Source organism: Luteococcus sp. Sow4_B9, from assembly GCF_052116585.1.
Lineage (GTDB): Bacteria > Actinomycetota > Actinomycetes > Propionibacteriales > Propionibacteriaceae > Luteococcus.
Map to the genome: position 1 here is coordinate 57672 of NZ_JBQKKT010000004.1, position 57059 is coordinate 114730.

A 57059-nucleotide genomic window follows, 5' to 3' on the forward strand; every position below is an offset into this window, starting at 1 on the left:
GCCAGGGTCTGCATCCTGCTCCTGCTGCTGCCGGTGGCTGCGATCGGCGTGGTCGGCCGGTCCCGCCTGCACCTGGTGAGCGAGCGCACCATCGACCCCCCTCGGGTGACCCTGGGCGAACGGATGGATGCACAGCTGAACCTGCGCAAGGCCGGCGCCCTGCCCGTCGGACTGCTCCGCTTCGAGGACACGGTGCCCCGTGAACTCGGTCGACGCCCCCGCTTCACCATCCACACCTTCGCCGGTGACTGGAAGCGTCAGCTCACCTACCCCCTGATGGGTCTGGCCCGTGGTCGCTACCGGGTGGGCCCCCTGTTGGTGCGAGCCGTGGACCCCTTCGGCCTGGCCGAGATCGACCGGCAGTTCCGCGCCACCAACGAAGTGCTGGTCACCCCCGAGGTGGTACCGCTGGGGCAGCTGGGCTCCGCAGCCGGCAACAATGCGTCGGGCGAGTCCACCCCGCAGAAGATTGGCCTGGTGGGCCAGGACGACGTCCTGGTCCGCGAGTACCGCGACGGCGACGACGTGCGCCGCATCCACTGGCGCTCCACCGCACGCAAGGGTGAGATCATGGTGCGCCGCGAGGAGCAGGCCTGGGACCCGAGCGTCACGATGCTGCTGGACTCCCGTGCCTCCTCGCACGCCGGTTCCGGCCGCACTGCCAGCTTCGAATGGGCTGTCTCGGCCACGACGAGCATCGCGCACCACCTGCTGAGCAATGGTTTCCGGATGACCATCGTCGATGCCGAGGGCCGAGTGCCGACGGCAAGCGCCGAGGATCCGTATGCGGCCCGCGAGGCTGTCCTGCTCGCCATGACCGATGAGGATGTGTGCGACGTGACGGGCCTGGAGACGGCACTCGAGACGAACCTGCAGCGCCAGGGGGAGATGCTCATCGCGGTCCTCGGACGGCTCAGCCCCGAGGACGTGACCGCGCTGGCCACCGCGCGCAGCGGCCGGACCGTGGGCATGGCCATCGTCCTGGACGTCGACTCCTTCACCATCCGCGGCCTGCGCGCCGATCCGGAGGTCATGGCCCAGCACGAGGAGTGCGTGAAGCAGTTGGCCGACGCCCAGTGGCGCGTCGTGCAGGTCAAGCGAGGCAGCTCCGTTGCCGAGGCCTGGGCAGAACTCGAACGCCGAGGAGGTGGCGCCTGATGCGCACAACCGACCGTCTCACCGTCGCCGTCGCCGCGGCGATGGCCCTCGCCTCCGCGAGTTTCCTCCCCCTGACCCAGGATCGTGGCTACCTGGTCTACGCCGTCGGCCTGGTGGTGCTGCTGGAGGCGATCTCCCTGCTGGTCCGACGCACCAAGCTGCCTCCGGTGGCCGTGCACGGCTTCCAGCTGGTGGTTCTGCTGGCCCTGGCCATCCTGCTCGGCCTGATGGCCCAGCCAGAGGCGACGCGTGGCATCGGCCAGTTGCCCGCCCTCTGGAAGGACTCGGTGCTGCAGATTCGCGTCCAGGCCGCCCCGATGACCGCCACCCCCGGTCTACGCTGGTTGATGGTGGTGCTGATCGGTCTGGTCACCGTGCTCGCAGACCTGCTCGTGCTGACCCTCAAGGCAACATCGTGGATGCTCGCGCCGCTGCTCACCCTGTACCTGATCCCGGCACTCGCGCTGGCCGATGACGTCGACTGGCGGGTCTTCGGCCTGCTCGGTCTCGGCTACCTCTTGGTGCTGGTGGCGGACGGGGTCAACGAGAACGCAGTCTGGACCCGCAATCTGGCCACCGACACGGCCGTCAAGGGCCACACCACCTCCGGAGCCATCCGGTTGGGGGCCCTGGTGGGCATTCCTGCCCTGGCGCTCTCACTGGCCCTTGGCGCGATCGTGCCACGATTCGGCAATCTGGACATCCAGTCGGCCCGCCCTCGCGGCAGCGGCCCCATCCAGATGGCGGATCCCAGCATCGACCTGTCCAAGAACCTGAACCTGCCGCAGGACCGCGTGGTCATCACCTACAAGGCCGACCAGCCGCTCTACCTGCGAACCGCTTCGCTCACCGTGGTGGATGCGGAGGGGTGGCACATGGCTCCCGTGCAGCTTGACGACGGGGCTCTTCCCGCACCTCCCGGCTTGACCGAGCCCGGCAAGCAGATCTCCACCGAGATCGAGGTGCAGGACCTGAGCGGCGAGTACCTGCCGGCTCCCTATGCCCCACAGAGCTACACCGCGGAGGGGCGCTGGCGTCACGACCCGCTGTCGCTGACGATCCTGTCCACTGAGGACCAGGACCGCACCGAATCCATCCGGAACAAGAGCTACCGGGTCATTTCGACGCTCAATGATCCGCAGGCCAACAACTTCACCCTGGCCCAGCCCGGTACCCCGCCGGACGCCAAGGTGACCTCGGCCGTGCCGGCCAATGTGCCCAAGACGATTCTGGACATCACCCATCAGGTGACCAAGGACGCCTCCACCCCGGTGCTCAAGGCAGCCGCCATCCAGGCCTTCCTGGCCAGCCCGCGGAACTTCGGCTACTCGACCACGGCCCCACCCGGTGACGGTTTCGACGTGCTCACGAATTTCCTCACCCGGGACAAGACCGGCTACTGCGTCCACTTCGCCTCCACGATGGCGCTGATGGCCCGCATCGAAGGAATTCCCTCGCGGGTCTCCGTCGGATTCCTGCCGGGCGAGAAGGTGGGCGACCACTATGAGGTCAAGGCCAGCAACATGCACGCCTGGCCCGAGCTGTACTTCGCCAACCACGGCTGGGTCCGGTTCGAGCCGACGAGCCGCGTGGCCTCCGCCCCGGAATGGTCCTTGGTGAACAAGGACGTCAAGCCCCTGCCGTCGGCAACGGCCTCCGGCGGCGCCAGCTCGCGGATCATGTCCCCCAGTCCTTCGGCCAGCAAGGCCTCCAACACCCCGACGCCGAGTGCAGCGCCCACCCCCGTCGATGGGGCTGGTCTGCCCTGGGGTCGGATCCTGCGCTGGGTGGCCGGTGTGCTGGGCATCCTGCTGCTGTTGTCCGTACCCGCCCTGGTGCGTGTGGTGACCCGTCGTCGGCGCATGGCATCCTCGGGCGATGGACACCAGCGGGTGGCCGATGCCTGGGCCGAGGTGCGTGACACCATCCATGACCTGGGTCGGGACTGGCCCAGCGGAACCCCCCGCGAGAAGGCTGCGGGAGTCACCCCTCTGCTCACCGACGAGGGCAGCACTGCCATGGAACGTCTGTCGATGGACGTGGAGCGTTCCCGCTATGCCCGCGATCTGGGTGAGCTGGGCGATCTCGCTGGCGACACGAGTGCGATCCGCCAGGACCTGCTGGAGCAGGCCAGCCGGACCGATCGCGTCCTGGCGCTGGTACTGCCCAGGTCGCTGTGGAAGCGGATGCAGGGTTCGCCGCGCAAGGCGGCCCCCTCCGGCGACGAGGCGCCAGCGGCAACCTTCGACGAGTCCGGCGGCTGATCCTTTCGATCCGACGGCTGGCAGCGGCCAAGCTGATGGTGACAACGAAGACGGAGGGCGCATCCTGTGGGATGCGCCCTCCGTCATGCTGTGCGGTGGTTCATGGTGTTGAGGTGATGGTTTCGGGAGGTCACGCGATCATGACCATGGCCCTGTGGGAGCTCAGCGGCCGCCTTCCTTGCGCCACTGCTCTGCCGCCCGGTCGAGCTGGTCCAGGTCCAGGCCGGCAGCACGTCGCTGGGCTCTCTGAGCCGGATGCTGCGGGGACAGCTGCCCCTCGGGACGGGTGTGATCGGCAATCATCACGGCGGAGATCAGCATCACCACGAAACCCAGCAGGCTGACCACCGGGTGCACCTGCACACCACCGACCAGGCCGACCAACCCCACGACAAAACCGAGGACGAGTCCCCCCGCTCGACGGGGGCGCGCGGGAGTCTGCGGTGTCTCACCGCGCAGCGTGCTGGCCAGTGCCGGGTCATCGGCTGTGAGCGACGCCTCCAACTGGTCGAGCAAGCGCTGTTCCTGCTCCGAGAGAGCCATGGCCCGCCTCCTTGTGGTTCGTGCCTCCCAGTGTATGTGTGCCCGGCTCCTCGCGGAAGAGACGCCCCGATGACTCAGCGACGAGTCAGCGAGGCCCTCTGCACGGCAGCCGGCCCGTACCTGTGCACCACCTCGTCAGCCACGATTTCAACATCGCGCATTCCCCGGTCCGGGGCATCCAGAGGGGGCTGCTGGAAGGCCTGCTCGGCATCCACCAGCCCCTCCACCCGCACCCCCACTCGGCGAATCCGTGCCCGTTGCAGATTGAGGCGACAGAAGGTGCGCCAGATCCCGTCGAAGATCTCGTCAGTGACATCGGTGGGCCCGGCCAGACTGCTCGACCGACTGATGGTGCTGAAATCGGCGAATCTGACCTCGACGGTGACCGTTCGTCCCAGCACGCCCGCCCGTCTCATCCGGGAGGCGACTCGGGCAGACAGCCGCAGGAGTTCCACGCGGACCAGTTCCGGATCGTCGGTGTCCCGGGAGAAGGTCTCCTGGGCACCCACCGACCGTTCCGTCTGCTCGGGAACCACGCGCCGCTCGTCCCGGCCCCACGCGAGGTCGTGCAGCAACTGCCCTTGGTGGGGCCCGAACGCACGCTGCAAGGTGCCCCGTGGCGTGTGTGCCAGATCCGCAACCCGGGTCAGACCCAACTGGTGCAGCCGCCCGGCCGTGGCTGGCCCCACGCCCCACATGGCCTCCACCGGCAGCGGATGAAGGAAGTCGACCACCTCATGGGGGCGCACCAGCACCAGGCCGTCTGGCTTGGCCTGCTTGCTGGCGAGCTTGGCCACGAACTTGCTGGGTCCGATCCCCACCGAACAGGCAACGCGTTGCTCGTCGGCCACCTGGGCGCGCAGTCGCTCGCCGATCAGCACCGGGTCTCCCAGCCGCCGCAGGGCCCCGGTCACGTCGAGGAAGGCCTCGTCGATGCTGGCGGCCTCCACCCGCTCGGTGATGGTGGCGAAGATCTCGAAGACCCCCTTCGAGACCATCTGGTAGGTGTCGAAGTCCGGCGGCACCGCGACGGCCTGGGGGCAGAGCCGACGGGCCTTCGTCGAACTCATCCCACCCTCGATGCCGTACTTGCGCGCCTCGTAGTTGGCGCTCAGGACCACCCCGCGGTGGGCACCACCAACGTACATGGGACGGGTGCGCAGCTCCGGCCGTCGAGCCATCTCGACGCTGGCATAGAAGGCATCCATGTCCACGTGCAGAATCACGGGCGCGCTCATCGGCCCGAACTCCCCGGCGAGGAGTGCCACAGCTTGCGGGGAGCCTGGGTGGTTGGGGTGCCCGCAGGTTTGACGTCGGCATAGGGTGACTGGGCAAAGCCGCTGGCATGGACCAGCACGCGACGCCGCCCCATCCCACCGGCCCGGGTCTGGCCGTCGGGGTGTTCCGGCGTGGCACGCCAGTCGGTGAACAGTTCCACGTCGTGCACCTTCTCCCCCACGATCCCGGCCCCCTCCGGAACCTGTTCGATGATCGCCAACACCGCAGCCAATGCCGCAGGCCGGCCAGAGCCCTGGTCCAGCTCCGAACGCCAGACCTGCCAGAGTTCGGCCAGGTCCCAGGCGCCCGTGGCGCGCAGGGAGACCCCGCGTGGCCCGGTGCGTCGCAATTCCCCTCGCACCACCAGCAGCCAGGAGGAGAAGACGGTGTTGGCATAGGGGCCCTGGGCATCTTCGAAGAAGGTGCAGTCCACCGGACCGGTCCCGTCATCCAGGGTCAGGAAGACCACTCGTCGTCCGCTGCGCACGGGAGGCGTCTGGGTGGCAACCTTCACCCCGGACACCAGCAGGTCCGACTTCTGGCGGTGCCGCAGCAGATCCGCGGAGGACACCGTGCGCAATTCGTCGAGCAGTTCACGGTAGGTCTCCACCACGTGTTCGCTGACGTCCAACCCCAGGATCTCCAGCTCGGAACGCAGCCTCTCGTCGCGATCCATCTCCGGGAGCCCGGTGGCAGCCACATCCGCGGGCGGCGCCCAGCCGAGCGGCTCGCATGGGTCCAGGGCGGGGTCGAGCACCGGCTCACCCTGTGGCTCGCTGAAGTCGAACGCGAGCTGGACTGCTGCCAGGTCCCCCACCCGCTCACCCCGGACGGTCGAACCCTTCCCCTGCCCGCGAGCAAGGTCTCGCGGATCGCCCTGGGCTGAGGATGACAGGACCGCGCTGCGACGCAGGCCCCGCGCCCGGTTTGCCGTACGAGCATCCACCCGGGCCTGTCGCTTGAGGTCCGAGAGGGCCAGCACCAGGTCACGTCTGGTCAGACACCCCGTGCGCAGCACCGACGACGGGCGGCCCACACCGTACAACTCGTCGAAGGCACCGCACAGCACGAGCTTCTCCACCACCGGCGCGGGAACCTGTGCACGGGCCCAGAAGTCGCTGAGGCTGGTGAAGGGTTGGCCCCCGACGATCCGCGCGATGTCCACCTCGCTGATTCCGGAGACATCGGCCAGGCTGAGCCGGATCCCCCAGCCCGAGCCGTCGGGCAGGCCTTCTGCAGAACGGGGAGCCGATCCGAAGGCATCGTCGACCGGAACCTGCTCCACCCGGTGTTCCCCGGTACTGCGGTTGACGTCCACGCCGAGGACCTCGATCCCGCATCGCCGCGCCTCCTCCAGGATCAGCCGCTTGGGGTACATCCCGGGATCATGGGTCAGGACCCCCGCCAGGAAGTGGGCCGGGTGGTGCCACTTGAGCCAGGCCGACTGGTAGGTCGGGAGCGCGAAGGCAGCGGCATGGGCCTTGCAGAAGCCAAAACTGGCAAAGGACTCCAAGACCTGCCAGACCTTCTCCACCACCGGGGCGGGGTATCCCCGTTCCCTGGCCAGCGGGAAGAACCACTCCTTCACGTCGAGCTGGCCTGCCGGATCACCCAGCGCTCGCCGGGCCTCGTCCCCCTGGGCCAGGGTGCACCCCGTCATGATGGAGATGATCTTGATGATCTGCTCATGGAAGACCACCACCCCACCGGTCTCCGAGAGGACGGGTTCCAGATCTGGGTGCAGGTAGTGGGGCTTGTCCCATCCCTGTCTGGCATTGAGGAAGGGAACCACCATGTCCGACTTCACGGGGCCGGGGCGAAAGAGGGAGATGTCGATGATGATGTCGTTGAAGGTACTGGGGCCGAACTTGCCCACCAGCTCCCGCTGCCCCGGCGACTCGATCTGGAAGCAGCCCAGCGTCTGGGCATGTCCGATCATGTCGTAGACCTCCGGATCGTCGAAGGGGGCCAGCTGGTCGATGTCGGGGGCGGAACCCTCGGTTCGTTCCAGCTCGGTCAGGGCATGGGCCATCGAGGACTGCATCCGGATACCGAGGACGTCCAGTTTCAACAACCCCAGATCCTCCACGTCGTCCTTGTCGAACTGACTCATCGGGAAGCCACCGAAGCTCGCTTCCAGCGGGGTGCGGTCCCTCAGCGTGGCGTCGCTGAGGATCACCCCGCACGGATGCAGCGCGACGTGCCGGGGCAGGCCATCCAGCTGCTCGACGAGTTCGAAGAGCACCTCGAGCCGTCGTTCCGCCAGACCCGCTGCACGCAGCTCCGGAAGGTCGCGCAAGGCCTTGCGGGCATCCCGGGCCCGGATGTGGGGAAAGGCCTTGGCGATGGCATCGGCCTCGCCCGGTGGAAGACTGAGGGCGGCCGCCACGTCGCGCACGGCATGCCTCACCCGATAGGTCTCCAGCATGGCGACGCAGGCCACCCGCTCCCCACCGAAGACCTCCATCACCTTCTGGTAGATCTCCACCCGCCGAGCAGACTCGACATCGAGGTCGATGTCCGGCAGCGCCTGCCTCAGGGGCGACAGGAATCGCTCCATGACCAGACCATGGGCCATCGGGTCCACGCCGGAGATGCCCAGCAGATAGTTGACCAGACTTCCCGCACCGGATCCCCGGGCGGCACAGCGGATCCCCATCCCCCGAATCAGCTCCACCACGTCCGCGACGGTGAGGAAGTAGGAGGCATAGCCGAGTTGTTCAACCACCCCGAGCTCCTCGTCCAGTCGTTTCCGGATCCCCATCCCGGCATCTCCGTAGCGCGCCGCGATGCCGGACTCGCACCTGTGCCGCAGCACTGCCATCGCCTCGCCCATGGTGGCCTGCCCCAGCCCCAGCACGTCGAACTCCGGGAGATGGATCTCCCCCAGACCGATGTCTGCGCGAGGGGCGAGGCGGCAACGCAGGGCCAGGTTCCGGGTGTCGGCCAGCAGCCGTTCGGCTCCCCCGTGTCCTCGTCCGGACAGCAGGGAGATCTGTTCCGCAAGCTGAAGCATCTGCTTGCCCGACTTCAGGTGGGCCTCGGCATTGCGACGGTCCACATTGCGCACGTCCAGCGGTACACGCCGCCGGGCGGCGTCGAGCACGTCGACCACTGCGGCCTGGTGGCGGTGGGCCATCCGGACCTGGTTGGTCAGGACCGCTGTGATGCCCTGGGCGTCGGCGAGCTCCAGCATGGCACCGGCCTGATGTGCACTGGCCACCCCCTGACCGGCCACCTGGTGATTGGTGACACCCACCGCCAGGTTCTGTCTGCCCACCAGATCCATCCAGCGACACAACTCGTCCCGGGCCAGGTCCCGCCGGCCCGTGGCCACATGGTGCCCGAACGGTGAATCCGCCCCCAGCGTCACCACCAGTTCCCCGGCACCGGCATGACTGGCGATCAGCTCCGGGGAGCAGACGGGTTTGCCCCGCTCTCCCGCCAGATGGGTCTGGGAGGTGAGCCGACAGAGCTCTGCCCATCCCTGTCGCGAGGTGGCGGTCACCACCACGCGCGGAAGCCGGGGATCGCGGATCTCGCCGCCCCGCGCAGCCGTTCGACGAGGAGGCCGGGGACCGTCCGACGAGGTCCCACCCGACCCGTGGGGAATGGCCAGGTCCACCCCGACCACCGGGGCGATCCCAGTGCGCAGACATGCCTTCGCGAAGCGGATCGCGCCATAGAGACCATCGCGGTCCGTCAGGGCCAGCGTGTCCATTCCATGGGCAGCCGCGGTGGCCACCAGCTCGCCCGGATGGCTGGCGCCGTACTGCAGGGAATAGCCGGAGGCCACCCGCAGGTGCACGAAGGGGTCTCCCATCAGTCCAGCACCGCCCTCAGCCGCCAGCTGCCATCCCCCCAGCTGTGGTCCAGTTCGTAGATTCCGCGGCTGGCCTCACGACCATTGGCAGCTTCAACCCGCCACACCTCTCGCTCCCCCAGGAGATCGCCGACGGGCTCTGCCACCCCACCGGACGACGCCGACCACGCCCCCGCATCACCCAGCTCCACATCACCCAGCTCCACATCACCCAGCTCCACATCACCCAGCTCCACATCACCTCGGGCCGCCCGAGCTCCCGGCGACTCCCACCACGGGCTGGACTCGATCCACCGCGAGTGCACGTCCAGCACTCGCCAGACCTTGTTCCGCCACAGGAAGAGACTGGGCCCCTCCACCTCGTCGACGCGGCCCGTCCGCACCTCGATCGCCTCGTCACACCTGCGCACAGCCGCCTCCGTCCACCCGTGAACCAGCGCTTCCGCAGCCCGGTTCCTCCACGAGAAGGTGCCTCACACGAAACACCATTCGAACCTGTGTTCGATCACTGTGAACTATAGATCGGGGTTCCGACAAAACGTCAACTGGCCACCATCACGGACCGCCGACATCTCATTGCCCCAATGGGCCATGATGGAGACATGCCGACACCGGACCACCGCAGCTCGCTGGATGCCAGGACCGCCTTCACCATCGTGCTCTCCGACGCGATCGCACAGCGCAACCTGACCCTGGAGCGCATCAGCCAGCATCTGAAGGCCGCGGGCACTCCGGTATCCATCGCCACCCTCAGCTACTGGCAGACCGGCCGGTCCCTGCCCACCCGGGCCAGATCGATCCGTGTACTGCAGGAGCTGGAGACGATCCTGCGAGTTCCTCGCGGTCACCTCACCGGCGCACTTCCCACCGATGCCATCAGCCGCTGGGACCCGATCACAGCCCTCCCCCACAACGAACAGGCCGCCAGTCTCCTCAAGGCGCTGGACTTTCCCACCGAGCCATCCTTCACCAACCAGCTCATCCATGACAGCGTGGCGTTCTCCGCGAGGGACCACCGTCAGGAGGAGACGACACGTCATCTCCTGCGGGCCGACCGCGCCGGACTTCGTCGCCTCCCCCTCCTGCTGGCCCAGGACGTGGACTCACAGGAGACGCCGCTGGTGGAGGGGATGATGGGGTGCGAACTCGGAGAGGTGGTCCAGCTGGACCAGATCGGCCTCATGCTGGCCGAGGTCCTCTTCCCCCATCCCCTCGAACGTGGTGAACTGGCCATGCTCGAATACCGGGTCAGCTGGAACATCGAGGACGAGACACGGTTCGGCTCTTCCCGAGCCCTGGCCACCACGATCCCCTTCCTGGTGCTCGACGTCACCTTCACCGACGAGACCCCCAGCCGCGTCTGGTACGCCAGCTCCCAGGGCCCTGACCAGGGCAATGGCCCCGACGAGTCACCCTCCGGCGAGGAGGTCACCGCGTTGGAGCCGGGTCCCTTTGCCCAGATGGCCCTGTCCAACGGCAATCCAGGCCTGCACCGGTTGAGATGGGAGTTCTGATGCAACCGACCCCGGAATGGGAGGCGAGCTTCGCCACGACGCTGGCCCGTGCCGTCTCCCGTCGTGGCCTGACGCTCGACCGACTCAGCGTCCGGCTGCGCTCCATGGGGACCCCGGTCTCCATCGCCACCCTGAGCTACTGGCAGACGGGCCGCTCCGCCCCCACCCGGACTCGATCCCTGCGAGCCATCGAGAACCTGGAGACCATCCTCGAAGTGCCGCGGGGACACCTCGTCGGGGCTCTGCCCAGTGACGCCTCCGCCACCTGGGACCCCACCGCCGCAGTGCACGCCCGGCCCACCCTGATGGGCACCCTGAGGTCCATGGGCCTCGACCTCGAGCGGCATTCCGAAGCGCAGATGGTCAAGGACAGCACCGTGGTGCACGCGGATCGACTCACCCGGCGTCAACGGGTCCACCAGCTCACCTGCTCCCAGGAGGACGGTTGGCAGCGAGTCCCCATGGTCTTCGGCGCCAGCGACGACACCATGGTCCCCACCATCGAGGCCGGCCGAGGGTGCACCATCGGCCAAGTGGTGGAGCTCCCGGATGAACGCGAACTCGTGGTGGAGCTGATCCTCGACCGCCCCCTCTCCCGAGGGGAACTGGCCATGTTCGACTACACGCTGCACTGGGCCAGCAGCGAGGAGTGGCAGAGCTTCGAGCGCTCGATCGCAGCGCGCCTGCCCTACCTGGTGCTCGAGGTGGCCTTCGAGGGAACTCCGCCCCGCCATGCGAGCTATGTCCACGCTCCTCGCCACGACAGTTCCCCCGACCACCAGGACTGGCTCGCGCTGAGCACTGGCCGCCACATCCAGCACGCCATGCACCAGGCCGCCAAGGGAATCCACGGACTCACCTGGAACTGGTGAGACCGTGATGGAACGAACCAGCGCTGTGCGACGATGACCTCGATGAGTGAGAGACCCCCGGCAAGCGGCCCCCTTTCAGCCGATCCTGCCTCCGCTCCCAATGTCTTCGCGCAACGGCTCACTGCCGCGATTGCCCGCCGCGGTCTCTCCCTGCACCGCATCCAGACCCGCCTGACGGCTGCGGACCTGAAGGTCTCCACGGCCACCCTCAGCTACTGGGCCAGCGGACGTTCCCGCCCGACGCGGGGCCGATCGCTCGACGTCGTCCGTGCTCTCGAGCAGATCCTCGACGTGGAAGCCGGCCACCTGGTGCGCGCCATGACCACGGAGGTCTCCTGGGAACAGCTCAGCGACCTCCTGCCCCAGGCGAACCTGCCAGCCCACCTGGAGCGGCTGACCCTGCAACAGTCGATGAACTGGCACCGCCTGCACATGCACGACACCCTGCACGTCCAGGAGGAGACCGGGACGAACCGCTGCCACAATCGGCAGGTCTCCCGTGCGGAAGTGGACGGACTGGACAGCTGGGTTGTCCTGGTCCAGCACCCAGCCCATGAAACTCCCAGCCTCACGCCCCTGGTGGGGCTGACCATCCGCAGCTGCCACCCCCTGCCCGAACAACAGCTCAGCGTGATCGAACTGGCGCTGCCGCGCCCCCTGCGTCGGGGCGAGACGATCTACACCGAGCACCAGACCGAACTGGGCAGCAGCATGGTCGGAGAATTGGGGCGCGCCCTCTCCCGTGCCTGCGACCTGTTGGTGCTGGAGGCACGCTTCCACGGGGAACGACCCACCAACTTCACGCGCAGTCACCTCGACCCCCGAACCGACAGATGGCAGCGCATCGAGCGGTCCCTGATGAGCACGGAGCAAGGTGTGCAGTGCGTCGTCCCGAATGCCGCGCCCGGCACGCACCTGCTCTCTTGGTACTGGTGACTTGGTACTGGTGACCTAGTCTTTTCCCCATGGAACTGCTGCCCATGACCTTCGCCTCGGGCTGGGCATCCGGCCTCAATGCTTGGGCGACCGTGCTGGTACTGGGGCTGCTCGGCCGTTTCGCCGACGCCCCCGAGGTCCCTGCCGGCTTCCAACGCACCGACGTACTCGTGGTGATGGCGGTGCTCGCCCTCATCGAGCTGCTGGCCGACAAGATCCCGCTGGTCGACTCCACCTGGGACGCCGTCTCCACCGTCATCCGGCCGGTGGCCGGCGCGATCATCGCGGCCCTGATCGCTGGCCAGAGCGGTTCCCTGACGACGCTCGCCCTGGCCGGTGTCGGCGGGGTCAGCGCCCTGCTCAGCCATCTCACCAAGTCGGGCCTCCGGTTGGCGATCAACACCTCCCCCGAGCCGGTCAGCAATGTGACCGCATCGGTGGCCAATGACATCTCGCTGGTGGGGGTGCTGGCCGTGGCCGTCCAGGAGCCACTGGTGGCAGCGGGCATCGCGGCTGTCCTGCTGATCGTGGGGGTGGTGCTCGTCCTGCTGGTGATGCACCACGTCCGACGGGGCCTGGCCGCCGTGCGTCGCCGGATCCGTCCGGACCGGGCCACGGGAGCCGCCCGGTGAGCCCACAGCAGTCCGGTCCCGCCACCGTCCTGGTGCGCGGGGCCACCCTGTCCGGCATGGCTGCGAGCGCCCGTCTGGCCAAGGCGGGCCACCACGTCGTCCTGGACGCCGACGGCCTGCCCGACGGCGGACACTGGGCCGTCCAGCTGCACCGCGGTGTGGAGGTGGACGAACTGCCACAGACCTTCCGACTTCCCGCGGCCTGGCGTGACCTGTTCAAGAAGTCCGGCCGGGCGCTGGACGCGGAACTGGCCCGGCACCAGCTGCAGATGGTGCCCGCCCCACCGCAGGTGCACCGCTTCGCCGACGGCCGGGAGCTCGTGCTGCCCACCGAGCGAGGCGCCCAGGTGGAGGCAGTCCAGAAGGCCTTCGGGCGGCCCGCCGCGCTGGCCTGGGCACAGCTGGTGGACCGGCTCGACGACCTCTGGCAGGAACTCCGGATGGTGGGGCTGGAACGCCCCGTCACCGCTGATTCCTTCGACCGTCCCACCCGCGCCGCCCTGCTGGGGAACACGATGCTCGACGAACTCGCCCGCGAGGCCGGGGCACCGCATCTGGCGCGCATCGTCGAGAGCCAGGCAGCACAGGCCGGAGCTCCCCCGGGCCGGGCACCGGCGCTGCTCGGCGTCCGGCTCGCCGTGCAGCGACGATTCGGCATCTGGCAGCTGACCACCACCCAGGGTCAACCCGTGCGCGCCTCCAGACTGGTGGACCTGCTGGGCGAACGGCTGGACCTGCGGGGCGTGGAGCGGACCGGCTCACCGGCACCACTGCTGGGCTCGGGCCTTCCAGACCTCTCGAGGATCGACGGCGGCGACCAGGTCAACGCCACCGTCCGGCTCGACGCGCTCCCCCACCAACCGACCGGCTTCGGCGGGCGGGTCCTGGGGCGTCCGGCGATGGCGCCCACCGTCAGGCACCAGCTACTGGACGCCGTGCCTGAAGAACTGGTGCAAACCGCCGCCACCGAGGACAGTCCGCTCGGGATCGTCGAAGTGGTGGACCACAGTGCCGGGGCCCCGGTCATCACGTGGTACCGACCGCTGCCCCAGGGCGGTGTGGCCCTCACGGTGCATGACCACAACCAGCCTCGCCCTGACCTGCGCTGGGGACTGGCCCCCACCTCCTTCCGAGCCTGGCAACGCCGTCCTCGCCTCGGCGGCGACGGCGACTGGCGTGCCAGCTCCACCAACCATGCCGGAGCCGAGCCCTGGGCCGAGCTCCTGACGGCTGCGCTGGCCGTCTACGAGATCCACGACTTCCTCACGGGCGATGACATCCGCCCCACCAACAAGGAACAGCCACGCCTGCCCCGACAGGCGCGCCCGGCAACGAAACGTTTCCGCTGACGGCTGGCCCTGACTGACGTAAAGTGGACAGGCAAGTCGTCCAGCGAGGGAAGTCATTTGACCAAGCCAGAGCGTTCAGGGGCCGCAGAAGCGCAGCAGTCGCTGCTGGAGCGCGAGCTCGCCGTCGAGCAGCAGCACGTCGACCGGGTCCATGCCCAGTTGGAGGTGGCCACCGCCTCCGCCAAGCAGGTGGAGGCAGAGGGTCGCAGCAAGTTCGTCACCGATCGTGGTGACTGGATGCGCGAGGAGGACGGCACCGCCTTGTTCGAGCGCGATGCCTTCGCCTTCCAGGCCGCCAAGCGGCTGGCCGTGCTGGACGCCGAGCACGAGGGGCTGGTCTTCGGGCGACTGGACCTGCAGGAGGACGACCGACGCTACATCGGCCGCATCGGCGTGCGCGATGACGACTACGAACCCCTCGTGATCGACTGGCGAGCCCCGGCAGCCGAGCCCTTCTACCGCGCCACGGCCAGCAACCCGATGGGCGTGATCCGCCGCCGTGTGCTGCGTTGTCGCAATGAAGTGGTGGTGGGCATCGAGGACGACCTGCTGGACGACTCGGTGGAGACCGACCTCCCGGTGATCGGAGAGGGCGCCCTGATGGCCGCGCTGACCCGCGCACGCGGCCACCAGATGAAGGACATCGTCGCCACCATCCAGGCCCAGCAGGACGAGGCGATCCGCGCGCCCTATCAGGGAGTGACGGTGATCGGCGGTGGCCCCGGCACCGGCAAGACCGTCGTGGCGCTGCACCGCGCCGCCTATCTGCTCTACACCAATCGCAAGCGCCTGGAGAAGGGCGGGGTGCTGGTGGTGGGCCCGTCCACGGTCTTCATGAACTACATCGAACGCGTGCTGCCGAGCCTGGGAGAGGATTCGGTCACGCTCAAGTCGATCGGATCGGTGGCCAGCGACGTGCTGCGCACCGCCGTGGACCGCGTCGACGCCGCCGAGGCGGCCACCCTCAAGGGCTCCCTGCGGATGATCCCGCTGCTGAAGCGGCTGGTGGTCTCCCCGATGGTGGAGTACGACGAGGCACTCCAGGTGCGCGTCACGGTCAAGGGCGAGGTGCTCACCCTGAAGGCAGACAAGCTGCGTCGGATGCGTGCGGACCTGCTGGCGACCCACAAGAACAACCGCTCCCGCGAGGTGGCGGAACAGGCCGTCGTGAACTCGTTGTGGAGCCGCTTCCCCGTCACCGAGCATGATCTGGACCGCGACCAGTTCGAGGACCTGGTCACCAGTCAGGCCGCCTTCCAGATGGCCATGAATGCCTGGTGGCCGATCCTGTCCGCACCGCGGGTGCTGGCACGGTGTGCCGACGAGGCCCTGCTGGGGCGGGTGGCCGGTGACCTGTTGGACGAGCACGAACGCAGCGTCCTGGCGGCGAGCTTTGCCGGCACCGACGGCGGCGACGAACAGGACGATCGCTCGGCCGGGTGGTCCGTCGCGGACATCGCGCTGCTGGACGAACTGGTCAGCATCATCGGCCCGGCTCCTCGCTCCGACGAACGTGATGAGTCCCTCTTCGTCGAGGGCGGTGACTCCGTGGCCGAGCTGGTCACCACCGCAGACATCCTTCGCGACGAGCGGGACGAGAACCTGGACGACGAACCGCACAACACCTTCGCCCACGTCCTGGTGGACGAGGCCCAGGACATCACCCCGATGCAGTGGCGCATGCTGCGTCGTCGCGGACCGCAGGCCTCCTGGACGCTGGTGGGAGATCCCGCCCAGTCTTCCTGGCCGGTGCCCGAGGAGACGGAACAGGTCATGCGAGAGCTGGTTGGCACCGCCCCGCACCGTTCCTTCAGGCTCACCAAGAACTATCGCTCCCCCGCCGAGGTCTTCGACCTGGCGGCCAAGGTGATCCGCCCGGTCTTCCCCGACGCGGACCTGCCGGAGGCAGTGCGCTCCACCGGGCACGAACCCCTGTTGGCAGTCACCGAGCGGGAACGGTTGATGGACGCGATCGGAGGGCACGTCGCGGAGCTCGCGGAGCAGGTACAGGGCACGATCGGCATCATCGTGCCGCCGAGCCTGATGCGCCAGGTCCGCCGCAATGCCTCGGGGCAGCCGCAGATCGTCGCCAACCTGGAACGCTGCGTGGTGGTCACCCCGCTGGAGAGCAAGGGGCTCGAGTACGACGGGGTGCTGGTGGTCAGTCCCGACGACATCGTCGAGGAGACCCCCGGCCGGGAACGGGTGCTGTACGTGGCGCTGACCCGCCCGACCCAGCGGCTCACCATCCTGGACATCGACGGACAGCCCGGGGACTGGCGCGCACTGCTCTGAACCGCAGCCAGGCCAGCTACCAGATCACCAGCGGCGCTCGAGCAACATCGCAAAGATCTCGCGGGTGGCCAACGATCGGTTCTGGGTGAAGAACTGCAGACCCGGCGCTCCCCCACGCAGGAGGGTGACGGCGATCTCACTGGCGATCCTGGAACCGATCTCGCGCACCCGGTCGGGATCCCCCTCTCCCTCGGCCAGGCGCAGCTTGACCTGTTCGGGCACCGGGGCTCCGGACAGTTCCTCGAAGAACTTCACCTGCTTCAGGCTGCTGATCGGCTGCAGCCCGGGAATGATCGGGATCGGGCAGCCCAGGTTGCGAACCCGCTGGACCAGGTCGAAGTAGGCGTCGGGGTTGAAGAAGAGCTGGGTGATGGCGAACTCGGCGCCGGCCTCGTACTTGTCCGCCAGGATGCGGGCGTCCAGGTCTGCGTCGCGATTCTCCGGGTGCACGTCGGGGAAGGCCGCCACCCCAACGCAGAAGTCACCCCGTTCCTTGACCAGGCGCACCAACTCGGTTGCATTGGCCAGGCCATCCGGGTGCTGCTCCCAGGGCACGGTCGGACCGCCCGGCATGTCGCCGCGGATGGCCAGGACGTGCTGCACCCCCACCTCGGCATAGGCGTCGATGACCCCCTCCAGTTGGCTGCGGCTCTGCGACGAACACGTCAGGTGCCCCATGACGGGAATGCTCGATGTGGCAGCGATCTGTCGCGTGGTCTCCACGGTGCGTTCCCGGTTGGTGCCCGCCGCGCCATAGGTGACCGAGACGAAGTCCGGCCGCAGCGGTTCGAGCCTCTGGACTGCTGCCAGCGTGCGGTCATAACCGGAGTCGTCACGGGGAGGCAGGTACTCGAAACCGAACAGGGGCCGTTCGGCGGTGGCGAGCAACTGGGCGATGGTGGGGCGGTCGGCGAGCATGGTCTTCACACTAGACGCGGGGCAAAACCCTGCCATCCGGCTGCCCCCTTCGTGGACACCCCCCTGGCCAAGTAGGCTCGTGGCGTGGCACATGAGACCTTCGACTTCGACCCTTCGGCACCCCTGGGCAGCGGTTTCCGCGACGCGGTGCAGGGCGCCATCACCGCCTTCATCGACGACCGCGCGGGTGAGCTGGCCGACATCGGGAATGAGCTCGACCTGCCGCTGGAGCTGGCCCGGGTCTTCACCGGTGGAGGCAAGCGAGTGCGCCCCGCCTTCTGCTACTGGGGCCGGGTGGCGGCCGGGGGCACCCCGGAGGATCCGGCGGCACTGGTACGCGCCGCTGCCAGCCTGGACCTGCTGCACGTGAGCGCCCTGATGCACGACGACGTGATGGACGCCTCCAACACCCGGCGGGGGGTGCCGGCGGCCCACCTGCAGTTCGCGGAGCTGCACCGCACCCGCGGCGGTCGGGGTGACACGGATGCCTTCGGACGCGCCGGTGCGATCCTGTTGGGAGACCTGCTGCTGGTCTGGAGCGAACAGATGCTGGCCACCGCGGGCCTGCCTGTCGAGCGCTTGACCATCAGCCGTCCCCTGATCGAGGCGATGCGCACCGAGGTCACCTGCGGTCAGTTCCTCGACGTGATCGCCCAGTCGGCTCCCGCCACTGCCGATCTGGACGCGGCCCTGGTCACGGCAAACCGCGTGGTGGAGTACAAGACCAACCGCTACACGGTGCAGCGCCCGCTGCAGTTCGGCGCGGCCCTGGGCGGAGCCGATCCCCAGCTCGTGGAGCAGCTCGCGCTGTTCGCCTCACCGATCGGCCGTGCCTTCCAGTTCCGCGATGACCTGCTGGGCATCTTCGGCGACGAGAAGCTCACCGGCAAGCCAGCCGGCGACGACCTTCGCGAGGGCAAGCGCACCGTGCTGGTGGCGCACGCCCTGGCCGCTGCCCCCGCCGGTGAGCGCGCCGAGCTGGACGCCATGCTCGGGGATCCGTCGCTGGGGCTGGACGCCGTGCAGCGAGGGCGCGAGATCATCACCGCCTCCGGCGCCAAGGAGGCCGTGGAGCAGATCATCGACGAGGCGTACGACACGGCGATCGCGGCGCTGGACCGGGCCACGGTGACCGACGAGGGGCGTACGGCGCTCACCGCACTCGCCGAGGCCTGCGTGCGCCGCGACCACTGACCAGGAGCACCCGCGTGGTCCTCGGCTGACCGGGAACCCGCGTGCGCCCATCAGGGCTGGGTGATGAACTTCAGTCCCTGGCCACCGCCGAAGGACTTCAGGGCAAAGTCCTTCATGTCCGGATTCGCATTCCACGCATCGAGCAGCTGCTGCTTGAGCTCGCTGGCCGCCGCGCGCGGATCGGCCGCCTGGTTGATGGCCGACGAGACCGCCACCCGCAGCGCTCCGGCCTCGATCACCTGACCCAGGTTCTCCCGCGTGATCCCACCCACGGCGAACCAGGGCGTGGCGTCGTGGGCCGGCAATGGGTGACGTCGGGCCGCCTCGCGCACCAGCCGGAGGCCGGGGAAGGTGACCCCGTCCAGGCTGCCGCCGAAGACCGGCCCCACGAACAGGTAGTCGGCGCTGCTGGCTGACAGCCGCTCGCTGTCATGCACGGACTGGCCCACCAGGCTGTGTTCCGGCAGGCGGCTGCGTGCCTCGTCCACGGATTCCCCGGCCGCGCCGACATGCGCCACGTCCGCCTGGAATCGGTCCGCCAGGTCAAGACGCTGACCCACGGCCACCGTGGCATTGAGCTGCAGCGCCACGCTCTGGGCCATGGCAACCGCTTCCAGGAATTCCTCCTGGCTGGCGGCAGAATCGCGCACCTGCAGGACGTCGACGCCCCCCTGCAGTGCCTCCACCACGAAATCGCGGAAATCACCCTGCTCGGCGCGCACGTCCGTGATCAGGTGAAGCTTGGCCACCTTCAGGCGGCTGGACAGTCCCATGAGTGCAGTCACCACCCCAGAATAGGCGGGCAGCGGCCCCAGCGGGCGCGTCCGGGATCGCCGTACTGCGCCGGACGCCTACACTTCATCCGTGAAGGGCTGACACGGCCTTCCTTCCCCGACCGTGTTTGGAGCTGTTGTGACCACTGCGAGCGTGAGCGACCCCATGGTGGGCCGCGTGCTGGAGGGTCGCTACGAGATCTTGTCGAAGCTTGCTCGTGGCGGCATGGCCACGGTCTACCGGGCCCAGGACCGTCGTCTGGCCCGGACCGTCGCCGTCAAGGTGATGCACGAGGGCCTGGGGGACGACACCGACTTCGCACGCAAGTTCGACAGGGAGGCGCGCAGCGCAGCCACCCTCAGCAATCCCCATGTGGTCAGCGTCTTCGACCAGGGCATGGAGCACGGCCGCCCCTACATCGTGATGGAATTCGTCCAGGGCTGCACACTGCGCCATGTCATCACCCGTGAGGCACCGCTGCCACCGCTGCGAGCGCTGGACGCGATCGAGGCCGTCGTCAGCGCGCTGGCCAGCGCCCATGAGGCTGGACTGGTGCACCGCGACGTGAAGCCCGAGAACGTGCTGATCAGTGATCGGGGCGAGATCAAGGTCGCGGACTTCGGGCTGGCCCGCGCAGTCACCAGCCAGACCGCAACGGCCACCCAGGGCCTGTTGATCGGAACCGTCAGCTACCTTCCGCCCGAGCTGGTCACCACGGGCCGAGCCGACGCACGCAGCGATGTCTACTCCGCCGGCGTCGTGCTCTTCGAGATGTTGACCGGCAAGAAGCCACACCAGGGTGAAACGCCGATCCAGGTGGCCTACAGCCACGTGCACAATGACATCCCGGCACCGTCGACCCTGCTCAGCGGGAATGATCCGCGATCGATGGACTCACGCCGGATCATCCCGCCCTATCTGGACGCCCTTGTGCTGGCCTGCACCCGGCGTGAACCGGCCCAGCGCCCCGCGGACGGGCGGGAATTGTTGGGTCTGGTCCGCACCGCACGCAAGGCCCTGGGGCACGGCATCCTCGACGACCCCGCCCTCACCCAGCAGATGCGCGCCAGCATCGACCACGCGCCCCATCCCGTCGTGCACACGCCGGATGAGGCCACCGCCCCGGTGGAGCTTCCGCCGCTGTCCACTGCGGCCCTGGCCGGTGCCGCCCTCTCCGACGGCGCCGCCACGGTGGTGCAGGACGCGGTCACCGACGATCCGCCCACCCGGATCGCTCCGCCCCTGGATGTCCAGGACTGGGTCCGGGCGCCCTCGTCGCCCGCCACCCCGCCCGGGCAACCAACCGCACGGGGCACCGGATCCCACGCCCACGACCTGCGGCACGAGCAGCGCCGCCGCACCGCCCGTCGACGCCGTGGTATCCTGGCCATGCTGATGGTGCTGCTGCTCGCGGCCAGCGCCGGTGGAGGATCGTGGTGGTGGCTCACCAGCGGCCGCTACGAGCCGACCCCGAATCTGGTCAACCAGAAGCAGTCCCAGGCCGTGGCGCTGGCGCGCGAACAGGGCCTGACCCTGGACGTGGAGCAGGAGTTCTCCGAATCCGTGCCCAAGGGTGTGGTGATCCGCACCAAGCCCGATGCGGGTGACCGGGTGCTCAAGGACACCTCGGTGACCGCCGTGGTCTCCAAGGGGCCGGAGCGCTACCTGATGCCCTCGGTGGTCGGGATGAACCTCAACCAGGCACGTGAGGCGATCGAGGGGGTCAACCTCTCGGTGGGCAAGGTCACCGACGACTGGTCCGAAACCGTGCCCGAGGGCATCATCGCCACCGTGAGCCAGCCGCGGGGCACCGAGCTCAAGAAGGGCACCTCGGTGGACCTGGTGGTCAGCAAGGGCCCTCAGCCCATCGCGATCCAGGACTTCACGGGCAAGAAGGCTGACAAGGCCCGCGAGGAGCTGGAGAAGGCTGGCTTCGCCGTCGCAGTCGAGGAGAAGAACTCCGACGACGTGGACAAGGGCAAGGTCATCACGCAGACACCCAATGGTGGCGACGGGAAGCGTGGTGACACCATCACGCTGTCGGTCTCCAAGGGCCCGGTGATGGTCAAGGTGCCCCAGGTTGCGGGCAAGACCGAGGCGGAGGCCACCGCCGCACTCAAGGGCTCGGGATTCGGCGTCAAGGTGGTCCACGCGACGCCCGAGTGGCTGCGCGAGGACAAGGTGAAGGCGGCCTCCCCCACCGAGGGTGCCATGGCGAAGCAGGGCGCCGAGGTCACCCTCTGGGTGATCTGACCCCCACGCCGGCACACGTCCGAACGCGCCTGCTCAGACGGACGCGCCCGCTCAGACGATCCAGGGCTGCTGGTCCCGGTGGTCCTCCAGGGCCGTCGGTGCCAGATTGCCGATCTGGGTGTTCAACAGGTTCCAGCCCCGTTCGTTGACCAGCCCGTCGTGGATCAGGAAACCCTTGGGCGCATCGACATCACGCACGAAGTCGACGGTCTCCTTCATGGCCGCCCAGGGGCCCATCACGGGAACTGCCACGATGTCCACGCCCGCCGGCGCCGTCGCCAGCGAGTCCCCCGGGTGGAAGAGCGTCGGCTCCCCCTCGGACTCGAGGACCAGCCCCACATTGCCGATCATCGGGATGTCGCGGTGGATGACGGCATGACGGCCGCCGACCGCGGAGATGGTGAGGGATCCGATCTTCACGGAGGTGTCGGCATTGAGACCCTCGCCACGGCCCTTGAGGTCTACGGCATCGATCACACCGGGCTCCACCAGCACCCTGGCGTCGGGGTTGGCGCTGACCAGGTCCGGCAGCTTCGCCGGATCGGCATGGTCTGGGTGGAGATGGGTGACCAGGATCGCGTCCAGATCCGTCAGGCCGTGCCAGGAGTCCGAGAAGGCCCCCGGGTCGACCAGCACGCGCAGGCCGGCGGTTTCGACGAGTACCGCGGAATGTCCAAGTTGGGTGATCTCCATGCCCCCAGTCTCGCCCGCTGGTCCTCACCTGTCGAGCATGACAGGCTGAGGGCTGAAGCCCGCGACGAATGGAGCCCCGTGCCCGAGCCCCGCCCGAAGAGCCCCGGTCTGGTGCCCATCGCGATCACCTTTGCGATCACCTGGGCGATGTACGCCAATGGCTATCCGATCCTCACCACCGTCGTGATCGGCATGATCACGCTGGCGCTGCTGATGCGCCTGGCCGCTGCACGCAACCGGTTCAAGGACAAGGACTGACCCAGCGGGCTGACGGTCGATCCCGGGGATGCCGGTGCAGGGGCCGGTCGCGGTGTCGGCCCGGGCCAGTGTGCGGACCAACGACCGCCCACCGGATCAGGCGAGCAGGTCTCCCAGGATGCCGCCGGCCTCGCGGCACTGGTCCTGGGTGACATCCAGATGCGTCACGGCGCGCACCAGGTGGGCCCCCACCGACGAGAGCAGAACACCGCATCCCGCTGCCCGAGCAACCACCTCGGCGGCGGGACGCTGCCCGGTCCGCACCACGACGATGTTGGTCGGCACATCTTCCGGTGCCACCGCCGGCGGTGCCTTCTGCGCCACTGCCTCGGCGAAGCAACGAGCCGCAGCATGATCGTCGGCGAGCCGGTCGACGTGGTGGTCCAGGGCATGCAGGCCCGCCGCGGCCAGCAGACCCGCCTGCCGCCAACCACCACCCAGCCGCTTGCGCTGCACCCGGGCACGCGCCATGTCCGCCGCGGAGCCCACCAGCACCGATCCGACCGGCGCGCCCAGCCCCTTGGACAGGCAGACGCTCACCGAATCGAAGCAGGCCCCGTAGTCGGCCAGCGGGGTCCCGGTGGCGACGTGGGCATTCCACAGCCTCGCCCCGTCCAGGTGCGTCTTGATCCCGGCCCCCAGCGCCAGGGCACGAATCTCGCGCAGCGTCTCGATCGGCTGGATCGTGCCGCCACCGAAGTTGTGGGTGTTCTCGATCTCGATCGCGGCGGTGCGCACCAGGAAGGGCCCGTTGTCCGGGGCGATCGCGGCGGCCACCGTCGCGGCGTCCACGACGCCGTCGGCAGTCGTCCAGGTGCGGGTGGTGAGGCCGTGCAGCTGGGCGTGCGCCCCCATCTCGGCCCGCACGATGTGCGCCTGCGCATCGCACAGTACCTCGCCACCGGGCGGCACGTGCAGCCAGACGCCCAGCAGGTTCGCCATGGACCCGGTCGGGGTGAACAGGCCTGCCTCGTGGCCCAGCAGCTCGGCCACGCGACACTCCAGCTCGATGATGCTGGGGTCCTCGCCGTAGACGTCGTCACCGACCGGGGCCTCGGCCATGGCACGACGCATCGCCTGCGTCGGACGGGTCAGGGTGTCGGATCGCAGGTCGATGGCTGTGCCCACGGGTGACTCCTCAGAAGTCGTTGTTGCGGAACTCGTCGATCAGGTTGGGGCGCTTGATGCGACCGTCCGAGAGCCGCTCGGCGACCATGAAGGCGAGCTCCAGCGACTGGTTTCGGTTCAGACGCGGATCGCAGGCCGTCTGGTATCGATTGGCCAGATCGGCCTCGCCCAGCTCGAAGGCACCGCCCAGGCATTCGGTGACGTCGTCACCGGTCAGCTCGATGTGCATGCCACCAGGCCAGGTGCCCAGCTCGTCGTGCACGTCGAAGAAGCCGTTGAGTTCCTCCACCACGTCGGAGTAGCTGCGGGTCTTGAAGCCATTGCCCGTCTCGAAGGTGTTGCCGTGCATCGGGTCGCAGACCCAGGCCACCTTGCGGCCGCTGGCCTCGATGCCCCGCACCAGCGGCGGCAGCTTCTCGCGCACATTGCTGGCGCCCATCCGGGTGATGAAGGTGATCCGGCCCGGAATACGATCCGGGTCGATGGCATCAGCCAGCCCCAGGGCGTCCTCTGGGGTGCTGGTGGGGCCCAGCTTGATGCCGATGGGGTTCTGCACGTGACGCAGCAGCTCCACGTGGGCACCGTCCAGCTGACGGGTGCGCTCGCCGATCCAGATCATGTGGCCCGAGGTGTCATAGGGCAGCTGGGAGCGCGAGTCGATACGCGTCATCGCATGCTCGTAGTCCAGCAGCAGCGCCTCGTGGCTGGCGTAGAAGTCCACCTCACTCAGGGTTTGGTCGCTCACGCCACAGGTGACCATGAAGGCAAGGGCCCGCTCGATCTCGTCGGCGAGTTCCTCGTAGCGGTTCTCCACATTGGAATTGCGCACGAAATCCGCATTCCAGGAGTGGATGGTGCGCAGATCGGCAAAGCCACCCTTCACGAAGGCCCGCACCAGGTTCAGCGTCGCCGACGAGGCGTTGTAGACCCTCAGCAGGCGTTCGGGATCGTGCCGCCGCGCCTGTTCGGTGAACTCCAGACCGTTCACCGCGTCACCGCGGTAGCTGGGCAGCGTCACGCCGTCGCGGGTCTCGGTGTCCTTGCTGCGGGGCTTGGCGTACTGACCGGCGATCCGACCCACCTTCACGATCGGGATCTGACCGGCGTAGGTCATGACCACGGCCATGCTGAGCAGGACCCGCAGCTTGCCCTTCACGTTGTCACCTGTCACGGTGTCGAAGGTCTCGGCACAGTCGCCGCCCTGCAGGAGGAAGGCGCGGCCCTCCGCGACCTCCGCAAGCTTGTCGCGCAGTTCGTCGCACTCACCGGCAAAGACCAGCGGAGGCAGGGTACGCAGCTGGTCGATCACGCGCTGGGCCTCGGCCGGGTCCTGATAGGTGGGCTGCTGGACCTGGGGCTTGGCGCGGAGGTCTTCGAGGGAAGGCACATGTGCGGACATGGGGGTCAGCCTACCCATCGCCCGCAATGGCCTCCCCGACCGTCCACGACTGGATCAACGAACCCCAGACGGTCCACGGACTCGATCAACGGGTCCCCGACGCACCACGACTCGATGGCGGTCCCTGGGACTCGTCGCCGAAGCCCTGTTCGATGGCGTACAGGGTGAGCTCCACCCGATTGTGCAGCTGCAGTTTGCGCAGCACGTTCTGCACATGGTTCTGGACCGTGCGGTGGCTCACGAACAGCTCCTCGGCGATCTCGCGATAGGCCATCCCCTTGGCCACCCGACGCAGGACGTCGATCTCCCGACGGGTCAGCTGGGCACTGGTCGTGTTCCGCTCCTGGGCCACGGTGGCCATCCGGCGGAATTCCCCCAGCACCAGTCCGGCCAGGCCGGGCGTGAAGACCGCATCGCCATCGGCCGTGCGCAGCACCCCGTCGACCAGTTCGGCACGCGAGGCCGACTTCACCAGATAACCCTTGGCCCCGGCCTTCACCGCGCGCAGAACGTCCTCGTGCTCACCCGAGGCCGAGACCACCAGCACCTTGGTGTCCGGGAATTCCTGGAGCAGCACCTCGGTGCAGGTGGCGCCGTCCGGCTCCGGGATCCGCAGGTCCATCACGATCACATCCGGCCTCGTGGCACGAGCCCGTCGAAGGCACTCCCCGCCATTGTGTGCGACCGCGACGATCTCGAAACCCTCGCCCACGAGGTCCTCCGAGAGCGCGTCGATCCACATGGGGTGGTCATCCACCAACATCACCCTGCGACCAGTCATTGGCCCCCCTCCAAGGGAATCCTGAACTCCCACTCGACCCCCCGACCGAGTTGAGATCGTGCCACGGCGATCCCACCGATGTCACCGATTCGTCCCAGAACCGAGGCATTGATCCCCATCCGGCCGCTGGTGTGGGCCCCCTCAACCTGCTCCTTGGACATCCCGACGCCGTTGTCCCGCACGGAGACGGTCACTTCGCCATCCTCCTCCTCGAGCAAGACCCAGGCCCTCGCCTCCGGCCCCGCATGCTTGGCCACATTCAGCAGCACCTCGGTCACTGCCGCATCCAGTTCCCGAGCCCTGGCCGCTGCCATCGGAACCTCGCCGGCCATCACCGCCACCGTGACCCGATCGCTGGCGTGGGCCTCCAGCATCTGGGCAAGGTCCACCCGGTCCGATTCGGCACCCGGCAGGTCCACCGACCGGTCCTGCAGCAACCGCCGCAGGAGGGTCTCCTGTTGGCGTGCCACCCGGGCCAACTGCTCACCCTTGGGCCCCAGTTCCGGGCCCTCCCGCTCCACCAGCGCCAGGACCTGGAGGGCGCCGTCATGCACGATCCGGTTGAGTCGATCACGTTCGGCCAGCACGGCCAGACGGGCATTGCGGGAGTCGCGGTCATCGAAGGAGGCCCTCAGGGTGTCCACCACCGCGCCCAATGCCCAGATCGCGAGCCCCAGGACCACCAGCCCGGCCCAGACCCGATCGTCGGCGTGAAGGTGCAGGAAGACCCTCAACCCACCGAGCAGCGCACCGGCCGCCAACCCCCATCCCACACCGCGCCCGACGGCGATCACCAGCGGGGCGGCGGCAAACCAGTAGACCGGCACCTCGTGGTGGCTGGCCTGAAGCGTTTCCGGTCCCAGGATCCAACCGCTCGACGCGAGCACCAGCGCACTGACCACGACATCGACGACCATCAGGCGATCGGTCCGCCGCGCGGGCCGGGAGAGCAGAAGACCCATCACGGCAGTCCAACCAGTCATCACCGAACACGCGATCCACAGGGCCACCGGGTGCGCGACCGCGTCCAGGCGCAGCGCATTGACCACCACCGCGTGGGCCAGCAGCGCCCACCGCAGGCGATTCGTGACCAGGTAGACGGGGTGGAGGATGTCCGGATCCCTCGTGGCTACCACCTCAGGACCGGCTGGTCGGGCCCGACCCGTCCCCAGTCGGGCGCGACTCCTGGCCCGACCCGTCACCAGTCGGGCGCGACTCCTGGCCCGACCCGTCACCAGTCGGGCGCGACTCCTGGCCCGACCCGTCACCAGTCGGGCGGTGCACCTTCTCGGCGCGCAGGTCGACGGGATCCCTGGGCTCGGCGGAGGGCAGTCTGGTGGCCCGCACCACCTTTCGGCGGGCATCGGCCTCGGCTGCTCGACGCGCATGTTCCCGGGCCGCCTCCGCGGCAATCGCCTGAGCGCGAGCAAGCTCCGCCGCCTCCGCCTCCCGGTCGGCAATGCGCTGCTGCTGGGCCGCCACCTGTCGAGCCTTTCGCGCGCGTGCCTCCGCCCGGGCAGCGGTGCTGTCCGTCCGACGCTGCTCGGCCAGCTGGACACGACGCTCCGCGACGGGGATGTCCATGTAGACCTGACCCGACAGCTCCATCAGGGCGTACATCACCTCGTCGGTGACCGAACGCAGCACGCGCTCGTCCTCCTCCACCCCCCGAAAACGCTCCAGGTCCACGGGCTCGCCAACCAGCAGGTTGGGGGCCACGGTCCGCTGCACCAATGACTGCTCACTCGAGACAGCCACGGGGATCACCGGGGCGCCGCTGGCCAAGGCCGCCCGTGCAATGAAGGTCTCACCACGGTAGAGCCTGCCATCCGGGGAACGGCCACCCTCCGGGAAAATGGCCACCACCTCGCCTGCCTCCAGCAGGGCCAGGGCCCTGCCCAGGGCAGCCTCCACGGGATCCACCTCGTCCGTCGACGCCTTGCGGACGACGACGCGCCGCAGCAATCCGAGTGCCGTTTCGGTGGCCGGCGGCGCGGCCGTCACCGTCCGCACGCGACGCCCGGCCGGTCGGCCGGGCACGTGGTCCAGGTGCGAGAGGTGGTTCAACGCCAGAATGACGGGCCCCTCGGCCGGAATCCTCTCCTCGCCCTCCACGTGCACGGTGAGCTGCTCGGCAGCACCGCCCATCAGCGCACGTGCACGGTCCAACGCGCCTCCGGCCTCATCCTGCTGGTCGCTCATCAGGCACCCCTCTTGGCTGCGTCATCGTGGTCACCTCCCAGACTAGGCCAGTCAGCCTGACAGTCGACGCACCTTCTGCCGACGTCATGGACAGCGGCATAGGGTGTACCTCGTGAGCACAGTTGTCGACCCCACGGCCCAGCCCTTCTCCGCCGGCGAGCCCGGACCCGTCGGCGTCGTGATCTGTCATGGATTCACCGGTTCCCCGTGCTCCATGAGACCTCTGGCCGAATACCTGGCAACGGCCGGCCTGCGCGTCGAACTCCCCCGCCTGCCCGGCCACGGCACCCACTGGCGAGAGCTGCAGCTCACCGAATGGGTGGACTGGTACGCCGCGGTGGAGCGAGCCTTCCACCTGCTGTCTGACGAGTGCGAGCAGGTCTTCGTCGTGGGCCTGTCGATGGGCGGCGCACTCGCCGTGCGACTCGCGCAGCAGCATGCCGTCGCCGGCCTGGTGCTGGTGAATCCGGCGCTGGCCAGTGACGACCCCCGGATGAAGGCCCTGGGCCTGCTCAAGCATCTGGTGCCCACGACGGCCTCGATCGCCGATGACATCGCGCGCCAGGGTGCAACAGAGCATGCCTATCCGCGCACCCCGCTGCGGGCCGCCCACTCCATGACCCGTCTTTGGCGGCAGGTACAACGTGATCTCGACCACGTGGAATGCGATGTCCTGCTGCTGACCTCCCGTGAGGACAATGTGGTCGACCGGGCCTCGGCCCGGCTCCTGTTGGACCGCCTGCCCGCGGTGGAGAGAGTGTGGCTCGAACGGAGCCGCCACGTCGCCACCCTGGACCACGACGCCGAGCTCATCCAGCAGCTCTGCCTGGACTTCATCGAGGCACGTCGATGACCTCGCAGCGCCCCGGGGACGACGACCTGGACGCACGTTTCCGCAGCATCATGGACGAGGAGTTCGGCCGTTCCCCCGCCCCGGACCCAGAGCCCTTCAACATGATGAAGGCCATGGACGAGGTGGAACCGGATGCCCCGGATGACCCCTTCGTCGCGCCCCAGCCGCTCCCCCGCCCCATCTCGACGCCAGGCTTCCTGGTCAGCAGCCTGCTGCTGTCCTTCTCCACACTGGTGATGCTGGGGGCCGTCTTCGGGGCACCGGTGCACAACCTGACGGGTTGGGCAGTGGTCACCTTCGTCCTGGGCATGGTGGTGGCATGGCGGAGCCTGCCAAAGCAACCGCAAGACCTCGATGATGACGGGGCGCAGGTCTGAGCCTGCCGCCCAGGCACGCGTGATGCCCAGTCCCGCTTGATGCCCAGTCCCGGTTGATGCCCACACGCGGGCCGCTGTGGACGCGCCGCGTCAGGACCTGGCGCCCTCGGCCAGCGCCTTGAAGGGATGCAGGCGTCCACGCCTGCGCCGACGCCGCGGCCAGAAACCGCGCGTCGCGCCCGGCGGCTCGTCGATGGAGTGACGTGCCAGGTCCGCCGCACCCACCAGGCCCGCGTCGTTGAGGAAGTCGGCAATGACCAACTCGGCCGGCGGTCGGAAGCCACGTCCGGTCAGGGTGCGGTCGAAGGCTTGTTGTGCCGGGACCAGGAGGAGATCACCGGCCGCGCTCACCCCGCCGCCGATGACGAAGAGATCGGGGTCCAGGGCTGCGGCCAGATTCGCGATACCGCGGCCCAGCCAGGTACCCACGTCCGCGATGAGTTCGGTCGCCATCTGGTCGCCGGCCATCGCGGCGGCCGTGACATCCGGCCCCACGAGCCCGTCGATGTCTCCACCGATCCGCTCCAGCAGGGGTTGTGCCTGCGGGGAGTTCTCCCGCAACAAGGCCTTCGCGTCACGCACCAAGGAGTTGCCCGACGCGTACTGCTCCCAGCACCCCCGGTTGCCGCACGGGCACCAGTGCCCCTGGGGCACCACCCCCATGTGCCCGAACTCGCCGGCCATCCCGTAGCGGCCCCGGAAGAGGCGACCGTTGATCACCAGGGCGCCGCCAATTCCGGTGCCCAGGGTGATGCAGACCATCACATTGGCATTGCGTCCTGCCCCGAACCGGTATTCGGCCCAAGCAGCCGCATTGGCGTCATTGTCCACCAGAACCGGGCGATCGATCCGTTGGGAGAGCCGAGCCCGCAGTGGTTCGTTGCGCCAGGCCAGGTGCGGGGAGAAGCGAACCACTGCCTGGTCGGTGTCCACCCATCCAGCAGCGCCGATCCCCACTGCGGCAACCGGGTGAGTGCTGGAGAGATCGTCGACGGCCTCGACGATGGCATCCTCCACAGCCTCCGGGCTGGTGGACGGCGTCGGCTGCTGGATGCGACGCAGCACGCGTCCCTGCTCGTCGACGACACCGGCGGCCACCTTGGTGCCGCCAATGTCGATCCCGATGCTCAGCACCGGGTCACGCCCGCCAGCTGGAGTGGTTGCCACTCAGCCGACACGTCGCGCCCCCATGAGTGGCATGGAATTGAGTGGCGAGACCTTCACGCCAGTGCGCGGGTTGGCGGCGTGGACGATCATGCCGTCGCCGATGTACATGCCGACGTGGCTGATGCCGGAGTAGTAGAAGACGAGGTCACCGGGCTTCAGGTTGCCCGTGGAGACAGGGCTGCCAGCGCCGTACTGGGCCTGCGAGGTACGGGGCAGGGAGACACCCGCGCTTCCCCACGCGCGCAGCATCAGGCCGGAGCAGTCATAGGCGCTGGGGCCCGTGGCGCCCATCACATAGGACTTGCCCACCTGTGACATCGCCATGGACACGGCGGAACTGGCCCGCCCGGTGCCGCTGGCCGAGGGGCTCGGCGATGGCGAGGACTTGTCGTCCTTGCGGTTCTCGGAGCTCGACTCGTCCGACTGTCCCTCGTCGTCCTGACCCTCGTCGTCCTGACCCTCGTCGGCCTGGGAAGCCAGGTCCTCGTCGCGCTGGCGATCGGCCTCCTCCTGGGCGGCCCGGGCGGCCTCGACGGCGGCCTTCTGCTTGGCGAGCCGTTCGGCCTCCTTCTTGCGCTCGATCTCGGCGAGGCGCTCCTTCTCCTCCTCGGTGAGCCGCTCCAGGACCTTCTGTGCCTCCGCTTCCTTCGCGCGGTACTCCTGGGCCACCTTCGCCTGCTCTGCCTTGTCGGCGGCGATCTGTCGACGAGCGTCGGCCGCATTCTGCTGGGTCACGGCCAGATCGGCCTGGGCCAGCTGGAGGCTCTGGACGCGATCATTGGCACGATCCGTCACGGACTGCATCCGGGCGAGCTCGTTCAGGAAGTGCGCTTCGTCCGGGCTGGTCAGCAGCGAGGTGGTGACGTCCACTCCGGTGGTCTGGTAGCGGATCACCGCGAATTGGCCCAGGTCTCGCGCCAGCGCGTCGACCCGGGACTTCTGACCGGCAAGGTCGGCACTGGCCAGACCGAGGTTCCTGGTGGCGGTGTCGAGTTGGTCCTGCAGCTGGATGTAGCGGGCGTCGATGGCGCTGCTCTCGGCCTCGATCCTCGCCAGGTCCTCCTGGGCCCGGGCCACCGCGTCCGGGTCTGCCAGGGCCGGCGTCGCCGGGACCACCAGGCCGCTCGCGAAGACCCCTGCCACTGCGGTGGCGACCACCAACCGCCTCGACCTGTTGCCCACGTCTGCCTCTTCCGTCCGGCACCGTGCCCAGCTGACACGACTGCCCCGAATTCTAGTGCCCTGCCAGACCCCCTCCAAACAGCGCGGAAAGTCTTCAGACTGCCGCTTCGGACCAGAAATGTCAGAACCGGCCCCTAGCGTCGTTCCCATGAAGTCCGCCGCATACCGCACCAGCCAGCCCAGTTTCGAGGACCTCGGAACGCACCTGTCCGAGGTGACTTTCGTCGTGGTTGACCTGGAGACCACCGGTGGTGGACCGGACAGCGCCATCACCGAGGTTGGCGCCGTCAAGGTCCGCGGCGGAGAGGTACTGGGCGAGTTCCAGACCCTGGTGGATCCCGAGACCCACATCCCGGCTTCCATCGCGGTCCTGACGGGCATCACCGATCGGATGGTGGCCAGTTCGCCGACGATCTCACAGGTGCTGCCCAGCTTCCTGGAGTTCGCCCGCGGCAGCGTGCTGGTGGCCCACAATGCGGGCTTCGACATCGGATTCCTGAAGCGGGCTTGCGAGCGGCAGGAGGTGCCATGGCCCGGCAACACCGTGGTGGACACCGTGGCGCTCGCCAGACAGGTGCTGCTGCGCGACGAGGTGCCCAACTGCAAGCTGGCCACGCTGGCCGCGCACTTTCGCACCACCACCGAGCCGAACCACCGTGCCCTTTCCGATGCCCGCGCCACGGTGGACGTACTGCATGGACTCCTGGAACGGATCGGTTCCCTCGGCGTGGACACCCTGGAGGACCTCGTGGAATTCACCCACCGGGTCTCGCCGCAGCGAAGGGCCAAGCGGGTTTGGGCCAAGGACCTGCCCACTGGCCCGGGCGTGTACTGCTTCTACGCAGACCACCGACAGGAGGACGGCAGCGTGCGTCGAGAGGTGCTCTACGTGGGCAAGAGCAAGAACATTCGCACCCGGGTCCGCAGTTACTTCACCGCTTCGGAGAAGCGTGGACGCATGGAGGAGATGGTTCGGGTGGCCACTGGCGTCGAGGCGCATGAGTGCGCCACGGCTCTGGAGGCCGAGGTCAGGGAGCTGCGCCTGATCCGTGCGCACGCCCCCCGCTACAACCGACGCTCGCGCAACCAGGTCCGCCTGTTGTGGGTGAAACTGACCCAGGAGGCCTTCCCCCGGCTCTCCGTGGTCCGCAAGGTGCTGGACGATGACTGCCAGTACTGGGGGCCCTTCCGGAGCAAGCAACTGGCCGAAGAGGCGGTGATGGCCGTGTACGACGCCTTTCCGATCCGCCAGTGCACCCGACGCCTCACCCGGCGCAACCCGAGCCCAGCCTGTGCCCTGGCCGAGATGTCACGTTGTCTGGCCCCCTGCGAGCTCGACGAGAGGGCTGAGCAGTACGAGGAGGTGGTCGCCCAGGTGCGGGAAGCCCTCACCACCGACGTTCGGCCCGTCCTCTCGACGGTGGGTCGCCGACTGGGTCGGCTGGTCGACCAGGAAAGGTTCGAGGAGGCCCAGTCACTGTCGGCGAGGCTGCAGGGCTACGCCAGTGCCACGCTGCGTGGTCGCCGGCTGGTAGCAGTGGCACGATGCCCGCAGATTGTCGCGGCGCTCCCCCACCCCGAGGGCGGCTGGCAGATCCACGTCATCCGCTACGGGCGCCTGGCATCGGCCACCAGGAGCCGCAGCGGCGAGGTGCCGCAGCGCGTGGCACGGGAAGCGATCTCGCTCGCCGAGACAGTGCTGCCGCCCCGGCCCGAGATGCCCGCTGCCACCCCCGAGGAGTGCGAACTTCTGGCCCGGTGGCTGGAGACACCCGGGGTGCGACTGATGGACATCGAGGGAGAGTGGAGCTGGCCCCTGCATGCTGGCCTGGCACAGGGCGAGCTGGCCCGCATCACCCTGGGCTCTGCAAGGGAGGATTCACCCGTCGCCACCTGAAGCGGATCGGGCGGAGCTGCTGCCGTGGGCCGTCGGGCGTCACAGCCCCAGGGAGAAGGTGGCCTCGAGGTCATGGGTTGAGTAGGCGCGGAAGGCGATGTGTGTCTCGGTCTCCAGCACCCCGGGCACCTTGTTCAGATGATCCGCGACGACGGTGGCCACCTCATCGGTGTCGCGCACTCGCACCAGCACGATCAGGTCGATGGCGCCGGTCACCGAATACACCTCACTGACACCATCCAGTGCGGCGATCTCCTGCGCCACCTCCGGGATACGGGAGACTTCGGCCTTGACGAACGAAATGGCAGTGATCATGTGCCTGATCCTAGGCCCTGACTGCCCCCGGAAGGACCACCGGCCGCCACCCTGTCAGGATGGCGGCCGACGGAAGGAACGGCAAGAAGTCAGGCGATCTCGACCGACTCGATGACAACGGGCTCAACCGGGCGATCCATGCGGCCGGTGGGCACCTGGGCGATCTCGTCGACGACCTTCTTGCTGGCCTCGTCCTTGACCTCGCCGAAAATGGTGTGGCGACGGTTCAGGTGCGGGGTGGGAGCGACGGTGATGAAGAACTGCGAGCCATTGGTGCCGGGGCCGGCATTCGCCATGGCCAGCAGGTAGGGCTTGTTGAAGACCAGCTCCGGGTGGAACTCGTCGGCGAACTGGTAGCCGGGGCCACCGGTGCCGGTGCCCAGAGGGCAGCCGCCCTGGATCATGAAGCCGTCGATGATGCGGTGGAAGCCCAGACCGTCGTAGAAGTTGCCCGTGGTCTTCTCGCCCGTCTTGGGGTCGAGGTACTCCTTCGACCCGTTGGCCAGGCCGACGAAGTTCTCGACCGTCTTGGGAGCCTGGTCGGCGAACAGCTCGATGACGATGTCGCCGTGGTTCGTGTGCAGGGTTGCAGTGGATGCCACCGTGGTTCCTCTCGTTGCTGGGACCAGCACCCGGTGGGTCACTGGCCGTACGTCCACGAGCCTAGCGGCTCCGGGACACGGAGCCGGGGCCCCACACCCCGGGTCAGCAGTCACTGTTCGCTCTGGGGGGAGTTTGTTCGCGCGACTGTTGCGGCAGGCCCCGCTTGGGTAGCGTGAACGTGTGCTCGACCACGAGCCCACCCGACGATCGGAGGAAACGTGTCCCGCAAGAAGGACTTGCGCGAAGCCGCCGCAGAGACCACTCACACGGCCGCAGAACGTAGTACTGAAATTCTTGAGCAGGTGCTCGATGCCATGGGCCCGCTGCTGAACACGGCGTCCGAGAAGACCGAGAAGACCCGCCAGCAGGTGGCTCCCTTGGCCGAGCAGGCCAAGGAGCGTCTGGCCCCGGTCACCGGTTCCGCTGTCAAGAACGTCGCACCGCTGGCTGCCACGGCCGCTGCCGGTGCGCAGACCGCCAAGAAGCAGCTCGAACCGCACCTCGAGGCCGCCGCCGAGAAGATGCAGCCGGCCGTCGACCAGGCGCGCCACAAGGTCCAGGACGATCTGGTCCCCCAGCTGGTCGGTCTCCTGCACCAGGCGGAGAACCATCCCGCCGTCTCGGAGGCGAGCAAGCGCGGCATGGCTGCCGCAGCAGCCCTGCGCGGCGAGGTCGAGGTGCCCAAGAAGAAGAAGCGCTCCGTCGGTGGCACTCTGGCCAAGGTGGCCGCCGCCAGCGCCCTGTTGGCAGCCGCGGCTGTGGCGGTGCGCCAGTTCCTCGCCTCCGGCGACGATGCCTGGACGGCCCACCAGCCGAGCTCCGCCTACCGCAACGAGGAGACGGTGGCACAGGATCCGACCCCGGCCAACCCGTCGGGCGATGCCACGCTGGACCGTGCTGAGACCGAGGCTGACCGTGCCCACGCTGCTTCGGACGTGGATTCCGAGCCCCATCCCCAGGAGCAGATGAGCGCCGAGGGTGGCCCCGTGAATGGCGCCGAGACCGTGGCCGAGGACCTCAATGTCCTGAACCAGTACGGCCCCGGCTCCTATGTGGGCGACGAGCCGCCGAGCGGGTACACCGTCAAGGGCAATGAGCGCTCCATGAAGTACCACACCGACGAGTCGGCCGGGTACGAGCGCACCATCGCGGACGTCTGGTTCGACTCGGTGGAGGCTGCGGAGAAGGCGGGCTTCACCCGCGCCCAGCGCTGACCCGCCGGTCGCCCTCCCCGGGGCGCACCCGCGTGTCCTGAGACAGGAAGGTCTCGCCCCTAAATGGGGCGAGACCTTCCTGTCTCTCGTGGTCCGGCCACCCACGAGTCGTGCGCAGCCACATCAGGAGCGGTCGAGGGGCACCGATGTTGTCCGAGTGTTGTCACACTGTTGTCTCCCCTTCTCGGCGGTCACATCGCAGCCGAGACTGTTGCATGACCGGCCCTCGAGAACTGGAGACCTCATGAAGCCCGCGCCCTCGCCCGCCCAGAGCGAGCACATGCCCGACGACGGTTGGGTACTCATCGCGCCCTTTCGAGCGCACTTCCAGCGGACCTGTGAGGCCTCGGGCCTGACACCCTTCGCGCTGGGCCAGATCTGCGGCCTGCCCGTCGCCACGGCACGTCGTCTCGCCGGGCCGCCCAGGGCGGGCAAGGAGCGCCTGCGACGTCAGGATGCACAAGCGGTCTACGGCATCAGTGCCCAGTCCATCCGGGCGATGGCACGTGAGCGGGTGGACTGCACCCGCGCGCGCCGTAGGCTCGCCCGCATGACCCAACTCGTGCCACTGGCCGAACTGGCCCTTCTGGGCTGCCTGCGTGTCGCCGACCTGCAGGCGGTGGCCGACGGCCGCTGGGAGACGTGCAGCCGTTTGCTGGAAGTCCAGATTCTTGCCCTCGCAGATGTCGTCCTGGAGTCACAGCCCACGCCGACGAGGCTCCGCTCCACCCATCGCACCGCCTCGCAGGCGGCATGAACACAGCGCAGCTGGTGCTGCCGGCAGTGGCGGGACTCTCCGCTTGGGCCATGACTCGCTGGATGGTGCCACGGCTCCCGGAGCCCGGGGATGCGCAGCAGGACGGCTGGACCAAGGTCCCCTACGCGCTGCTGGCCGATGCGCCAGGGCAGCTGACCAGCCTCGTCGCGGGCAGTGCAGCGGGTCTGGTCTGCTCTGGGCAGCCCCTCTGGACTGCCCCTGTGCTGGTGACCCTTGCCGGTCCGGTGGCCTCCCTGGTGCTGGTCGATCTGCGCACCACCTGGCTCCCCCTCCCCCTCACACGGGCCAGCTGGGCCCTGTCCGGCGTGGGGGCCATCGCATCTCTGACCGCCGCCCCTGACGGCCTTGCGGTCGGCACCGCCGTGGTAATGGCTCTGGCCGTGGCGGTCACCTTCCTGCTCTTCTGGGGACTGTGGAGGATTGGACTCGGGATCGGCTACGGCGATGTCAGACTTGCCCCCTTGCTGGCCCTGGGTGGTGCTTGTGTGTCCCTGCGCGCCTGGTGGCTGGGCCTGCTCCTGGGAACGGCTGTTGGCGCAGTGTGGGGACTCCTGAACACCCTGTGGCGTCGACGTCACCCCCACCCGATGGGCGACCTCTTTGCCTACGGACCGAGCCTCTGGCTGGGCATGTGGTTGGGCCTGGCCGTCGCCTGAGCCGCCACTTGTCGACAAAGAACCAGACATCATCGTCGGTCTCGCCCCGGCGCAGCCACAAACCGTACGCACCACAACGCCTGAGGGCCCCGGAACCAGGTTCCGGGGCCCTCAGGCTTGACTACGGGACTGTCCAGCTCAGTGCTGAGGCAGTGCCGGGGTGTCGTCGTCATCGTGGTGATGAGCCGCCTCGATCTCCTCAGCGGTGGGCTTGGCGATCTCGTCACCCACCAGGAAACGGCTGGCCCGCGCGCGACGCTTGCTGACACCGTCGGACTCATCCAGCATGTCGTACTGCTTGTGCTGGGTGAGGGTGAATGCCTCGTCCTCGCTGATCGGCACATGGGCCTCGGAGTAACGACCCTCCGGGCTGCGCTCGATCTCGCCGCTCTCCGAGCCGTGCAGGACGCGCTCGAGATCGCGACGCTGCAGCGACAGGCAGATCCGCTTGGTGATGATGAAGGCGATCACCGGTGCCACGAAGACCGCGATGCGCAGGAACCAGGTGATGCCGTTCAGGCTCATGCTGAAGGTGGTCGCGATGATGTCATTCGAGCCACCCAGCCAGAACATGATGTAGAGCGTCATGCCGGCCACACCAAGGGCGGTGCGGGTCGGGGCATTGCGGGGACGGTCCAGCAGGTGGTGCTCTTCCTTGTCACCGGTGATCCACTGCTCGATGAACGGGTAGACACCCAGGATCACGAACAGCGAGGTCAGCAGGCCGACACCCGGCAGGAAGATGTTCCAGCTCCAGGTGGTGCTGCCGATGTGGCTCTCCCAGTTCGGAACGATACGGATGGCACCCTCGACCCAGCCCATGTACCAGTCAGGCTGCGAACCAGCAGTGACCTGTGCCGGGTTGTACGGGCCGAACTTCCACACCGGGTTGATCTGCATGAGGCCACCCATGAGGACGGTCACACCGAAGACCACGAAGAAGAAGCCGCCAGCCTTGGCCATGTAGACCGGGAACAGCGGGTAGCCGACCACATTCTGCTCGGTGCGGCCGGGGCCGGGGAACTGCGTGTGCTTGTGGTACACGATCAGGGCCATGTGCGCGGCGATCAGACCGAGCAGGATGCCGGGGATCAGCAGGATGTGTGCCATGTACAGACGGGGCACGATGGCCGTACCCGGGAACTCACCGTCGAAGATGAGGAACTCGGCCCAGGTACCCACCAGCGGGATGGAGCGGATCAGACCGTCGGTGAAGCGAAGACCGGTGCCCGACAGCAGATCGTCCGGCAGCGAGTAGCCGGCGAAGCCCTCGATGAGGGACAGACCCATCAGCGCAACGCCGATGACCCAGTTGAGCTCACGCGGCTTGCGGAAGGCACCGGTGAAGAAGATGCGCAGGGCGTGCGCCACGCCGCCGGCGATGAACAGGATGGCGGCCCAGTGGTGCACCTGGCGAACCAGGAGACCACCACGGACGTCGAAGCTCAGCGTCAGGGTCGACGCGAAGGCCTCGGACATCGGGATGCCACGCATGAGCGAGTAGGCACCGGTGTACTCCACCTCCGCCATCGAGGGACGGAACCAGATCGTCAGGAAGATGCCGCTGAGCAGGCAGACGATGAAGGAGTACAGCACGATCTCACCCAGCAGGAAGGACCAGTGGTCCGGGAAGATCTTGCGCAGGTTGTGCTTGCCCAGACGGGCAATGCCCAGGCGGTCATCGAACCAGGTGTACGCGCCACCGCGCTTGGCCGGCACGGCCGAACGGGTCGGGGCCTGGGCCTCGAGCGCCTCGGAGCTCTCGGCAACGGCTGCTGGGCGTGCCATCAGTTGTCACCCTTCTTGTAGTCGTTGCGCGAATCGCGCTCGAAGTAGCTGGGACCGACAGGAACCGTGAAGTCGCTGCGGGCGACGAGGTAACCCTCGTTGTCGACCGTGATCGGCAGCTGCGGCAGCGCACGGGCGGCCGGTCCGAAGACCACGACGCCGGAGTCGCCCAGATCGAAGGTCGACTGGTGGCACGGGCACAGCAGGTGGTGCGACTTCTGCTCCCACAGGGAGATCGGGCAACCAACATGGGTGCAGATCTTCGAGTAGGCCAGGATGCCGTTGACCTGCCAGTCCTTGCGGGACTCGGGCACCTTGATGGAGTCGGGGTTCATCCGGACGATGATGATGGCCGCCTTGGCCCGAGCGCGGTGGAATTCCACGTGGTCCTCGTGCGCCAGCTCCTCCAGATTGGCCGGGGCGGCGTTCACCATCTGGCCGATCTCCAGGTCGGAGGCCTTGATCTCCTCGAAGGTGATGTCGTTGACCAGCTTGATGCCCTCGGCCCAGATCGTCTTCTCGATCGTGGCGGCGCGGGTGCCCTTGCCCGGGTGCGGGCCCATGTCAGCAAGGCTGACGACGGCGGGGATGGCCACCAGACCGGCGGCTCCGGCCAGCATGCCACCGATCACCTTGCGGCGGCCGATACCGGAGTCCTCGACGCCGGCCTGCCAGGCAGCCGCCATCTCCTCGTGGTCCGCCTCGTTGGAGGCGATGGGATCACGCAGGTCGATGACCTCGGTGTCGTTCATGAGCTGCTTGGCCCAGTGGATCGTCGAGAAGCCGATCAGCAGGACGGCGAGTCCGCCGGTCAGGCCGAGCAGCACAGACTGCGCATTGCTGTGGAAGGGACCGAAGTTCACGATGGTGTCCTTCGGCATCCCGAAGTAGACCACCACGAACAGGATCGAGCAGAGCATCGACAGGGCGAGCATGCCGATGATCTGGCGCGCCACGCGGTTGGCAGCCGCCGGATTGGCGTCAGTCCACCGCTCAACGTGCTCGTCCAGACCCGGGTTCTGGATCGGGTGGTAGGCGACCGGGTCGTTGCCCTGGTCGTAGGTCTCGAGATCGGTCGACTTCATCGGGCACGTGCCCCCTTCTTTGCGAGCCACATGGCGACGAGAACCAGGCCACCAATTCCAAGGATCCAGCCCCAGAAGCCCTCGGCCACCGGGCCGATGCCGCCGAGCGCGAGACCGCCGTACTGCGGCTGCTGCTCCACCTTGGAGAGGTAGCCAATGATCTGCTGGACGTCCTCGTCGGGCAGCGCGCCCTCACCGAAGATCGGCATCTGCTGGGGTCCGGTGCGCAGGGCCTCGTAGATGTGCTTGGACGAGACACCGTGCAGCGACGGGGCATAGGCGCCGTTCGACAGCGCGCCACCATTGCCCTCGATGTTGTGGCAGGCAGAGCAGTTGGTGCGGAAGAGCTCGCCGCCGCGGGCGACCTCGGCGTCGGTCAGACCAGCCGGCGAGTACTTGTCCTCGGTCGGGACGGCGGGACCGGCGCCGAGGGTGGCCACGTAGGCACCGATCGCCTCGATCTCTTCCGGGGTGTACTCGGGAGCGCTGTTGCGCGGGGCCTGGGCCATGGGCTTGGCCATCGGCATGCGACGAGTGCCCATCTGGAAGTCGACGGCGGCTGCGCCGACGCCAATCAGGGAAGGAGCCTGGCTGGAGCCCTCACCGTTGAGGCCATGGCAGCTGGAGCAGGTGACGTCGTAGAGCCCCTTGCCCTGGACCACCTGGGGGTTCGTGTTGGAGTCTGCCGCCGACTGCTGCGCCGGGGAGACCACCGAGTACACGGCGCCCATCATGAACAGAGCGAGCAGCAGGGTGAGCGGCTTGGCCGCCGGGTGCTTGCGTCGCGTGGACAGGAATCGCACGGGATCGCCTCTCTGGTGGGGTTTAGTTGGGAAGCAGGTAGATGACCGCGAACAGGATGATCCAGACCACATCGACGAAGTGCCAGTAGTAGCTGATCACCATGGCGCTGACGGCCTGCTCATGGGTGAAGGTGCGCGCCAGATAGGTGCGGCCCAGGATGAAGAGGAAGGCAACCAGACCGCCGAAGACGTGCAGGCCGTGGAATCCGGTGGCCAGGTAGAAGGCCGACCAGTAGGCATTGGTGCTGATCAGGAAGCCCTCGCTGATCAGGTTCGCGTACTCCCACAGCTGACCGGCGATGAAGACCGAGCCCATGATGAAGGTCAGGATGTACCACTCGCGCATGCCCCACTTGGCCATGTTGAGCGGGCCACCGGAACGCTTCACCTTGCCGTGCTCGGCCGCCATCACGCCGAACTGGCAGGCGAAGGAGGACAGCACGAGAATCAGGGTGTTGAGGCCGGCAAAGACCTTGTCGAGGTGCCCGGAGTGCTCCTGGAAGAGGGACGGCTGCCCCGGCAGGGCCTGCGCGCCCGTGAACTCACGAATCATGAAGTACGCAGCGAACAGTGCTGCGAAGAACATGAGTTCGCTCGCCAGCCAGATCCAGGTACCCAGGGGAACCATGTCCGGCCGGCCCTTCGGCGCATGCAGGCGCGAAGGAGCAATCGGGTGCACAGCCCCAACGGGCTTGCCATGAACGGCGCTGGTCGCAAGCGGTGAAGTAGCCACGGGAGCATTATTGCCTCAAAAACATCTTTTGGCACGTCGAGCACCAAAGGTGGACCAGTTTCTGGAACGAATGCGTGGCGAGGGACGTTCTGCCGGCATTGTGGAGCCGGTGACAACCCGGCTGGCCAGAGCGGTAGCATGCAGGACGAGGCACCCCAGAATCCAGGCCAATCTCACGATCCCTGGCACGCCGAGCCCGATTGACCGACGAGGGAACAGGACGATCCATGAGCGACCAGACCCGCAGTGAGCGCACTCTCAAGGTGCTGCTGTACTCCGACGATCGCAGCACCCGCGACCAGGTTCGCCTGGCCCTGGGGCGACGAGTGGCCGCCGACCTTCCGGAGATCGAGGTCTTCGACACCGCCACCGCGCCTGCCGTCGTCAAGGCCGTCGAGGACGGCGCCTTCGACGTCCTCATTCTGGATGGAGAGGCCGTGCCGCTGGGCGGCATGGGGCTGGGTCGCCAGCTCAAGGAGGAACTGGATGACTGCCCTCCGATCCTGCTCCTGGTTGCCCGCACTGCGGACGCCTGGTTGGCCACGTGGTCCAAGGCTGACGCCGTCGAGACCCATCCCATTGACCCGATCCGTCTGCCCGAGGCCGTGGCCAGCTTGGCCCGTCGCCGTCTGGGCGTGACGGCCGGCGCCAACTGATGACCGCCCTGAACCGCTGGCCCGATCTGCTGAACACCCTCGTCGAGGGGCGTGATCTCTCTGCATCCGACACGGTCTGGGCGATGGACGAGATCCTGGGCGGCAACGCGTCCCCGGTCCACATCGCCGGATTCGCGGTGGCCCTGCGAGCCAAGGGCGAGACCGTCGAGGAGCTTCGCGGACTGGCCGATGCCATGACGAGCCACGCCACGCCGATCAACCTGGGCCAGGACGCCGTGGACATCGTCGGCTCGGGTGGTGACCGCGCCAATACCGTGAACATCTCCACGATGGCCGCCGTGTCCGCCGCGGCCGCCGGCGCTCGAGTGGTGAAGCACGGCAACCGTGCTGCCTCCTCGATGTGTGGCACTGCAGACTGTCTGGAAGCGCTGGGCGTCAAGCTCGAGGTCAAGCCGGATCGCCAGCCGCAGATCCTGGAAAAGGCGGGAATGGTCTTCCTGTTCGCGCCGATGTACCACCCGTCCCTGCGCTTCGCGGCTGCTCCCCGCAAGGAACTGGGCATCCGCACGCCGTTCAACCTGCTCGGCCCCCTGACCAATCCCGCTCGCCCCATCGCCCAGGCGATCGGCGTCGCCGACGCAGGAGCTGCCGAACTGATGGCCGGGGTGCTTGCCGCCCGCGGCAGCCGGGGCATGGTCTTCCATGGTGGTGACGGCCTCGACGAGCTCACCACGACCACCACCAGCGATGTCTGGATGATCGGTGACGGCCGCGTGATGCGCACCCAGTTGGATCCGCAGGCACTTGGTCTGGCCCCCGCCCAGCCCGAGGACCTGGTGGGCGGCCCGCCGCAACACAATGCCCAGGTGGCCCGCGAGGTCTTCGCCGGGAAGACCGGCCCCGTGAGGGACATCGTGTTGGCCAATGGCGCGGCGGCCCTGCTCGCCCATCGTGGAGTTGACCTGGATGCAGACCTGCCCGAGCAGATGTCTGCCTGTCTCCAGGATGTGGCCACCGCGATCGATTCCGGGGCGGCGGCGACGACTCTCGAGCGACTGGTGAGCGAGACCCAGGCCAGCTGAGCTTGCGCGAGGGGCCAGAATTGGCCTCGTGAGATTCCTGACAGACAAGCCGGACTACGACCTGACCTACAACGACGTCTTCATGGCGCCCAATCGTTCCGCGGTTGCCAGCCGGATGGACGTCGACCTGACCTCCAGCGACGGTATCGGTACCCCGCTGCCGTTGGTGGTGGCCAACATGACCGCCATCAGCGGCCGTCGGATGGCCGAGACCATCGCTCGCCGTGGCGGAATCGCGGTGCTGCCCCAGGACATCCCCACCGACTACGTGCAGAAGTCCATCGATCGGGTCAAGGCCGCTCACACGGTCTTCGACACCCCCGTGCGGGTTGATCCCAGCACGACGGTGGGCGAGGCCATGGCGCTGCTGGGCAAGCGCTCCCATGGCGTGGTGATCGTCGTGGAGGACGGACGCCCGGTGGGGGTTGTCTCCCCCTCAGAGGCAGTCGGTGTGGACCGCTTCGCGCAGGTGCATGAGGTGATGACCACGGACCTGACAGTGGTGGATCCCTCCCTGAGCCCCAAGGAGGTCTTCGACACACTCTCTGCGCATCACCAGAAGGTCGCCGTGGCCACGTCCCCGGACGGAACGCTGCTCGGCATCATGACCAGCAAGGCGGCCCTGCGTGCCGCGCTCTACTCCCCTGCCCTGGATCCCTCCGGGCACCTGATGGTGGGTGCGGCAGTCGGTATCAATGGCGACGTCGCGGGCCGTGCGGAACGGCTCCTGCACGCTCGGGCCGATGTGCTGGTGCTGGACACTGCACACGGCCATCAGGAGAAGATGCTCGACGCCCTTCAGGTGGTCCAGCAGGTCCGTGACCAGTTCGCGGCAGCCACCGGCCGGAGGGTCTCACTTGTGGCAGGCAATGTCGTCACCCCCGAAGCGGTCCACGACCTGGCCGAAGCGGGCGCGGACGTGTTGAAGGTGGGTGTTGGCCCGGGCGCCATGTGCACCACCCGGATGCAGACGGGCGTCGGACGTCCCCAGTTCTCCGCGGTGCTTGACTGCGCCGAGGCTGCCCGTTCCATTGGACGTTCAGTCTGGGCCGACGGTGGTGTGCGGCATCCGCGCGATGTCGCGCTCGCTCTGGCGGCGGGCGCGGGCAGCGTGATGATCGGCTCGTGGTTCGCGGGAACCCATGAGTCGACCGGGGCGCTTCTCACGGATGCCAGCGGACGTCACTACAAGGAGTCCTTCGGCATGGCCAGTGCTCGGGCCGTGAAGTCTCGAACCCGACAGCAGTCCGCATTCGACCGGGCTCGGGCAGCGCTCTTCGAGGAGGGCATCTCGAGCTCGAAGATGTATCTCGATCCCTCACGTCCGGGCGTCGAGGACCTTGTCGACTGGATCACCTCGGGGGTGCGCTCCGCCTGCACCTATGCCGGAGCCCGGACCCTGCCCGAGTTCGCCGAGAAGGCCGTCGTGGGTGTCCAGAGCCCCTCCGGCTATGACGAGGGACGTCCCCTGGCCCAGAGCTGGCAGTAGCCCGGCGCACCGGCTCCCGGGCCGTACTGGTGGCCCACATGCCGAACAGGCCCCGCACCGTGAGGTGCGGGGCCTGTTCGTTGCTCATGTGTGCCGAAGCTCAGTGGGCGTAGTCGCCACGGTAGAACTCGTAGCACCAACCGCCGACGGCCCAGATGCCCATGCCGAAGGCCATCATGGAGATCCACCAGCCGAAGATGGGGCCGAGCAGCATCAGGGACGCGGTGACCGCGCACCAGAAGGGCCAGATGGAGTGCGGCGGGAAGAAGCCCAGGGAACCAGCGCCCTCGGCGATGGTGGCGTCACCATCATCCGACAGCTGCTTGTCATTCTTCGAACCGACCACGGCCAGGTAGCCCGTGATCATGAAGGACATGGCAGCCGACAGCAGCAGGGTCATCAGGCCGACCCACTCATGGGTGAAGCCAAACCAGTAGACCAGCGCGCAGGTCAGGTAGAAGACTCCGAGGAATCCAAAGATATTGCGCTCGACCTTCATCGGATCTCCCCTGCACTCTCACGGGCCGCGACGGTCTCGGCCTCGACGAACTGACCCTGCAGACCGGTGTCGCCGTGGTCGGCGATCTCCGGGTGGTTCGCGTCGAAGGCCGGGTACGGCGAGCGCACGCGGGGCAGCGACGTGAAGTTGTGGCGCGGCGGCGGGCAGCTGGTGGCCCACTCCATCGAGCGGCTCCAACCCCAGGGATCGTCAACCTCAACCTTGGGCGTCTTGAAGGACAGGTAGACGTTGATCAGGAAGGGGATGAAGGAGGCACCCAGCAGGAAGGCACCAAAGGTGGAGATCTGGTTCAGCAGGGTGAAGCCGGTACCCGGCAGGTAGTCGGCAATACGACGCTGCATGCCCTCGACGCCCAGCCAGTGCTGGACCAGGAAGGTGATGTGGAAACCGACGAAGAGCAGCCAGAAGTGGGCCTTGCCCCAGGACTCGCTCAGCATGTGGCCGGTGATCTTGGGCCACCAGAAGTAGTAGCCGGCGAACATCGCGAAGACCACGGTGCCGAAGAGCACGTAGTGGAAGTGGGCCACGACGAAGTAGGTGTCGGAGACGTTGAAGTCCATGGGCGGGCTGGCCAGGATGATGCCGGTCAGGCCACCGAACAGGAAGGTGGTCAGGAAGCCGATCGCCCACATCATGGGGGTCTCGAAGCTCAGCGAGCCACCCCACATCGTGCCGATCCAGTTGAAGAACTTCACACCGGTCGGGATGGCAATCATGAAGGTCATGAAGCTGAAGAAGGGCAGCGAGACGGCACCGGTCACGAACATGTGGTGGGCCCACACGGACACGGAGAGGGCACCGATCGAGATGGTGGCGAAGACCAGGCCGACGTAGCCGAAGACGGGCTTGCGGCTGAAGACCGGCAGGACCTCGGTGATGATGCCGAAGAAGGGCAGCGCGATGACGTAGACCTCAGGGTGACCGAAGAACCAGAACAGGTGCTGCCACAGGATCGGGCCACCGCTCGAGGCGTCGAGGATGTGCGAGCCGAGGACACGATCGGCCTCCAGCACCAGCAGGCCGGCGGCCAGCACCGGGAAGACCACGATGATCATGATGGAGGTGACCAGGATGTTCCAGCTGAAGATGGGCATGCGAAACATGGTCATGCCGGGGACGCGCATCGTGATGATGGTCGTGATGAAGTTGACGGCACCCAGGATGGAGCTCAGACCCAGCAGGTAGAGGCCCATGATCCACAGGTCGCCACCGACACCGGGCGAGTGCAGGGCATTCGACAGCGGGGCGTAGGCGAACCAGCCGAAGGAGGCGGCGCCGTCGGGCGTCAGGAAGCCGGCGCAGGCCATCAGGGATCCCATGATGTAGATCCAGTAGGCGAATGCGTTCAGGCGCGGGAAGGACACGTCCGGGGCGCCCAGCTGCAACGGCAGGAGGTAGTTGGCGAAACCAGCGAACAGGGGCGTCGCGAACATCAGCAGCATGATCGTGCCGTGCATCGTGAACATCTGGTTGAAGGTCTCGTGCGTCATGTACTGCATGCCGGGGCTCGCCAGCTCGGCACGGATGGCCAGGGCCATCAGGCCACCGACTCCAAAGAAGAAGAAGCTCGAGATGAAGTAGAGACGACCGAGCTTCTTGTGGTCGGTGGTGGTCATGTAGTCCATGAAGAGCTTGCCCATCGAGTGTTCGCGACGGCGAACCTGCACGACCGGCGCTCCCGTGGTGCGCGACAGCGTGGTCACTTCTTCTCCTCCTTGGCGGGGGCGGTCGGAAGGGCCGAGGCGCCCACCGAGCCGCGCAGCTCACCGAGCTGGCCCTTCGTGGCCAGGCCCTTCACATATTCGTTGTACTCCTCTTCGCTCACGACGTGAACGGTAAACAGCATGGCCGCGTGGTAGGTACCGCACAGCTCGGCGCACTTTCCGTCGAACGTGCCCGTCTTGGTGGGCGTCAGGTCGAAGGAGTTCGGCTTGCCGGGGATCGCGTCCATCTTGAAGTAGAAGGCGGGAACCCAGAAGGAGTGGATGACGTCCGCGGAGTAGATGTTGAAGCGGACGGACTTGTTGACGGGCAGGTAGAGGTCCGGGATCTTCTCGATCGTGCCGACCTCATGGACGGTCTCACCGATGGCGGCGTTGTCCTCTTCCATGTAGTTGAACGTCCAGGACCACTTCTGGCCGACGACGTTCACCACGTGGTCAGGCTGCTCGACTTGGTCGAGCACCCGGTTCTGCGCCTTCACCGTGTAGAAGAACAGGACGATGATGATGAGGAAGGGAACGGCCGTGTAGAGGACCTCGAGCGGCACGTGGTAACGCACCTGACGGGGCACCTCATTGCCGTCCTTGCGGCGGAACTTGAACATCGCGTAGAAGATGAGGCCCCAGACGAAGACGCCGATCACGGCGCAGGCGATCCAGGCGCCGATCCACAGATCACCCATGAATGGCGCGCGATCCGAAGCCGGGTCAACCAAGCCGACGCGCGACCACTGGCCACGCCCCTCACCCGTGCTGCAACCCGTCAGCAGCAGCGCGCCGCCGAGACCGAGCGCTGCGGCCCTTGCCGACCTGCGGCGCCATCCGTTGAGTTCACGACCCACGTCCATGCCCTTCCACCGTGATCTTCTCCCCTGGAGGAGTTGAGCCCCGAGGACTCCGATTCCCGAACGCTGCCGCGAGGCGGGAGTGCTCGATGAGCGCAACCATCCCCACGGCGGGTTCGCCCAAAGACTAACCCAAAAACAGACATCCCGCCGCATCGACCAGATGCAGCGGGATGACGTTCTGTTGTGCGGAACAACTCAGTGGAAGGAGTCCCCGCAGGCGCAGGAACCCTGCGCATTCGGGTTGTCGATCGTGAAGCCCTGCTTCTCGATGCTGTCGACGAAGTCGATGGTGGCCCCGGACAGGTAGGGGGCGCTCATCTTGTCCGTGACGACATTCACGCCGCCATAGGTCTTCACGACGTCGCCGTCCAGCTGACGCTCGTCGAAGAAGAGCTGGTAGCGCAGGCCCGAGCAGCCACCGGGCTGGACGGCGACGCGGAGCGCCAGGTCATCGCGACCCTCGGCGTCCAGCAGCGACTTGACCTTGTCTGCGGCCACGTCGGTCAGGACGATGCCATCGGTCGTGGGGGTGATGGTGATGTCAGTCATGCGGTTCCTCCTGAACGGGTGGTTGACCCGGTTCCTCCTGGACGGGCGATTGGCCCGGGCTCCTGCGGCCGTGTTGCCCGCCGCCCTTGCTGAGCGGACGGTTCTCCCGGTCAACGCCAACGACCACGATTGCTATTCCCGAGCCGTGACGGCTTCACGATACCTGAGGTGCAAAATTCAACCGCCATGCAAGGACCCATGCGGCCCGTCACCAGTGCCAGGTTCGGGCCACAGGCGCGGTGGCAGCGGTGATCTCCTCCGTCGACAGCGGCCTGTCGTCGGAGGAGAGGCCATAGCCCTCCTCAACACCCATCGTCCGCAATTCCCTTGCGCTGATCCAGTTGCGACGGCAGACGGCAACCACCGGACGCATGGCCTGCTCCGCCAGGCCCGTGACCATGGGCACGAGGTCTCCGCCCTTGGTGCCGAACTCGAGCGCGTCATATCCCGTGACCACCAGGTCCGCGGCCTGCATCGTTGCGGCGAGACCAGCCAAACGTGCACACTCCCCCGGGCCGGTGACGATGTCGCCGCCCAGGGCGAGGACCGCTGCCCCCAGCCCGCCAACCGCCCCGGCACCGGCAGTGGTGCCCAGCTGGGGATCGCCCAACTCAGCGCACCAGTCAACCAGCGCCTGGTCCGCGGCGATCAGTTCACCGGGGTGCGCGCCGCCCCCTTGGGCCGCAATGGAGGTGATGCCGCGCAACCCGGTGAGGTGGAGTTCGGTCTGCCCGCCGGTGGTGACCAGGTGGAGCTTGGTGCTGGCAAGGTTTCCACGAGCCACCTCGAAAGCGCGATGGAAGCCGCGGCCTCCGTCGGCCCAGTCCCAGGACGGGATCTCGAGCCACAGTTCAGGCAACGGGCGGCGGTGCATCTCGGCCCACGCGATGAGCTGCCCAACCGCCTGACCCACCGCGGCCGAGGTGGACGCCTCCGGCGCCCCCGCTTCCACATCCACCTGCACCACGGCGCCGGCGGGGCCGACGAACGCGCGGTGTTCCGCCACGTCCTCCAGCACAGCGTCCGTGAGGTCGGACCAGGCCTGACCGAAGCCCTTGCCGCACTCCCCCATCGGGACGACGGCCAGCTGAGCACCCAGCTCCGCCCAGGCCCGGGCCATTGCGGCCCCGGTCTGGGCGGAGGTGAGGCTCTTGAAGGGCCCGCAGGCCACCACGGCACGCATCAGCCGGGGATGAGCCCCTCCGTGCTGCCCGACTCGTCGAGGAAGGCGCGCACCTCGTCAAGGCTTGCACTGGCATCCGGCACGATCAGGTCGGACTCGGCCAGTTCCTCGTCCGGCACCTTCTCACCAGCGCGGATCTGCTCCAAGAGCAGGGTGAGCGCCCCTTCCAGAGCCTGCTGGTCATCGGCTTCGAGCGCGCCCGCCACGCGGTCGTCGAGGTCATTGAGGCCCGGCAGCGATTCGGCGTCGATGCGCCACTGGCCCTCGCCGAGGATTCGCACGATCATGCCTGTCCCTCCTGCTTCTGCGCCTGACCGCCTTCGAGGGCCGGTGCCGGCTGGTCGGCCGGTGCGATCTCACCGCTGACCTTCGCCTTCAGGGCGGCCAGCTCGTCCTCCACCTGGCTGGTGGAGGCCAGCTGGTCGAGTTCACGGGTGATGTCGTCCTTGTAGGTACCCGTCGGGTCGTCGAGCGCGCCCGAGGCGAGCAGCTCGTCGACGGCGCCGGCACGGGCCTGCATCTGCTGGGTCTTGTCCTCGGCGCGCTGGATTGCGAGGCCGACGTCACCCATCTCTTCGGAGATGCCGCTGAAGGCCTCGTTGATGCGGGTCTGGGCCTCGGCAGCCGAGTAGGTGGCCTTGATGGTCTCCTTGCGGGTGCGGAAGGCATCGACCTTGGCCTGCAGTCGGTTCGAGGCGGCGACGAGCTTGTCCTCCTCGGCCTGCAGCTGGGCGTGCTGGGTCTGCAGGTCGCCGAGCTGCTGCTGGAGACCGGACTTTCGGGTCAGCGCCTCGCGGGCCAGGTCCTCGCGTCCCTGCTCGAGCGCACGCTGGGCCTGCATGGTGAGCTTGTCGACCTCACCATTGAGCTGCGAGGCCTGCAGCTCCACGCGCTTACGGCTGGTGGCGACGTCGGCCACACCGCGTCGGACCTTCTGGAGGAGCTCGAGCTGGCGCTGGTACGAGTAGTCGAGCGTCTCGCGGGGATCCTCGGCGCGATCGAGGGCCTTGTCGGCCTTGGCACGGAAAATCGTCGAGATCCGCTGGAAAATGCCTGCCATGTGGTGTTCGATCCTTCCGGTCGGGGTGCGCCGGGCTCGGCACAGCACGTCGGCTTCAGCTTACGGGCATGACCAAGTCAAATCCGGGCCAGCGGGCGGTCTTCAGCTCCGGACCCGGGAAAGGTCAGGGTGTTCACCCCAGAGTGAAGCCGTGGTCCCGCTCCGAGCATGGTGCAGCTGCACCGCACAGCATGGTCCAGCTGTACCGCACCGGGCACCGCGGTGTGCTTCGGCACCGTAGAATCATTCGGAATGGCCGCGAGGCCGCGATCGACGAGGACACGAGGACGACGTGGGACTGTTCCGACCCTATGAGCAGGGCAAGACCGACGAGGACCCGGTCAAGCAGGGCAAGACCGGCGGGGCCAGCGCCCAGCACACCCCAGAAGCGAGCGCCCCTGCGGGAGAGCCGACAGCCACCGCTGTAAGGCATCCGCAGAAGAAGGGGGTTCGCACACCGACGCGGGCCGAGGCAGAGGCCGCCCGCCGGGAGCGACTGCACCCGACGCTCTCCCCCAAGGAGGCCAAGAAGGCGCAGCGCAAGGCCGAGCGCGAGGCTCGCTATCGCCAGCTGGAGGCCGCGGACAATTCGCCGGAACGGCGCCTGGTGCGCGACCACGTCGACTCGCAGATCACCTTCACCGAATACACGATCCCGATCATGCTGGTGATCATGGTGGTCAGCCTGTGGTTCTCCCGCAGCCTGGTTGCCCAGCAGCTCACCTCGCTGGCGATGATGGGCATCTTCCTGATCTGGATCGTGAACATCACGCTGCGCTGGCAGTCCTTCAAGAAGCTCGCCCAGTCCCGCGGCCTCAACCCCAAGCAGCGTGGGTTGATGATGTACATGATCAATCGGATGATGACGATTCGCTCCCTGCGTCGCCCCGAACCGCGCATCAAGCGCGGCGAGGCCTACTGACCCCCAGCCACCAGCCGGCCAGGAGGCTCCCGGCCGGAAGACCAACGGAAGAGGACGTGATCATGGGATTCCTGTGGACCGCCGAACTGAACCCGGGTACGACGACCACCCCCGACGAGCTCGAAGGGGCCGGCGTCGGCCGTCAGTTCGAGGACCAGGCCAGCGCCGAGGCCTGGCTGGGCGAGTACTACGAGGATCTTGCTGATCTTGGTGTCTCCAGCGTGACGCTGATGAATGGCGAGGAGCTCGTCTACGGGCCGATGTCGCTGGAGGCAATGTGAGACGGCGCGTGGCCAATCTGGTGCTCGCGCTGGTGGGACTGGGGCTGGCCGGCTATGGCATCTGGTCCATCACGAACCCCTCGTTCACGTGCCGCGGCGTGGAAATGCACCCTGGCGACGTCTGCCACAAGAACGACTTCAGCCAGATGGGCACCGACGAGGTGCAGACCTATGAGGACCGCGTTCACGCGGCAAGGCTCAGCCAGCCCGTCGTGGTGATCAGCGGACTTGCCATGGCTGCCTTCGCCGGCTACCTGATGCGTCAGGGCGAGCCGACGGAGGAGGCCACCACCTGACGAAGGACTCAGCCCTCGCGCACCTCGGGGGTGACGAAGGGCGGCTTCACGAGCCGGAACTTCTCGACCCGGTTGCGCACCTGCACCCCCACCTCGTCGTCGAAGCCGAGCCTGGCATCCACCAGCGCGAGACCAACGCCCTGCTTCAGCGTGGGAGAGAAGGTGCCACTGGTCACCTCTCCGGCCACGTCGCCGGACTCGTCCACCACCGTCATGCCGTGCCGCGGGATGCCCCGCCCGACAGCCACGAGGCCACGCATCCGACGGGCCGGACCCTCGGCCTTGATGGCCCGTAGGGCCTCGGACCCCAGGAAAGGCTCGGCCTTCTTCCAACCGACGGCCCAGGACAAGCCGGCCTCCAGGGGGTTGATCTCGGGCGTGATGTCATTGCCGTGCAGGGAGTAACCCATCTCGGTGCGCAGCGTGTCGCGGGATGCCAGACCACAGGGGCGGATCTCGAAGCGGGCGCCGGCCGACATCACCTGGTCCCACACCTCCAAGGCGTGTTCCACCGGCACGACCAGCTCCCAGCCCTTCTCCCCGGTGTATCCGGTACGACAGATGGTCATGCTCCACCCGTCACGCTGGACGACCTCGAAGGCCATGTAGTCCATCGTGGTGGGCAGGGAGAGCTCGGTGAGCACATCCTCCGAGCGGGGACCCTGGATGGCGATGACCGCGAAATCCCGGTGCTGGTTGGTGATGGTGAGCCCGCCCAGCGTCTCCACGGCCTGCGGCACCTCCCGGTCCAACCGGGCCTGCTCCTCCAGGACGGCCACCACGGTGCTCGTGTTGGCTGCATTCGGGATCAGGAAGACCTCGTCCTCGGCCAGGACATAGGCGATCATGTCATCGGTCACGCCGCCCGCCTCATTGCACAGCATCGTGTACTGGGCCTGGCCCGGGCCGATCTTGTGCAGATCGTTGGTCAGGCACAGATTCAGGAAGTCGAGTGCTCCGGAGCCCTTGACCAGCACCTTGCCCAGGTGCGAGACGTCGAAGACGCCCACCCCGTCGCGCACCGCGTGGTGTTCGGCGAGCACCCCGCCGCCCGCGTACTCCAGAGGCATCTGCCAGCCTCCGAACTCCGAGAACTTGGCACCCGCCTGCTCGTGACGGGGATGCAGGGGTGAGGTCAGCAGGTCGGTCATGTCTCTCCCTCGAGGATCACTGGGCCGGTGGCCATGGTGCGCGGCATTGCGTCCGGACGTGGCAGCCGTCGGGTACGACGACCACCTGGCCTCCCACGCTACCGGACGACACCGGGACCAAACGCTCAACCCTCGGTGATGTCAGTACCCTCGGCTAGCCTGTTCCCTGACCATCCGACCAGCCGCAGAAAGGCCATCCTCGTGCCCACTCCACGCGTGCCCAGCACCCTCACCGCAGGTGCCATCGTCCCCACCGTCGACCTCGTCGCCCGAGCGCCCAAGGACACGGACTACGTGGTGGTCGGGGTCACCGGAAGCAGCGAGCAGCCGACGCTCGTGGGGGTTCCCTCCGAGGTGGACAAGGCGTCACCTGCCCCACTGGCCCAGATCGCCCGCGACCTGGGAGCCAAGCCCGAGGCCGGCAAGGTCTGCATCCTGCCCCGCTTCGGCTCCCAGCTGGTGGCCGTCGGTCTGGGCATCGACGAGCTGACGCCTGAGCAGTTGCGCCGCAGCTGCGGAAACGCGCTGCGTGAGATCGCCGGCCGCGCCGGGGATTCCTCCCTGCACGTCGTGCTGAGCCTGGAGACCGCCGAATCCGAACTGGTCCGCGCCGCCATAGAGGGTGCGGTGTTGGGCGCCTACACCTTCACCAAGGTGGGGTCGCAGCCCAAGCGCCCGATCGAGAAGATCAGCGTGGTCACCAGCCTGGGTGGAGCCCCGGCGAAGCAGGCCGTCGCCGATGCCCTGGCCATCTCCCAGGCCGTGCTCGTGGCCCGCGAGTGGATCAACGCCCCGGCCAACCTGCTCTACCCCGAGAGCTTCGCCGACGAGGTCCGCCAGATCACCAAGGGCACCAAGCTCGAGGTGGAGGTGCTGGACGAGAAGCAGCTGGCCAAGGAGGGCTACGGGGGCATCATGGCCGTGGGTGGCGGCTCGGAGCGTGCACCCCGTCTGGTGCGCGTGGAGCACAAGCCCCGCGGCGCCAAGAACCACCTGGTGCTCGTCGGAAAGGGCATCACCTTTGACACCGGAGGCCTCAACCTCAAGCCGGCCGATGGCATGTACACCATGAAGTGCGACATGTCCGGTGCCGCCGCGGTACTGGCCGCCACTCGGGCGATCGCCGAGCTCGGACTGTCCGTGCACGTCACCACCTACGCGTCGATGGCGGAGAACATGCCGTCGGGCAGCTCCTACCGCCCCAGTGACGTGATCACCATGTACGGCGGCACCACCGTGGAGAATGTCAACTCCGACGCCGAGGGCCGGATCGTGATGGCGGACGCCCTGGCGCGCTCCCAGGCCGACAAGCCCGATCTCGTGGTGGACGTCGCCACCCTGACCGGCGCCTGCATGGTGGCGCTCGGCAATCGCATCGCTGGCCTGATGAGCTCGGACGACGCGACGGCCGACATCCTGCTGGATGCCGCCGAGACGGCGGGCGAGGACTTCTGGCAGCTGCCGATTCCGGAGCACATCCGCAAGGGCCTCGAGTCCAAGGTGGCCGATCTGAAGTCGAGCGGTTCCCGCATGGGCGGGGCCATGGCCGCGGCGGCCTTCCTGCAGCACTTCGTCGGGGAGGACACAGCCTGGGCCCACCTGGACATCGCCGGTCCTGCCTTCAACGACGAGGCCCCCTATGACTACGTGCCCACCGGCGGAACGGGTCACGCCGTCCGGACGCTGGTCGAGCTGGCTCGCAGCTTGCAGGACTGAGCTGGCTCGCAGCTTGCAGGACTGAGCACGCGGGACGCCAGCAGGAGACACGGGGGTGGGAGAGGTCCGGCAGGGCCTCTCCCACCCCCTGTCTGCGCAGCGCACCGCCCACGGGTAAGCGATGGGCAAAAAGCCGCTGACCGCGTGTGTCATCGGTGCCGGTTGGAGATAGGCTGGCCGAGACAACCCATGGCATTGCAAAGGAGCCCGAACCTCATGGCGACCGAAGTCACACTTCCGGCACTTGGTGAAAGCGTCACTGAAGGCACCATCTCCCGATGGCTGAAGGCCGTCGGCGACCGCGTTGAGGTCGACGAGGCCCTCGTCGAGGTCTCCACCGACAAGGTCGACACCGAGATCCCATCCCCCGCCGCAGGCGTGGTCCTCGAGATCCGCGTCGCCGAGGACGATGTCGCCGAGGTCGGCGCAGTCCTGGCCGTGATCGGCGAGGAGTCCGAGGCTGGCCAGGGCGGTGGCGAGGCTCCCGCAGCCCCGGCCGCCGAGGCAGCCGACGAGGCTCCCGCCGAGGAGATCGTCCAGGCGCAGGAGGAGACCAACCAGAGCGAGGCTGCTCCGGCCGATCCCTCGGCTGCCGAGGTTCCCGCTGGCTCCGCCGAGGGCACCGAGGTCACGCTGCCCGCACTGGGCGAGTCCGTCACCGAGGGCACCATCAGCCGTTGGCTCAAGGAGATCGGTGAGACCGTCGAGGCCGACGAGCCGCTCGTCGAGGTCTCCACCGACAAGGTGGACACCGAGATCCCCGCGCCCGCCGCTGGCACGCTGCTGGAGATCCGGGTCAAGGAGGACGAGGTTGCCGAGGTCGGCGCCGTGCTCGCCATCATCGGTGATGCCTCCGCCCAGGCCGCTCCCGCTGCTCCGGCCGCCGCTCCCGAGCAGCCCGCCGCCGAGGCAGAGAAGCCGCAGGAGCCGCAGGCTCCCGAGTCGGTGCCCGCCGAGGCCGTCGAGCAGGATGCCCCGCAGGCCGAGGAGCAGAAGCAGCCCTCCACACCTGCGCAGCCCGAGGTGGGCGAGCCCGGCTCCACCCCGCGTCACGCCGAGGGTGAGAGCACCCCGTACGTGACCCCGCTGGTGCGCAAGCTGGCCGCGGAGAATGACATCGACCTGAACACGCTGACCGGTACCGGCGTCGGTGGCCGCATCCGCAAGCAGGACGTCCTGGCCGCAGCCGAGGCCAAGAAGGCTCCGGCCGCTCCTGCAGCCCCGGCTGCCCCCAGCGCACCGGCCGCCCCCAGCGCACCGGCCGCCTCCTCCGCCCCGAAGGGTGCCGACCCGAGCAAGCGTGGCACCACGGAGAAGATGAGCCGCCTGCGTCAGACGATCGCCAAGCGCATGGCCGAGTCGCTGCAGACCTCGGCCCAGCTGACCGCGACCGTCGAGGTGGACCTGACGAAGATCTCCCAGCTGCGGGCGCAGCACAAGGAGGACTTCAAGAAGCGCGAGGGCGCCTCGCTGAGCTACCTCCCCTTCATCACGAAGGCGAGCATCGAGGCCCTGAAGCAGTTCCCCTTCGTCAACGCGACGATCGAGGGCGATCAGGTGACCTACCACGACGTCGAGCACATCGGCATCGCCGTGGACACCGAGAAGGGCCTGCTGGTGCCGGTGGTCAAGGATGCCGGTGACCTGAACATCGCCGGTCTGGCCAAGAAGATCGCCGATCTGGCCGCTCGCACCCGTGAGAACAAGGTCATGCCCGACGAGCTGAGCGGTGGCACCTTCACCATCACGAACTACGGCTCGGCCGGCACCCTGTTCGACACCCCGATCATCAACCAGCCGCAGGTGGCCATCCTGGGCACGGGCGCGCTGGTGAAGCGCCCGATGGTGATGGAGATCAATGGGGCCGACGTGATCGCCGTCCGCGACATGATGTACCTGTCGCTGACCT

General features: G+C 67.8%; 52 protein-coding genes and 1 pseudogene (2 of these 53 cut by a window edge). 25 read left to right on the plus strand and 28 right to left on the minus strand.

All coding sequences use genetic code 11. The annotated features are described in order from the left end of the window. Together ACTQ49_RS04010 and ACTQ49_RS04015 are read left to right on the plus strand one after the other, a co-directional pair. Positions 1–1158 carry the 3' portion of a DUF58 domain-containing protein gene (locus tag ACTQ49_RS04010; protein ID WP_441826556.1) on the plus strand. Its footprint begins 105 nt before the window's first position, so the window shows 1158 of its 1263 coding nt (coding positions 106–1263); its start codon lies off the left edge, out of view; it ends in the stop codon at positions 1156–1158. Continuing rightward, entirely contained in the window at positions 1158–3422 is a 2265-nt protein-coding gene (locus tag ACTQ49_RS04015; RefSeq protein ID WP_441826557.1) for a transglutaminase family protein, read from the plus strand. The genes ACTQ49_RS04010 and ACTQ49_RS04015 overlap by 1 nt, the downstream gene beginning before the upstream one ends. A 162-nt stretch (positions 3423–3584) precedes the next feature. On the opposite strand, the gene ACTQ49_RS04020 is transcribed toward ACTQ49_RS04015, so the two are convergent. The 4 genes from ACTQ49_RS04020 to ACTQ49_RS04035 all read right to left on the minus strand — a co-directional run bounded on the left by ACTQ49_RS04020 (position 3585) and on the right by ACTQ49_RS04035 (position 9476). Next, on the minus strand, positions 3585–3965 hold the full coding sequence (locus tag ACTQ49_RS04020) for a DUF3040 domain-containing protein (protein ID WP_441826558.1): 381 nt from the start codon (positions 3963–3965) through the stop codon (positions 3585–3587). Positions 3966–4039: 74 nt separating this feature from the next. Beyond that, entirely contained in the window at positions 4040–5203 is a 1164-nt protein-coding gene (gene dinB / locus ACTQ49_RS04025) for a DNA polymerase IV (protein ID WP_441826559.1), read from the minus strand. Beyond that, positions 5200–9066, minus strand: coding sequence for a DNA polymerase III subunit alpha (locus tag ACTQ49_RS04030; protein WP_441826560.1), 3867 nt, complete (start codon positions 9064–9066; stop codon positions 5200–5202). The genes dinB and ACTQ49_RS04030 overlap by 4 nt, the downstream gene beginning before the upstream one ends. Beyond that, positions 9066–9476, minus strand: coding sequence for a DUF6504 family protein (locus ACTQ49_RS04035; RefSeq protein ID WP_441826561.1), 411 nt, complete (start codon positions 9474–9476; stop codon positions 9066–9068). The genes ACTQ49_RS04030 and ACTQ49_RS04035 overlap by 1 nt, the downstream gene beginning before the upstream one ends. A 192-nt stretch (positions 9477–9668) precedes the next feature. On the opposite strand from ACTQ49_RS04035, the gene ACTQ49_RS04040 reads away from it, so the two are divergent. The 6 genes from ACTQ49_RS04040 (at position 9669) to ACTQ49_RS04065 (ending at position 16664) form a co-directional block, all read left to right on the plus strand. Further along, positions 9669–10580 carry a hypothetical protein gene (locus tag ACTQ49_RS04040; RefSeq protein WP_441826562.1) on the plus strand — a complete coding sequence of 304 codons (912 nt, stop codon included), beginning with the start codon at positions 9669–9671 and terminating at the stop codon, positions 10578–10580. Next, positions 10580–11452, plus strand: coding sequence for a hypothetical protein (locus ACTQ49_RS04045; RefSeq protein WP_441826563.1), 873 nt, complete (start codon positions 10580–10582; stop codon positions 11450–11452). Before ACTQ49_RS04040 ends, ACTQ49_RS04045 begins: the two co-directional genes overlap by 1 nt. 42 nt (positions 11453–11494) lie before the next feature. Beyond that, positions 11495–12388, plus strand: a complete 894-nt coding sequence (locus ACTQ49_RS04050; RefSeq protein WP_441826564.1) for a helix-turn-helix domain-containing protein — start codon at positions 11495–11497, stop codon at positions 12386–12388. Between the two features lie 29 nt (positions 12389–12417). Next, on the plus strand, positions 12418–13020 hold the full coding sequence (locus ACTQ49_RS04055; RefSeq protein WP_441826565.1) for a DUF4126 domain-containing protein: 603 nt from the start codon (positions 12418–12420) through the stop codon (positions 13018–13020). Further along, positions 13017–14369 carry a hypothetical protein gene (locus tag ACTQ49_RS04060; RefSeq protein ID WP_441826566.1) on the plus strand — a complete coding sequence of 451 codons (1353 nt, stop codon included), beginning with the start codon at positions 13017–13019 and terminating at the stop codon, positions 14367–14369. Before ACTQ49_RS04055 ends, ACTQ49_RS04060 begins: the two co-directional genes overlap by 4 nt. 105 nt (positions 14370–14474) lie before the next feature. Further along, complete coding sequence (locus tag ACTQ49_RS04065) at positions 14475–16664, plus strand: HelD family protein (protein WP_441826715.1); 2190 nt, start codon at positions 14475–14477, stop codon at positions 16662–16664. A gap of 24 nt (positions 16665–16688) precedes the next feature. Here the strand turns inward: ACTQ49_RS04065 and ACTQ49_RS04070 are convergent, their stop codons facing one another. Further along, a complete protein-coding gene (locus tag ACTQ49_RS04070; RefSeq protein ID WP_441826567.1) occupies positions 16689–17582 on the minus strand; it encodes a methylenetetrahydrofolate reductase in 894 nt (297 codons plus the stop codon). 84 nt (positions 17583–17666) lie between these two features. Here ACTQ49_RS04070 and ACTQ49_RS04075 point away from each other — a divergent pair, with 84 nt between their 5' ends. Beyond that, complete coding sequence (locus tag ACTQ49_RS04075; protein WP_441826568.1) at positions 17667–18776, plus strand: polyprenyl synthetase family protein; 1110 nt, start codon at positions 17667–17669, stop codon at positions 18774–18776. A gap of 50 nt (positions 18777–18826) precedes the next feature. Here the strand turns inward: ACTQ49_RS04075 and ACTQ49_RS04080 are convergent, their stop codons facing one another. Continuing rightward, positions 18827–19561: a thiamine phosphate synthase gene (locus ACTQ49_RS04080; protein WP_441826569.1), complete on the minus strand. Its 735-nt coding sequence runs from the start codon at positions 19559–19561 to the stop codon at positions 18827–18829. A 142-nt stretch (positions 19562–19703) separates the two neighbouring features. Between ACTQ49_RS04080 and pknB the strand changes: the two genes are divergently transcribed. After that, positions 19704–21803 (plus strand): Stk1 family PASTA domain-containing Ser/Thr kinase, encoded by a 2100-nt coding sequence (pknB, locus tag ACTQ49_RS04085; protein ID WP_441826570.1) that lies wholly within the window; start codon positions 19704–19706, stop codon positions 21801–21803. A 51-nt stretch (positions 21804–21854) separates the two neighbouring features. Here pknB and ACTQ49_RS04090 read toward each other — a convergent pair whose 3' ends face one another. Then, on the minus strand, positions 21855–22496 hold the full coding sequence (locus tag ACTQ49_RS04090) for an MBL fold metallo-hydrolase (RefSeq protein ID WP_441826571.1): 642 nt from the start codon (positions 22494–22496) through the stop codon (positions 21855–21857). A gap of 78 nt (positions 22497–22574) precedes the next feature. On the opposite strand from ACTQ49_RS04090, the gene ACTQ49_RS04095 reads away from it, so the two are divergent. Beyond that, on the plus strand, positions 22575–22754 hold the full coding sequence (locus ACTQ49_RS04095; RefSeq protein WP_441826572.1) for a hypothetical protein: 180 nt from the start codon (positions 22575–22577) through the stop codon (positions 22752–22754). A 96-nt stretch (positions 22755–22850) separates the two neighbouring features. Here ACTQ49_RS04095 and ACTQ49_RS04100 read toward each other — a convergent pair whose 3' ends face one another. From ACTQ49_RS04100 to ACTQ49_RS04120, 5 genes are all read right to left on the minus strand, one after another. Next, positions 22851–23882, minus strand: a complete 1032-nt coding sequence (locus ACTQ49_RS04100; RefSeq protein ID WP_441826573.1) for a threonine aldolase family protein — start codon at positions 23880–23882, stop codon at positions 22851–22853. Positions 23883–23892: 10 nt separating this feature from the next. Continuing rightward, positions 23893–25281, minus strand: a complete 1389-nt coding sequence (locus tag ACTQ49_RS04105; protein ID WP_441826574.1) for a class II 3-deoxy-7-phosphoheptulonate synthase — start codon at positions 25279–25281, stop codon at positions 23893–23895. An 85-nt stretch (positions 25282–25366) separates the two neighbouring features. Beyond that, positions 25367–26062 carry a response regulator gene (locus tag ACTQ49_RS04110; protein WP_441826575.1) on the minus strand — a complete coding sequence of 232 codons (696 nt, stop codon included), beginning with the start codon at positions 26060–26062 and terminating at the stop codon, positions 25367–25369. Then, positions 26059–27198, minus strand: a complete 1140-nt coding sequence (gene macS, locus ACTQ49_RS04115; RefSeq protein WP_441826576.1) for a MacS family sensor histidine kinase — start codon at positions 27196–27198, stop codon at positions 26059–26061. The genes ACTQ49_RS04110 and macS overlap by 4 nt, the downstream gene beginning before the upstream one ends. Before the next feature lies 1 nt (position 27199). Further along, positions 27200–28264 carry a lysophospholipid acyltransferase family protein gene (locus tag ACTQ49_RS04120; protein ID WP_441826577.1) on the minus strand — a complete coding sequence of 355 codons (1065 nt, stop codon included), beginning with the start codon at positions 28262–28264 and terminating at the stop codon, positions 27200–27202. 112 nt (positions 28265–28376) lie between these two features. Between ACTQ49_RS04120 and ACTQ49_RS04125 the strand changes: the two genes are divergently transcribed. Beyond that, positions 28377–29117, plus strand: coding sequence for an alpha/beta hydrolase (locus ACTQ49_RS04125; protein WP_441826578.1), 741 nt, complete (start codon positions 28377–28379; stop codon positions 29115–29117). After that, positions 29114–29494 carry a hypothetical protein gene (locus ACTQ49_RS04130; protein ID WP_441826579.1) on the plus strand — a complete coding sequence of 127 codons (381 nt, stop codon included), beginning with the start codon at positions 29114–29116 and terminating at the stop codon, positions 29492–29494. Before ACTQ49_RS04125 ends, ACTQ49_RS04130 begins: the two co-directional genes overlap by 4 nt. Before the next feature lie 90 nt (positions 29495–29584). Here the strand turns inward: ACTQ49_RS04130 and ACTQ49_RS04135 are convergent, their stop codons facing one another. Beyond that, on the minus strand, positions 29585–30628 hold the full coding sequence (locus ACTQ49_RS04135; protein WP_441826716.1) for an ROK family glucokinase: 1044 nt from the start codon (positions 30626–30628) through the stop codon (positions 29585–29587). Between the two features lie 33 nt (positions 30629–30661). Beyond that, positions 30662–31819: an NlpC/P60 family protein gene (locus tag ACTQ49_RS04140; protein WP_441826580.1), complete on the minus strand. Its 1158-nt coding sequence runs from the start codon at positions 31817–31819 to the stop codon at positions 30662–30664. 172 nt (positions 31820–31991) lie between these two features. Between ACTQ49_RS04140 and ACTQ49_RS04145 the strand changes: the two genes are divergently transcribed. Continuing rightward, complete coding sequence (locus ACTQ49_RS04145) at positions 31992–33740, plus strand: DEDD exonuclease domain-containing protein (RefSeq protein WP_441826581.1); 1749 nt, start codon at positions 31992–31994, stop codon at positions 33738–33740. Positions 33741–33779: 39 nt separating this feature from the next. On the opposite strand, the gene ACTQ49_RS04150 is transcribed toward ACTQ49_RS04145, so the two are convergent. Together ACTQ49_RS04150 and ACTQ49_RS04155 are read right to left on the minus strand one after the other, a co-directional pair. Beyond that, complete coding sequence (locus ACTQ49_RS04150) at positions 33780–34055, minus strand: Lrp/AsnC family transcriptional regulator (protein ID WP_441826582.1); 276 nt, start codon at positions 34053–34055, stop codon at positions 33780–33782. An 89-nt stretch (positions 34056–34144) separates the two neighbouring features. After that, complete coding sequence (locus tag ACTQ49_RS04155; protein ID WP_441826583.1) at positions 34145–34657, minus strand: peptidylprolyl isomerase; 513 nt, start codon at positions 34655–34657, stop codon at positions 34145–34147. Between the two features lie 1047 nt (positions 34658–35704). Here ACTQ49_RS04155 and ACTQ49_RS04160 point away from each other — a divergent pair. The 3 genes and pseudogenes from ACTQ49_RS04160 to ACTQ49_RS04170 all read left to right on the plus strand — a co-directional run. After that, positions 35705–35872 (plus strand): annotated as a pseudogene (locus ACTQ49_RS04160) (sunset domain-containing protein); the annotation flags it as partial. Between the two features lie 244 nt (positions 35873–36116). Next, a complete protein-coding gene (locus tag ACTQ49_RS04165; RefSeq protein WP_441826584.1) occupies positions 36117–36629 on the plus strand; it encodes a hypothetical protein in 513 nt (170 codons plus the stop codon). Continuing rightward, entirely contained in the window at positions 36626–37306 is a 681-nt protein-coding gene (locus ACTQ49_RS04170) for a hypothetical protein (protein ID WP_441826585.1), read from the plus strand. The genes ACTQ49_RS04165 and ACTQ49_RS04170 overlap by 4 nt, the downstream gene beginning before the upstream one ends. Positions 37307–37444: 138 nt before the next feature. Here ACTQ49_RS04170 and qcrB read toward each other — a convergent pair whose 3' ends face one another. Genes qcrB through ctaE form a run of 4 tightly spaced genes read right to left on the minus strand, consistent with a single transcriptional unit; the run spans position 37445 to position 41715 of the window. Continuing rightward, entirely contained in the window at positions 37445–39094 is a 1650-nt protein-coding gene (gene qcrB / locus ACTQ49_RS04175) for a cytochrome bc1 complex cytochrome b subunit (protein WP_441826586.1), read from the minus strand. Then, positions 39094–40209 carry a cytochrome bc1 complex Rieske iron-sulfur subunit gene (gene qcrA / locus ACTQ49_RS04180; RefSeq protein ID WP_441826587.1) on the minus strand — a complete coding sequence of 372 codons (1116 nt, stop codon included), beginning with the start codon at positions 40207–40209 and terminating at the stop codon, positions 39094–39096. Before qcrA ends, qcrB begins: the two co-directional genes overlap by 1 nt. Then, positions 40176–40982, minus strand: coding sequence for a cytochrome bc1 complex diheme cytochrome c subunit (gene qcrC, locus ACTQ49_RS04185; protein ID WP_441826588.1), 807 nt, complete (start codon positions 40980–40982; stop codon positions 40176–40178). The genes qcrA and qcrC overlap by 34 nt, the downstream gene beginning before the upstream one ends. Positions 40983–41004: 22 nt before the next feature. After that, positions 41005–41715, minus strand: coding sequence for an aa3-type cytochrome oxidase subunit III (ctaE, locus tag ACTQ49_RS04190; RefSeq protein WP_441826589.1), 711 nt, complete (start codon positions 41713–41715; stop codon positions 41005–41007). Positions 41716–41942: 227 nt separating this feature from the next. Between ctaE and ACTQ49_RS04195 the strand changes: the two genes are divergently transcribed. The 3 genes from ACTQ49_RS04195 (at position 41943) to ACTQ49_RS04205 (ending at position 44903) form a co-directional block, all read left to right on the plus strand. Beyond that, on the plus strand, positions 41943–42371 hold the full coding sequence (locus ACTQ49_RS04195; RefSeq protein WP_441826590.1) for a response regulator: 429 nt from the start codon (positions 41943–41945) through the stop codon (positions 42369–42371). Beyond that, the gene (gene trpD, locus ACTQ49_RS04200; protein ID WP_441826591.1) at positions 42371–43414 is read left to right on the plus strand and encodes an anthranilate phosphoribosyltransferase; all 1044 of its coding nucleotides are present in this window, start codon (positions 42371–42373) and stop codon (positions 43412–43414) included. The genes ACTQ49_RS04195 and trpD overlap by 1 nt, the downstream gene beginning before the upstream one ends. An 82-nt stretch (positions 43415–43496) precedes the next feature. Next, positions 43497–44903 carry a GuaB1 family IMP dehydrogenase-related protein gene (locus ACTQ49_RS04205; RefSeq protein WP_441826717.1) on the plus strand — a complete coding sequence of 469 codons (1407 nt, stop codon included), beginning with the start codon at positions 43497–43499 and terminating at the stop codon, positions 44901–44903. 100 nt (positions 44904–45003) lie between these two features. Here the strand turns inward: ACTQ49_RS04205 and ACTQ49_RS04210 are convergent, their stop codons facing one another. From ACTQ49_RS04210 to ACTQ49_RS04240, 7 genes are all read right to left on the minus strand, one after another. Beyond that, on the minus strand, positions 45004–45402 hold the full coding sequence (locus tag ACTQ49_RS04210) for a cytochrome c oxidase subunit 4 (RefSeq protein WP_441826592.1): 399 nt from the start codon (positions 45400–45402) through the stop codon (positions 45004–45006). Continuing rightward, on the minus strand, positions 45399–47063 hold the full coding sequence (gene ctaD / locus ACTQ49_RS04215) for an aa3-type cytochrome oxidase subunit I (RefSeq protein WP_441826718.1): 1665 nt from the start codon (positions 47061–47063) through the stop codon (positions 45399–45401). Before ctaD ends, ACTQ49_RS04210 begins: the two co-directional genes overlap by 4 nt. A 59-nt stretch (positions 47064–47122) precedes the next feature. Further along, entirely contained in the window at positions 47123–47992 is an 870-nt protein-coding gene (gene ctaC / locus ACTQ49_RS04220) for an aa3-type cytochrome oxidase subunit II (RefSeq protein WP_441826593.1), read from the minus strand. Positions 47993–48187: 195 nt separating this feature from the next. Beyond that, on the minus strand, positions 48188–48541 hold the full coding sequence (locus ACTQ49_RS04225) for a HesB/IscA family protein (protein WP_441826594.1): 354 nt from the start codon (positions 48539–48541) through the stop codon (positions 48188–48190). A gap of 208 nt (positions 48542–48749) precedes the next feature. Further along, on the minus strand, positions 48750–49724 hold the full coding sequence (locus ACTQ49_RS04230) for a glycerate kinase (protein ID WP_441826595.1): 975 nt from the start codon (positions 49722–49724) through the stop codon (positions 48750–48752). Continuing rightward, positions 49724–50011: a PspA-associated protein PspAA gene (gene pspAA / locus ACTQ49_RS04235; RefSeq protein ID WP_441826596.1), complete on the minus strand. Its 288-nt coding sequence runs from the start codon at positions 50009–50011 to the stop codon at positions 49724–49726. Before pspAA ends, ACTQ49_RS04230 begins: the two co-directional genes overlap by 1 nt. After that, positions 50008–50784, minus strand: coding sequence for a PspA/IM30 family protein (locus tag ACTQ49_RS04240; protein WP_441826597.1), 777 nt, complete (start codon positions 50782–50784; stop codon positions 50008–50010). Before ACTQ49_RS04240 ends, pspAA begins: the two co-directional genes overlap by 4 nt. A 292-nt stretch (positions 50785–51076) precedes the next feature. On the opposite strand from ACTQ49_RS04240, the gene ACTQ49_RS04245 reads away from it, so the two are divergent. From ACTQ49_RS04245 to ACTQ49_RS04255, 3 genes are all read left to right on the plus strand, one after another. After that, the gene (locus ACTQ49_RS04245; RefSeq protein ID WP_441826598.1) at positions 51077–51706 is read left to right on the plus strand and encodes a DUF3043 domain-containing protein; all 630 of its coding nucleotides are present in this window, start codon (positions 51077–51079) and stop codon (positions 51704–51706) included. Positions 51707–51768: 62 nt separating this feature from the next. Further along, on the plus strand, positions 51769–51987 hold the full coding sequence (locus tag ACTQ49_RS04250; protein ID WP_441826599.1) for a hypothetical protein: 219 nt from the start codon (positions 51769–51771) through the stop codon (positions 51985–51987). Beyond that, positions 51984–52283, plus strand: coding sequence for a hypothetical protein (locus ACTQ49_RS04255; RefSeq protein WP_441826600.1), 300 nt, complete (start codon positions 51984–51986; stop codon positions 52281–52283). Before ACTQ49_RS04250 ends, ACTQ49_RS04255 begins: the two co-directional genes overlap by 4 nt. Positions 52284–52291: 8 nt before the next feature. Here ACTQ49_RS04255 and gcvT read toward each other — a convergent pair whose 3' ends face one another. After that, the gene (gene gcvT / locus ACTQ49_RS04260; RefSeq protein WP_441826601.1) at positions 52292–53434 is read right to left on the minus strand and encodes a glycine cleavage system aminomethyltransferase GcvT; all 1143 of its coding nucleotides are present in this window, start codon (positions 53432–53434) and stop codon (positions 52292–52294) included. Between the two features lie 216 nt (positions 53435–53650). Here gcvT and ACTQ49_RS04265 point away from each other — a divergent pair, with 216 nt between their 5' ends. Together ACTQ49_RS04265 and sucB are read left to right on the plus strand one after the other, a co-directional pair. After that, positions 53651–55150: a leucyl aminopeptidase gene (locus tag ACTQ49_RS04265; protein WP_441826602.1), complete on the plus strand. Its 1500-nt coding sequence runs from the start codon at positions 53651–53653 to the stop codon at positions 55148–55150. A gap of 216 nt (positions 55151–55366) precedes the next feature. After that, positions 55367–57059: the 5' portion of a 2-oxoglutarate dehydrogenase, E2 component, dihydrolipoamide succinyltransferase gene (gene sucB, locus ACTQ49_RS04270; RefSeq protein WP_441826603.1), read on the plus strand. The gene runs 101 nt beyond the window's last position; the window shows 1693 of its 1794 coding nt (coding positions 1–1693); the start codon lies at positions 55367–55369; the stop codon falls past the right edge of the window.

Bases quoted from the DNA above. Each gene is read 5' to 3' on its own strand.
- ACTQ49_RS04020 (WP_441826558.1), bottom strand. From the start codon at position 3,965: ATGGCTCTCTCGGAGCAGGAACAGCGCTTGCTCGACCAGTTGGAGGCG.
- ACTQ49_RS04130 (WP_441826579.1), top strand. From the start codon at position 29,114: ATGACCTCGCAGCGCCCCGGGGACGACGACCTGGACGCACGTTTCCGC.
- ACTQ49_RS04045 (WP_441826563.1), top strand. From the start codon at position 10,580: ATGCAACCGACCCCGGAATGGGAGGCGAGCTTCGCCACGACGCTGGCC.
- ACTQ49_RS04250 (WP_441826599.1), top strand. From the start codon at position 51,769: ATGGGATTCCTGTGGACCGCCGAACTGAACCCGGGTACGACGACCACC.
- ACTQ49_RS04165 (WP_441826584.1), top strand. From the start codon at position 36,117: ATGAAGCCCGCGCCCTCGCCCGCCCAGAGCGAGCACATGCCCGACGAC.
- ACTQ49_RS04150 (WP_441826582.1), bottom strand. From the start codon at position 34,055: ATGATCACTGCCATTTCGTTCGTCAAGGCCGAAGTCTCCCGTATCCCG.
- ACTQ49_RS04030 (WP_441826560.1), bottom strand. From the start codon at position 9,066: ATGGGAGACCCCTTCGTGCACCTGCGGGTGGCCTCCGGCTATTCCCTG.
- pspAA (WP_441826596.1), bottom strand. From the start codon at position 50,011: ATGATCGTGCGAATCCTCGGCGAGGGCCAGTGGCGCATCGACGCCGAA.
- qcrB (WP_441826586.1), bottom strand. From the start codon at position 39,094: ATGGCACGCCCAGCAGCCGTTGCCGAGAGCTCCGAGGCGCTCGAGGCC.
- ACTQ49_RS04230 (WP_441826595.1), bottom strand. From the start codon at position 49,724: ATGCGTGCCGTGGTGGCCTGCGGGCCCTTCAAGAGCCTCACCTCCGCC.
- ACTQ49_RS04070 (WP_441826567.1), bottom strand. From the start codon at position 17,582: ATGCTCGCCGACCGCCCCACCATCGCCCAGTTGCTCGCCACCGCCGAA.
- dinB (WP_441826559.1), bottom strand. From the start codon at position 5,203: ATGAGCGCGCCCGTGATTCTGCACGTGGACATGGATGCCTTCTATGCC.
- ACTQ49_RS04205 (WP_441826717.1), top strand. From the start codon at position 43,497: ATGGCGCCCAATCGTTCCGCGGTTGCCAGCCGGATGGACGTCGACCTG.
- ACTQ49_RS04090 (WP_441826571.1), bottom strand. From the start codon at position 22,496: ATGGAGATCACCCAACTTGGACATTCCGCGGTACTCGTCGAAACCGCC.
- trpD (WP_441826591.1), top strand. From the start codon at position 42,371: ATGACCGCCCTGAACCGCTGGCCCGATCTGCTGAACACCCTCGTCGAG.
- ACTQ49_RS04050 (WP_441826564.1), top strand. From the start codon at position 11,495: ATGAGTGAGAGACCCCCGGCAAGCGGCCCCCTTTCAGCCGATCCTGCC.
- ACTQ49_RS04015 (WP_441826557.1), top strand. From the start codon at position 1,158: ATGCGCACAACCGACCGTCTCACCGTCGCCGTCGCCGCGGCGATGGCC.
- ACTQ49_RS04170 (WP_441826585.1), top strand. From the start codon at position 36,626: ATGAACACAGCGCAGCTGGTGCTGCCGGCAGTGGCGGGACTCTCCGCT.
- ACTQ49_RS04120 (WP_441826577.1), bottom strand. From the start codon at position 28,264: ATGAGCGACCAGCAGGATGAGGCCGGAGGCGCGTTGGACCGTGCACGT.
- ctaD (WP_441826718.1), bottom strand. From the start codon at position 47,063: ATGGGCAAGCTCTTCATGGACTACATGACCACCACCGACCACAAGAAG.
- ACTQ49_RS04105 (WP_441826574.1), bottom strand. From the start codon at position 25,281: ATGTCCGCACATGTGCCTTCCCTCGAAGACCTCCGCGCCAAGCCCCAG.
- ACTQ49_RS04110 (WP_441826575.1), bottom strand. From the start codon at position 26,062: ATGACTGGTCGCAGGGTGATGTTGGTGGATGACCACCCCATGTGGATC.
- gcvT (WP_441826601.1), bottom strand. From the start codon at position 53,434: ATGACCGACCTGCTGACCTCACCCCTGCATCCCCGTCACGAGCAGGCG.
- ACTQ49_RS04040 (WP_441826562.1), top strand. From the start codon at position 9,669: ATGCCGACACCGGACCACCGCAGCTCGCTGGATGCCAGGACCGCCTTC.
- ACTQ49_RS04195 (WP_441826590.1), top strand. From the start codon at position 41,943: ATGAGCGACCAGACCCGCAGTGAGCGCACTCTCAAGGTGCTGCTGTAC.
- ACTQ49_RS04210 (WP_441826592.1), bottom strand. From the start codon at position 45,402: ATGAAGGTCGAGCGCAATATCTTTGGATTCCTCGGAGTCTTCTACCTG.
- ACTQ49_RS04055 (WP_441826565.1), top strand. From the start codon at position 12,418: ATGGAACTGCTGCCCATGACCTTCGCCTCGGGCTGGGCATCCGGCCTC.
- ctaC (WP_441826593.1), bottom strand. From the start codon at position 47,992: ATGGACGTGGGTCGTGAACTCAACGGATGGCGCCGCAGGTCGGCAAGG.
- ACTQ49_RS04240 (WP_441826597.1), bottom strand. From the start codon at position 50,784: ATGGCAGGCATTTTCCAGCGGATCTCGACGATTTTCCGTGCCAAGGCC.
- ACTQ49_RS04145 (WP_441826581.1), top strand. From the start codon at position 31,992: ATGAAGTCCGCCGCATACCGCACCAGCCAGCCCAGTTTCGAGGACCTC.
- ACTQ49_RS04225 (WP_441826594.1), bottom strand. From the start codon at position 48,541: ATGACTGACATCACCATCACCCCCACGACCGATGGCATCGTCCTGACC.